This is a genomic window from Brevibacterium linens ATCC 9172 (assembly GCF_900169165.1).
Classification (GTDB): Bacteria; Actinomycetota; Actinomycetes; order Actinomycetales; family Brevibacteriaceae; genus Brevibacterium; species Brevibacterium linens.
The window spans coordinates 57,672-115,048 of sequence record NZ_FXYY01000006.1; the positions used below are offsets into that span (position 1 = coordinate 57,672).

The 57,377-nt window shown below is 65.9% G+C and carries 50 protein-coding genes (1 of these 50 only partly in view); 14 read left to right on the top strand and 36 right to left on the bottom strand.

All coding sequences use genetic code 11. The annotated features are described in order from the left end of the window. Positions 1–97: 97 nt before the first annotated feature. The 3 genes from BLIN9172_RS06835 to BLIN9172_RS06845 all read right to left on the bottom strand — a co-directional run bounded on the left by BLIN9172_RS06835 (position 98) and on the right by BLIN9172_RS06845 (position 5,010). Positions 98–1,906, bottom strand: a complete 1,809-nt coding sequence (locus BLIN9172_RS06835; protein ID WP_101554384.1) for a flotillin family protein — start codon at positions 1,904–1,906, stop codon at positions 98–100. Between the two features lie 276 nt (positions 1,907–2,182). Then, positions 2,183–2,644 carry a DUF3817 domain-containing protein gene (locus tag BLIN9172_RS06840; RefSeq protein WP_101554385.1) on the bottom strand — a complete coding sequence of 154 codons (462 nt, stop codon included), beginning with the start codon at positions 2,642–2,644 and terminating at the stop codon, positions 2,183–2,185. A 245-nt stretch (positions 2,645–2,889) separates the two neighbouring features. Then, positions 2,890–5,010 (bottom strand): M28 family peptidase, encoded by a 2,121-nt coding sequence (locus tag BLIN9172_RS06845; protein ID WP_101554386.1) that lies wholly within the window; start codon positions 5,008–5,010, stop codon positions 2,890–2,892. 516 nt (positions 5,011–5,526) lie between these two features. On the opposite strand from BLIN9172_RS06845, the gene BLIN9172_RS06850 reads away from it, so the two are divergent. Continuing rightward, on the top strand, positions 5,527–6,630 hold the full coding sequence (locus tag BLIN9172_RS06850) for a VIT1/CCC1 transporter family protein (protein WP_101554387.1): 1,104 nt from the start codon (positions 5,527–5,529) through the stop codon (positions 6,628–6,630). Further along, positions 6,627–7,514: an aminotransferase class IV gene (locus BLIN9172_RS06855; RefSeq protein ID WP_101554388.1), complete on the top strand. Its 888-nt coding sequence runs from the start codon at positions 6,627–6,629 to the stop codon at positions 7,512–7,514. The genes BLIN9172_RS06850 and BLIN9172_RS06855 overlap by 4 nt, the downstream gene beginning before the upstream one ends. A 110-nt stretch (positions 7,515–7,624) precedes the next feature. Here BLIN9172_RS06855 and BLIN9172_RS06860 read toward each other — a convergent pair whose 3' ends face one another. Next, positions 7,625–7,825 (bottom strand): hypothetical protein, encoded by a 201-nt coding sequence (locus tag BLIN9172_RS06860; protein WP_025777086.1) that lies wholly within the window; start codon positions 7,823–7,825, stop codon positions 7,625–7,627. Between the two features lie 248 nt (positions 7,826–8,073). Between BLIN9172_RS06860 and BLIN9172_RS06865 the strand changes: the two genes are divergently transcribed. After that, on the top strand, positions 8,074–8,373 hold the full coding sequence (locus BLIN9172_RS06865; RefSeq protein WP_025777085.1) for a DUF4235 domain-containing protein: 300 nt from the start codon (positions 8,074–8,076) through the stop codon (positions 8,371–8,373). Positions 8,374–8,548: 175 nt separating this feature from the next. Here BLIN9172_RS06865 and BLIN9172_RS06870 read toward each other — a convergent pair whose 3' ends face one another. Further along, a complete protein-coding gene (locus tag BLIN9172_RS06870; protein ID WP_101554389.1) occupies positions 8,549–9,466 on the bottom strand; it encodes a type I 3-dehydroquinate dehydratase in 918 nt (305 codons plus the stop codon). Between the two features lie 57 nt (positions 9,467–9,523). Here BLIN9172_RS06870 and BLIN9172_RS06875 point away from each other — a divergent pair, with 57 nt between their 5' ends. The 5 genes from BLIN9172_RS06875 (at position 9,524) to BLIN9172_RS06895 (ending at position 14,479) form a co-directional block, all read left to right on the top strand. Beyond that, entirely contained in the window at positions 9,524–10,324 is an 801-nt protein-coding gene (locus tag BLIN9172_RS06875) for an alpha/beta fold hydrolase (protein WP_205751033.1), read from the top strand. 336 nt (positions 10,325–10,660) lie between these two features. Continuing rightward, the gene (locus BLIN9172_RS06880; RefSeq protein WP_101554390.1) at positions 10,661–11,971 is read left to right on the top strand and encodes a quaternary amine ABC transporter ATP-binding protein; all 1,311 of its coding nucleotides are present in this window, start codon (positions 10,661–10,663) and stop codon (positions 11,969–11,971) included. Then, complete coding sequence (locus tag BLIN9172_RS06885; RefSeq protein ID WP_101554391.1) at positions 11,971–12,870, top strand: ABC transporter permease; 900 nt, start codon at positions 11,971–11,973, stop codon at positions 12,868–12,870. The genes BLIN9172_RS06880 and BLIN9172_RS06885 overlap by 1 nt, the downstream gene beginning before the upstream one ends. A 53-nt stretch (positions 12,871–12,923) precedes the next feature. After that, complete coding sequence (locus tag BLIN9172_RS06890) at positions 12,924–13,832, top strand: glycine betaine ABC transporter substrate-binding protein (protein ID WP_101554392.1); 909 nt, start codon at positions 12,924–12,926, stop codon at positions 13,830–13,832. Positions 13,833–14,035: 203 nt separating this feature from the next. Continuing rightward, positions 14,036–14,479, top strand: coding sequence for a hypothetical protein (locus BLIN9172_RS06895; RefSeq protein ID WP_101554393.1), 444 nt, complete (start codon positions 14,036–14,038; stop codon positions 14,477–14,479). A 58-nt stretch (positions 14,480–14,537) separates the two neighbouring features. Here BLIN9172_RS06895 and BLIN9172_RS06900 read toward each other — a convergent pair whose 3' ends face one another. The 4 genes from BLIN9172_RS06900 to BLIN9172_RS18070 all read right to left on the bottom strand — a co-directional run bounded on the left by BLIN9172_RS06900 (position 14,538) and on the right by BLIN9172_RS18070 (position 18,122). Continuing rightward, positions 14,538–15,884 carry a Dyp-type peroxidase gene (locus tag BLIN9172_RS06900; protein ID WP_101554462.1) on the bottom strand — a complete coding sequence of 449 codons (1,347 nt, stop codon included), beginning with the start codon at positions 15,882–15,884 and terminating at the stop codon, positions 14,538–14,540. After that, a complete protein-coding gene (locus BLIN9172_RS06905) occupies positions 15,838–16,485 on the bottom strand; it encodes a copper chaperone PCu(A)C (protein WP_101554394.1) in 648 nt (215 codons plus the stop codon). Before BLIN9172_RS06905 ends, BLIN9172_RS06900 begins: the two co-directional genes overlap by 47 nt. A gap of 226 nt (positions 16,486–16,711) precedes the next feature. Further along, positions 16,712–17,407 (bottom strand): hypothetical protein, encoded by a 696-nt coding sequence (locus BLIN9172_RS06910; RefSeq protein WP_101554395.1) that lies wholly within the window; start codon positions 17,405–17,407, stop codon positions 16,712–16,714. A 67-nt stretch (positions 17,408–17,474) separates the two neighbouring features. Further along, on the bottom strand, positions 17,475–18,122 hold the full coding sequence (locus BLIN9172_RS18070; RefSeq protein WP_180956947.1) for a hypothetical protein: 648 nt from the start codon (positions 18,120–18,122) through the stop codon (positions 17,475–17,477). Between the two features lie 262 nt (positions 18,123–18,384). On the opposite strand from BLIN9172_RS18070, the gene BLIN9172_RS06920 reads away from it, so the two are divergent. Next, positions 18,385–20,055: an HNH endonuclease signature motif containing protein gene (locus BLIN9172_RS06920; protein WP_101554396.1), complete on the top strand. Its 1,671-nt coding sequence runs from the start codon at positions 18,385–18,387 to the stop codon at positions 20,053–20,055. Between the two features lie 205 nt (positions 20,056–20,260). Here the strand turns inward: BLIN9172_RS06920 and BLIN9172_RS06925 are convergent, their stop codons facing one another. The 13 genes from BLIN9172_RS06925 to dcd form a co-directional block, all read right to left on the bottom strand. Continuing rightward, positions 20,261–21,493 carry an N-acetylglucosamine-6-phosphate deacetylase gene (locus BLIN9172_RS06925; protein WP_145997931.1) on the bottom strand — a complete coding sequence of 411 codons (1,233 nt, stop codon included), beginning with the start codon at positions 21,491–21,493 and terminating at the stop codon, positions 20,261–20,263. A gap of 324 nt (positions 21,494–21,817) precedes the next feature. Continuing rightward, positions 21,818–23,833 carry a S9 family peptidase gene (locus BLIN9172_RS06930; protein WP_101554397.1) on the bottom strand — a complete coding sequence of 672 codons (2,016 nt, stop codon included), beginning with the start codon at positions 23,831–23,833 and terminating at the stop codon, positions 21,818–21,820. A gap of 206 nt (positions 23,834–24,039) precedes the next feature. Beyond that, positions 24,040–24,753: a hypothetical protein gene (locus BLIN9172_RS06935; RefSeq protein WP_101554398.1), complete on the bottom strand. Its 714-nt coding sequence runs from the start codon at positions 24,751–24,753 to the stop codon at positions 24,040–24,042. A gap of 83 nt (positions 24,754–24,836) precedes the next feature. Continuing rightward, complete coding sequence (locus BLIN9172_RS06940) at positions 24,837–26,282, bottom strand: sensor histidine kinase (RefSeq protein ID WP_101554399.1); 1,446 nt, start codon at positions 26,280–26,282, stop codon at positions 24,837–24,839. Beyond that, positions 26,279–27,031: a response regulator transcription factor gene (locus BLIN9172_RS06945; RefSeq protein ID WP_101554400.1), complete on the bottom strand. Its 753-nt coding sequence runs from the start codon at positions 27,029–27,031 to the stop codon at positions 26,279–26,281. The genes BLIN9172_RS06940 and BLIN9172_RS06945 overlap by 4 nt, the downstream gene beginning before the upstream one ends. Further along, entirely contained in the window at positions 27,021–27,416 is a 396-nt protein-coding gene (gene mnhG, locus BLIN9172_RS06950; protein ID WP_025780490.1) for a monovalent cation/H(+) antiporter subunit G, read from the bottom strand. Before mnhG ends, BLIN9172_RS06945 begins: the two co-directional genes overlap by 11 nt. Then, the gene (locus tag BLIN9172_RS06955; protein ID WP_101554401.1) at positions 27,406–27,978 is read right to left on the bottom strand and encodes an MrpF/PhaF family protein; all 573 of its coding nucleotides are present in this window, start codon (positions 27,976–27,978) and stop codon (positions 27,406–27,408) included. The genes mnhG and BLIN9172_RS06955 overlap by 11 nt, the downstream gene beginning before the upstream one ends. Next, the gene (locus BLIN9172_RS06960; protein ID WP_240811992.1) at positions 27,978–28,709 is read right to left on the bottom strand and encodes a Na+/H+ antiporter subunit E; all 732 of its coding nucleotides are present in this window, start codon (positions 28,707–28,709) and stop codon (positions 27,978–27,980) included. The genes BLIN9172_RS06955 and BLIN9172_RS06960 overlap by 1 nt, the downstream gene beginning before the upstream one ends. Then, entirely contained in the window at positions 28,709–30,289 is a 1,581-nt protein-coding gene (locus BLIN9172_RS06965) for a Na+/H+ antiporter subunit D (RefSeq protein ID WP_101554402.1), read from the bottom strand. The genes BLIN9172_RS06960 and BLIN9172_RS06965 overlap by 1 nt, the downstream gene beginning before the upstream one ends. Continuing rightward, positions 30,286–30,918 carry a Na(+)/H(+) antiporter subunit C gene (locus BLIN9172_RS06970; RefSeq protein WP_101554403.1) on the bottom strand — a complete coding sequence of 211 codons (633 nt, stop codon included), beginning with the start codon at positions 30,916–30,918 and terminating at the stop codon, positions 30,286–30,288. Before BLIN9172_RS06970 ends, BLIN9172_RS06965 begins: the two co-directional genes overlap by 4 nt. Beyond that, complete coding sequence (locus tag BLIN9172_RS06975) at positions 30,915–33,968, bottom strand: Na+/H+ antiporter subunit A (protein ID WP_240811999.1); 3,054 nt, start codon at positions 33,966–33,968, stop codon at positions 30,915–30,917. The genes BLIN9172_RS06970 and BLIN9172_RS06975 overlap by 4 nt, the downstream gene beginning before the upstream one ends. A gap of 130 nt (positions 33,969–34,098) precedes the next feature. Next, a complete protein-coding gene (locus BLIN9172_RS06980; RefSeq protein WP_240811991.1) occupies positions 34,099–35,220 on the bottom strand; it encodes a hypothetical protein in 1,122 nt (373 codons plus the stop codon). Next, on the bottom strand, positions 35,217–35,795 hold the full coding sequence (dcd, locus tag BLIN9172_RS06985; protein WP_025780481.1) for a dCTP deaminase: 579 nt from the start codon (positions 35,793–35,795) through the stop codon (positions 35,217–35,219). Before dcd ends, BLIN9172_RS06980 begins: the two co-directional genes overlap by 4 nt. A gap of 290 nt (positions 35,796–36,085) precedes the next feature. Between dcd and BLIN9172_RS06990 the strand changes: the two genes are divergently transcribed. The 3 genes from BLIN9172_RS06990 (at position 36,086) to BLIN9172_RS07000 (ending at position 39,852) form a co-directional block, all read left to right on the top strand. After that, positions 36,086–37,747, top strand: a complete 1,662-nt coding sequence (locus BLIN9172_RS06990; protein WP_145997932.1) for an LPXTG cell wall anchor domain-containing protein — start codon at positions 36,086–36,088, stop codon at positions 37,745–37,747. A 6-nt stretch (positions 37,748–37,753) separates the two neighbouring features. Further along, positions 37,754–38,827: an ABC transporter gene (locus BLIN9172_RS06995; RefSeq protein ID WP_101554405.1), complete on the top strand. Its 1,074-nt coding sequence runs from the start codon at positions 37,754–37,756 to the stop codon at positions 38,825–38,827. A gap of 65 nt (positions 38,828–38,892) precedes the next feature. Continuing rightward, entirely contained in the window at positions 38,893–39,852 is a 960-nt protein-coding gene (locus BLIN9172_RS07000) for a hypothetical protein (protein WP_101554406.1), read from the top strand. Between the two features lie 166 nt (positions 39,853–40,018). Here BLIN9172_RS07000 and BLIN9172_RS07005 read toward each other — a convergent pair whose 3' ends face one another. From BLIN9172_RS07005 to mmsB, 3 genes are all read right to left on the bottom strand, one after another. Continuing rightward, positions 40,019–41,953, bottom strand: a complete 1,935-nt coding sequence (locus tag BLIN9172_RS07005; protein ID WP_101554407.1) for an NHL domain-containing thioredoxin family protein — start codon at positions 41,951–41,953, stop codon at positions 40,019–40,021. 151 nt (positions 41,954–42,104) lie between these two features. Then, on the bottom strand, positions 42,105–42,845 hold the full coding sequence (locus BLIN9172_RS07010; RefSeq protein WP_101554408.1) for a YggS family pyridoxal phosphate-dependent enzyme: 741 nt from the start codon (positions 42,843–42,845) through the stop codon (positions 42,105–42,107). A gap of 344 nt (positions 42,846–43,189) precedes the next feature. Beyond that, positions 43,190–44,095, bottom strand: coding sequence for a 3-hydroxyisobutyrate dehydrogenase (gene mmsB / locus BLIN9172_RS07015; protein WP_101554409.1), 906 nt, complete (start codon positions 44,093–44,095; stop codon positions 43,190–43,192). A gap of 140 nt (positions 44,096–44,235) precedes the next feature. Here mmsB and BLIN9172_RS07020 point away from each other — a divergent pair, with 140 nt between their 5' ends. After that, positions 44,236–45,111 carry a LysR family transcriptional regulator gene (locus BLIN9172_RS07020; protein WP_101554410.1) on the top strand — a complete coding sequence of 292 codons (876 nt, stop codon included), beginning with the start codon at positions 44,236–44,238 and terminating at the stop codon, positions 45,109–45,111. 89 nt (positions 45,112–45,200) lie between these two features. On the opposite strand, the gene BLIN9172_RS07025 is transcribed toward BLIN9172_RS07020, so the two are convergent. From BLIN9172_RS07025 to rpmB, 7 genes are all read right to left on the bottom strand, one after another. Continuing rightward, a complete protein-coding gene (locus BLIN9172_RS07025; protein WP_025779158.1) occupies positions 45,201–45,947 on the bottom strand; it encodes a 3-hydroxybutyrate dehydrogenase in 747 nt (248 codons plus the stop codon). 151 nt (positions 45,948–46,098) lie between these two features. Next, positions 46,099–47,457 carry an MFS transporter gene (locus BLIN9172_RS07030; protein ID WP_101554411.1) on the bottom strand — a complete coding sequence of 453 codons (1,359 nt, stop codon included), beginning with the start codon at positions 47,455–47,457 and terminating at the stop codon, positions 46,099–46,101. A 419-nt stretch (positions 47,458–47,876) separates the two neighbouring features. Further along, positions 47,877–49,898 (bottom strand): bifunctional copper resistance protein CopD/cytochrome c oxidase assembly protein, encoded by a 2,022-nt coding sequence (locus BLIN9172_RS07035; protein WP_240811990.1) that lies wholly within the window; start codon positions 49,896–49,898, stop codon positions 47,877–47,879. A 253-nt stretch (positions 49,899–50,151) separates the two neighbouring features. Next, entirely contained in the window at positions 50,152–50,439 is a 288-nt protein-coding gene (locus BLIN9172_RS07040; RefSeq protein WP_025779153.1) for an HU family DNA-binding protein, read from the bottom strand. A 69-nt stretch (positions 50,440–50,508) separates the two neighbouring features. Further along, positions 50,509–50,814 carry a 30S ribosomal protein S14 gene (gene rpsN, locus BLIN9172_RS07045; RefSeq protein WP_025779151.1) on the bottom strand — a complete coding sequence of 102 codons (306 nt, stop codon included), beginning with the start codon at positions 50,812–50,814 and terminating at the stop codon, positions 50,509–50,511. Positions 50,815–50,820: 6 nt separating this feature from the next. After that, positions 50,821–50,988 (bottom strand): 50S ribosomal protein L33, encoded by a 168-nt coding sequence (gene rpmG, locus BLIN9172_RS07050; protein WP_025779149.1) that lies wholly within the window; start codon positions 50,986–50,988, stop codon positions 50,821–50,823. Next, the gene (gene rpmB / locus BLIN9172_RS07055; protein WP_025779147.1) at positions 50,988–51,224 is read right to left on the bottom strand and encodes a 50S ribosomal protein L28; all 237 of its coding nucleotides are present in this window, start codon (positions 51,222–51,224) and stop codon (positions 50,988–50,990) included. Before rpmB ends, rpmG begins: the two co-directional genes overlap by 1 nt. 565 nt (positions 51,225–51,789) lie before the next feature. Between rpmB and BLIN9172_RS07060 the strand changes: the two genes are divergently transcribed. After that, on the top strand, positions 51,790–52,746 hold the full coding sequence (locus BLIN9172_RS07060; RefSeq protein ID WP_101554412.1) for a protein kinase: 957 nt from the start codon (positions 51,790–51,792) through the stop codon (positions 52,744–52,746). A gap of 259 nt (positions 52,747–53,005) precedes the next feature. On the opposite strand, the gene BLIN9172_RS07065 is transcribed toward BLIN9172_RS07060, so the two are convergent. From BLIN9172_RS07065 to BLIN9172_RS07080, 4 genes are all read right to left on the bottom strand, one after another. Next, positions 53,006–54,427: a dihydrolipoamide acetyltransferase family protein gene (locus BLIN9172_RS07065; protein WP_101554413.1), complete on the bottom strand. Its 1,422-nt coding sequence runs from the start codon at positions 54,425–54,427 to the stop codon at positions 53,006–53,008. 18 nt (positions 54,428–54,445) lie between these two features. Continuing rightward, entirely contained in the window at positions 54,446–55,423 is a 978-nt protein-coding gene (locus tag BLIN9172_RS07070; protein WP_101554414.1) for an alpha-ketoacid dehydrogenase subunit beta, read from the bottom strand. Then, positions 55,423–56,577, bottom strand: a complete 1,155-nt coding sequence (pdhA, locus tag BLIN9172_RS07075) for a pyruvate dehydrogenase (acetyl-transferring) E1 component subunit alpha (protein ID WP_025779135.1) — start codon at positions 56,575–56,577, stop codon at positions 55,423–55,425. The genes BLIN9172_RS07070 and pdhA overlap by 1 nt, the downstream gene beginning before the upstream one ends. Before the next feature lie 467 nt (positions 56,578–57,044). Further along, positions 57,045–57,377, bottom strand: the 3' end of a protein-coding gene (locus tag BLIN9172_RS07080; protein ID WP_101554415.1) for a hypothetical protein. 1,185 nt of this gene lie beyond the right edge of the window; only the last 333 of its 1,518 coding nucleotides appear in the window; the start codon falls outside the window, past its right edge; its stop codon occupies positions 57,045–57,047.

Consider the following 57,377-nt stretch of genomic DNA (forward strand, 5'->3'; position numbering starts at 1 on the left):
GTCGGCACCTCGGCGCGCTCCATGCACGAAACGGCCGCCGAGGAAGTCCTCGGCGGCCGCTGTCTGCGCGTTGTGGGCGCCCCGGCACCCGCTGCTGTCAGCTCTGAGTGTCCTGACCGTCGTCGTCCTGACCGCGGGTGCCCCTGCCGTCGGTGCTCTGACCGCCGCCGGGCTCATCGCCACCGGGCGCGGCTTCGCCCGAGCCGGCCCCGGCCTGACCGGTCCCCGCCGCGCCTGCGCCGCTTTCGTCGAGGCGGCGCTTCGCCTCGTCGATATAGGCCTGGACATCGAAGCCGGTGGCCTTCTTCACCTCGTCGCCAATGCGGTCGAGATCGACCCCGCTGTCATCGAGGAAGGCCTTCGGGTCGAATCCGGAGCGGTTCGATCGCGGTCCGGAAGCCGCGCCGTCTGCCACGACCCCGTCGACGACCTCGCCTGTTCTCGCATCCGTGGCGGAGGCTCCGTCAGGTCCCCCGCTGTCGGATCCGCCGGACCCACCAGGTCCTTCCGACCGACCGGAGGACCCGTCCGACCCAGCACCACTCGAACCGCCCTCGCCCGAGCCCTTCGCCTTGGCCACGAGGTCGGTGAGGTCGACACCGGTCGTTCCGCGCACCACCTCGAGGACCTGCGAGAGGTTGTTCGACACGGAGTTCGCGAGCTTCGACTCGCCATCGGTGGACACGATGGAGAGGTCCTTGATGTTCGCATACGGCGCCACCAGCTCCCCGGCAACCGAGGGCAGCACCTCGAGCACCTTCGACAGCACGGCTGCATCATTGAACTGCTTGTAGGCCTCGGCCTGTGCCCGCAGCGCCTCGGCTTCCGCCTCACCGCGGGCACGAATCGCATCGGCCTCGGCTTCACCTTCGAGGCGGATCGCCTCCGCGTCCTTCGACCGCCGATGCAGTTCGGCAGCGGCCTCGGCTCGGCCCTGCGCCTCGATCTCATAGGCCCGGGCATCGGCCGCAGCCTGCTGCCGGTAGCGTTCGGCGTCGGCCGGTCGGCGCACTTCGGCGTCGAGCTGTTCGGCACGCAGCTCCGCGGCCTCCTTCGCCACGATCCGGTCCTTTTCGAGCAGCTTCTGCTTCTCGGCTGCCGCCGCCAGCGGGCCCGCATTGTCGGCCGTCGCCTGACGCTGATCGGCCTCTTCCTTCAGCGCGGCCCGCCGCAGAGCCAGCTGCTGCTGCTGTTCGGCGATTGCCTGGTCGGTCAGCGCCTGCTGCTTCTGGGTCTCCTCGTTCTGCTGCGCCTGCTCGACGGCCGATGCGCGGCCGGCGTTCGCCTCGGCGATGGCGGCGTTCTTCGCCACCTCGGCGGCCTGCGGGCGGCCCCAGTCGCGCAGGTAGCTGCCTTCGTCCTCGACCGCCGAGATCTGGAACGTGTCGATGATGAGGCCCTGATTGTTCATCGAGTGCGCGGACTCCTCCTGCACCTGCGCGGCGAAGGAAGCGCGATCCTGGATGATCTGCTCGACGGTGAGCGTGCCGACCACGGCGCGCAGGGTACCCGAGAGGATCTCCTTCGAGTAGTGGTCGATCTGATCCTGCTGGTCGAGGAAGCGCTGCGCGGCCTTGCGCACATCATCCTCGGTGCCGCCGACCTTGACCTGGGCGACTCCGCGCAGACGCAGGGCGATGCCGTTGATGGAGATGCCGTCGATCTCGACGGAGATCTGCCGCGAGGACAGCGACAGGATGAACGCCTTCTGCACGATCGGATAGACGACCGAGCGACCGCCGATGACGATGCGACCGGTGCCGGACGACCCCGAAGCGTTCCGGCCGGTGATGATGAGCGCCTCGGACGGTGAGGCGATCTTGTAGGACCTGAGGATCACGAGCAGGGCAATGAGAATGATGACGACGAGGATGCCGATTCCTCCGACGCCGAAGAGCAGGTCCATCGGTGGGCCTTTCATCGCGGTTGGGCGGCCGTTGTCCGGCCCGTCCCACTCATCCTATGCGAGCCCACGGACACAGGACAGGGAGGATGTCCGCCGAGGCGGCTCTTCACGCCCGCCGTCCGTCCGGATCCGCACCTGCCGCCCCTCGCCGAGGCGGTCGGTCAGAGCCGTCCGCGCTGCGGGCTCGCGGTCCGTCCGGATCCGCACCTGCCGCCCCTCGCCGAGGCGGTCGGTCAGAGCCGTCCGCGCTGCGGGCTCGCGGTGTCGATCAGTCGATCATCTGCCCCAGTCGCCGGGAGGGCCCGCCAGCAGCAGCCCGGAGAAGACGAGAACGACGAAGATGATCCCGAGGCCGACTGCCAGCCACGGCGACCGGATGCACCAGGAGGTGAGCTTCTCGAACCAGGTCTGCGGGGTGCGGCCGTTGCGGCCCAGTCCCCAGTCGCCTTCGAGGGACCCGGTCTTCTCCACCGAGCGTTCGAAGGGAATCGTGGCATAGGGAATGATCGCCGACCCGAGGCCCGTGGCGATACGACGCTTGCTCCACTGCTGCGAGGTGCCGACCCCGATGACGGCGATGACGAAGCAGATGAAGACGAAGCCGTGGATGCCTCCGCCGATCCGCACCCCCACCTCGGTGGTGTGGGTGACGTATTTGAGGAACATGCCGATCAGCAGCAGAGTCCAGGTCACGGTCTCGGCGATGGCGAAGAAGGTGAAGAAGCGTTTGGGAGTCACGGAAGACCATTGTGCCCGGACAAGGTGAACGCCCACTGAGGAGCGCCGCCAGGTGAGTCGCTCGATCTCAGATCTGGGTCAGTGCCGACTCAGCTGCGCCATCCGAGCTGCGCCGCCGGATCACTCCGCAGCCATCGCCATCTTCGCAGACGAGAACGACCCGATACGGGCCGGTGACCGTTACCAGTCACCGACCACGCATCGGGCCGTCCGTGCCGATCAGGGCACGTCGTCTCGGCTGCCCCTCAGCTGCGGCGGCGGCGTGAACCCAGCGTCATCGCCAGACCGAGCGCGATGAGCGCTCCGGCCGAGAGAATCAGCGGCAGGGCTTCGTTACCGGTCCGCGGCAGGTCTCCTCCACCGCCGCCGTTGCCACCGTCACCGGCTCCCGGCCCATCACCTTCGGCGACGACCTCGAAGGATCCGGTCAGCGGGTCTCCGCCTTCGCAGTCGACGGTGACGTCGTAGGTGCCGATGTAGCTGTCGACCATCGACGCGTCGAGTCCGCGGACTCCGAATCGGGCAGTGCCGTCGGCTCCGACCTCGGCGGTCTGCTCGAACGTCTCGATCTTCCCGTTGTTCGGGGTCACCGTCATCGTCGCCGTGGTGTCGGCGGCGCAGCCGGTGGCCGCAACCTGGACGCCCTTCTCACTGACGAAGTCCGGCGCTTCGATCGTCTTGGGATCGATGCTCAGTGCTCGTTCATCAGGGGCCTCGGTCGGTGTCTCCGTGGGCGGATCGGTGGGGTCCGTGGGCGGAGTCGTCGGATCGGTCGGTGGATCCGTCGGCGCGTCGGCCAGCTCATAGGCCAGCGTGTGGACGGCGAAGCCGATGGCGGGAGCGAAGATGTCGATGGACTCCTTGCTCACGTTCTCGATCGTGTCCGTGGGCTGGTGGTAGTTCGTGTCGTGCTTCTCGCCGACGGTGCCGCCGAACATCTCAGCCTCTTCAGCCGTCTTCGTGCCGTCTGCTCCGGAGAACAGTCCGCTGGCCGGGATGCCGTTGTCGATGAACGCCTGGTAGTCCGAACGTCCGGAGAAGGCGGTGCCGACGTTGGGCTGGTCGATGTCGGCGAAGTAGTCGGTGAAGACCTTCTCGAGTTCGGCCGAACCTTCGGGGACGTTGACGCCGTCGGGGATCGGCACATCGGAGCCGTCGGAGTCGAGCGTGCCGACGATGTAGTTGTCGGAGCCGATCATGTCGAAGTTCATATAGGACTTGATCTTGCCCAGCTCGGCATCGTCGAGGCTCGCGACGTACTCCGTCGAACCGACGAGTCCGACTTCTTCCGCGCCCCACCAGCCGAAGCGGATGGCGTTGTCGACCTCGGTCGGCTGCTCGGCGAGCGCCTCGGCCGAAGCGAGGAGTGCTGCGGATCCGGATCCGTTGTCGTTGACGCCGGGGCCCTCTTCGACCCCGTCGAGGTGGGCGCCGAACATCTGGACGTTGTCATGGTCGCCGGCCTTGGTCTCGGCGATGACGTTCCAGGTCGTCTCGGTGACGAACTCGGTCTCGAGCGTGAAGTCGGCGGTCAGGGCCGCGGCTTCGGCCGCCGCGTCGTCGGCGGCGGCTTCCTCGGTCTCGTCGGCACCCTGCCCGAGGCCCGCCTCGGCGTCAGTCTGGCTGCCGGCTTCTGCGCCGGCCTCGGCACCTGCGGCTTCGACCTTCTCGACGAGGTCGGTGCCGACGTTGTAGGTGACCGTCACCGTCGGGGCACTGCCTTCCATCCGCTCACCCAGGGTGGCGTTGAGCTCCTCGTCCGGGTTGTCCTTGTCGTTGTTGTAGATGATGACCGCTGCGGCACCGGCCTCGGTGGCGGCCTTGGTCTTCTCACCGAAGGCGCATTCGCCGCGGGACACGAGCACAAGCGCACCTTCGGCGCTGGAGTCGAAGTCACTGGCCTGACAGCCGAGCTGTCCGCCGGCCAGGTCGCTGTTGTCGTCATCGACCGGCAGCACCACCGGCAGATCGGTCAGCGGCTCAGTGGTTCCCTCTGTGTATGAGGCGGTCGCAACCTTGACCGCTTCCCCGTCGACCTTGACGTCGACGGTGCCGAAGTTCTGGCCCTCGACATCGAAGGCCTGACGTTTCACATCGAAGGCTCCGGTCGCCTCGAGGGTGGATTCGACGTATTCCACGGCTTCTTCGTAGCCGGGGGTTCCCAGCGCACGGTGACCTTCATCCGCGTGCGAGGTGGAGATGTCGGAGATCTTCTGCAGATGCTCCATCACGGCGTCGCCGTTGACGCCCATATCGGTGTGTTCGGTCGGTCCCGCGGTGCCCGCTGCCAGCGCCGGGCTCACCCCGCCGAGGACCAGTCCGGCTGTGGCGGTGACTGCCAGCCAGCTCTTCGTTCGCAACTTCATGGAGTTCCTTTCGCTCCTTTGTCTGTGTCCAGAGGAATCGCACATGACGGCGCACCGGAAATGACCGCCACGGCATGACTGCTCGTCCATACCGGTGTCGGCCTCTTTACAGCTGCGCTTGCGGGGAAGCTCGATTCTGACGCTTCGCTATGACTCGTCATTGGTAACGAATCACATGCTTCTATAACGAAACGGTGACACAACTCACATTGGTCATAAATCTAACGCACACCAGCCGGCTTTTATGTTACGAATTGATAACAACCGGTCACTGATCGATTTCGCACACGCGGACGGCCTGCGGTCGCGATGCGGACTCTCTGCGGTCATTGCCTCCGCGCCGACGATCGCTCCCGCGGCACCCCAGCCGCACCGGAACCGCGCCCACACGCGCCAGACCGAGCAGCACCAGACCGAGCAGCGCCGGCCCAGCGTCACGGTCACTCGACCGAACCCGCCCGGCCGCTCACCGCCCATCCAGTGCCGAGATCAGACCGCACGACTAGACTCGGACCAGTGACGACCGATGACTCCGCAGGAGCGACTCCGCCTGCGCCCCCCGACAGACGAACCGTTCGCCGCTGGCAGCGCTACCTCGCCAACGAACGGCTCGAGGAACGGGTTTACCGCAACCTCGCCGAACGCCGCAGCGGAGAGGATCGTGAGATCCTGCTCAGCCTGGCCGCCGCGGAATCCCGGCACCAGGAGCATTGGATCACGCTGCTCGGCGAGCATGCCGAGAAGCGCCGTTCCGCCGATCTCCTCACCCGCTGCCTGGCCTTCCTCGGCGGTCTGTTCGGCTCCGTGTTCGTCCTCGCTCTTGCTCAGCAGTCGGAGACGAGCTCGCCGTACGACGAAGACGAAGCCGCCTCGGCCGAGATGGCCGCCGACGAACGCATCCACGCCGAGGTGGTCCGCGCTCTGGCTGCCCGTTCCCGCGCCCGCCTGTCGGGAAACTTCCGTGCCGCCGTCTTCGGCGCCAACGACGGACTGGTCTCGAACCTCGCACTCGTCCTCGGCGTCGGCGCGGCGGGAGTCTCGAACACCGTCATCCTGCTCACCGGCGTCTCTGGGCTGCTGGCCGGCGCCTTGTCGATGGGAGCCGGCGAGTACATCTCGGTGCGCTCCCAGCGCGAACTCCTCGACGCCTCCACCCCGGACCCCGAGTCCCGGCACGCCCTGGCCGACCTCAACATCGACGCCAACGAGCTCGCCCTCGTCTTCCGCGCCCGCGGCATGAAGACCCACGAGGCCGAGGCTCGCGCCAACCGCACGATCGCGGCGGCGAAGAACAGACAGGCGCCGCGCCTGCCGAACCTCGACTCCGAGGTCGACCGTGACGAACTCGGCACCGGCATCGGCGCTGCCCTCTCAAGCTTCTGCTTCTTCTCCTCCGGCGCGCTCATCCCGATCCTGCCCTACATCTTCGGCCTGTCCGGACTGCCCGCCGTGTTCCTCTCCGCCGGCCTCGTCGGCATCGCGCTGCTGTTCACAGGCGGCATCGTCGGCCTGCTCTCGGGCAAATCACCCGGCCCCCGCGCCCTGCGCCAACTCGGCATCGGCTTCGGTGCCGCCGCCGTGACCTACGTCCTCGGCCTGCTCTTCGGAGGTACCGCATGACCGATCCGCTCATCCTCGTCGACCCCACCGCGGCTGAGTTCGAGCTCACCGATCTCGGTGCCGCTCAGCTGCCTGTCACGGATCTCTCCGCTCATCGCGGGGACGGCATCTTCGAAACCGTGCTGGTCAGCGTGGGGACGCACGGTGCCACCGTGGTGTCGCGGGAACGGCACTTCACCCGCTTCCGCGCATCCGCCTCGGCGCTGGATCTGTCCGATCCGGACCAAGGACTGTGGGATCGGGTCATCGATTCCCTCATCGCCGAGGTGGCCGCTGCCGATCCCCAGAACGTCGAGTTCGGGATCCGCTATGCCCTCTCGCGCGGGGAGCAGGACGCGAACGGTCGGTTCCGGGGCCGCGGATGGGCCTTCCCCGTGCCCGTGGACGACCATATCCTCACAGCCCGGGAGCAGGGTGTCACCGCCGTCAGCCTCGACCGCGGATTCGACGCCTATATCGGCAGCAAGGCCCCGTGGCTGCTCATCGGCGCGAAGACGCTGTCCTATGCGGTCAATCAGGCGGCCGGCCGCTATGCCGCGGCGAACGACGCCGACGAGGCGCTGTTCGTCTCCCACGACGGAATCGTGCTGGAAGGCCCGACCGCAAACCTCATCATCCGCCGAGGCAACCGCCTCCTCACACCGAATCCGGAGGCTGGTCTGCTGTCGGGAACGACGCAGCGCCTGATCTTCGATCATGCGCAGGGCCTGGGGCTGCGCGCCGAATACGCCGACCTCGGACTCGACGACGTCAAGGACGCGGACGGGGCCTGGTTCGTCTCGTCGATGCGCACGGCCGCCGCTCTGCGCGAACTCGACGGCAACGCGATCGCTGTAGATCAGAATCTCACGGACCGATTCCAGGCGATCGTCCGCGGCCGCTGACACCCCGGTGAGTCTGTGGGGATGACCTTCCCTCGGCCGTCCGGTCTCTGGGTGCTGTCGGGATGCGCTGTCGGGATGCGTGCTGTCGGGGATGCGCTGCCCCGAGCTCTTCAGGCTCGGGGCAGAGCGTCGGCGGGTTTCGCCGAGGGGAGAGTGAAGGCGAGAACGAGCCCGAGGATGCAGGCGGCGCAGCTGATCAGCCACACCGGCCAGAAGACGCCGGAGAGTCCCGGCAGCAGCGCAAGCAGGAATCCGAGGGCGCCACAGACGAACAGTCCGGTGACGACGCGCGTCTTCCACTTCCTCAGCATCGTGTGCCTTTCTCTTCACGTTTCGGTTCAGACCTTCCCTTTGCCCGACCGAAGCGTGCTCTCACGCTATCCCCGCCGATCTGCCCGGCACATCCCCCAAAAGTATGAAATGAGGGAACTTTCTCGACCTCGTTCGAACGGGGGTGGCCCCGGGCGCATCGTCCTGCGTTAGTGTTGTCTTCGACGGAATACGTTCCCGCGACTCCCCAGAGGCACGGGATCCAAGGTTCAAAGGAAAGGACACGAGCATGGGAAAGCTCGCTTGGCAGATCATCGGCGTGGGAGCGCCTATCGCAGCTGCATTCGTCGCTCGCAAGACCCTGACCTTCGCGTGGGAGAAGTCGACGAAGCGCCCGGCGCCGTCGAACCCTGTCGATGACGAGATCTCGATGTCCGAGGCTCTGGCCTGGACGATCGTCTCCGGCGTCGGCGTGGCTGTGGCTCAGCTCGTGGTTCAGCGCATCGCCGCGAACACCGTGCGCAACAACTTCGGCGATGAGGCCCTGCCGAAGAAGTTCCGCAAGCAGATCGAAGAGACCACCGACTGATCCTTCGCTGACCTCCACCAGCGAAACGGCCCGCGAAGCACATGCTTCGCGGGCCGTCTGCTTCCCCGACGGACTCTGCCGGTCGAGCCAGGCCCGTCAGCAAACCCCTCGGCAAACGCGGGTCAGAAATTCATACGCCCTGATCAAGATCACCGCGTATGAACTTTGAGGCCGCTCATACACACCTACCTCCGACGCGGTCGAGGATCTCGGCGAGGACCGATGCCTCGATCTGCCCCGGGGCCGAGGCCCGACCGATCTGCGCGAATGTGGCGCAGCTGCCGAAGCCGGCGCCCATGATCCGGCTCGTCCGGCCCAAGAGTCCCATCGCGATTCCGAGCACGGGAACCGGCAACGAGGCATCCGCCGCGGCCGTCGCCTCCAGGAGACGCAGAACATCGGCCGGCGCCTGCGGCATCATCGCCACCTTGGCCACATCTGCACCGGCCTCGCTCATCGCAGCGAACGTCTTCAGCAGGCGTTCGGCGGAGTCCGTGGACTCGAAATTGTGGTGTGAAGCGACGACGGGCACGCCCGCTTGCCGCGCCGAGGCGATGAGGGAGCCCGACTCGGCCCGATCGATCTCGACGTCGATGGCCACGGGAACGCCCCATGATGCGCTGCCGGGAACTCCCGAGGCGGCGGTGCCGGTTCCACCGGTGCCGCTGGGACCGGCGCCGGCAGCGGTTCCGGCGCCCGCCTCGACATCAGCGACCCCGGCGATGAGTTCCCGCACCACCTCGGCGTAGGCGTCCTCCGTGATCTCCACCTGCCCGCCTTCGAAACCGGTGCGCACGGTCAGGAGGATCGGCAGCCCGGCTGTGAGCGCATGCGGAAGCAGACGAAGGGCCGCCTCGGCGAGGCCGTGCACACCACTGTGCGCCCCACCTTGTGCGGAACCGGAAGCGGCGGCGAGCAGCAGATCGATGCGCCATTCGACGGCGTCGACGATCCCGGTCGCGGCGGCTGCAGCGCATTCGGCGGCGAGGTCCTCGGCATCGAGCGCCTGCGTGGGCACGATGATGGCCGGTCGGTCGGGATTGCGCACGGCAGGCGACCCTGCGGCAGGATTGAGGAACGGCAATGATTTCATCTCTCAAGCGTAGGCGGTGATCAGGCACGCGCGGGCGGGAGGACACGGGTGGAGACGATGCAGATGGACAGGATCAGCGCACGCGATGGCTTCCCGCTCGAAGCCCAGGTCAGCGGGCCGAAAGACGCCCCAGCGCTGCTCCTGCTGCAAGGACAGTCGAATTCGCACGAGTGGTGGGACGATCTGCGCGGGGACTTCGAACCGGACTTCCGCACGATCACGTTCGACTATCGCGGGACGGGCGGCAGCCGGGGTCAGCTCGGCGAACTGTCGACGGCGAGCTTCGCCGACGACGCCGCGGACGTGCTCGACCACCTCGGCGTGGATCGGGCCGCGGTGTACGGCACCTCCATGGGCGGGCGCATCGCGCAGATGCTGGCACTCAACCACCCGGATCGAGTGAGCGCACTCATCCTCGGGTGCACCTCCCCCGGCGGTCCGCACGGGGTCAAGCGTCCGCGCGAGGTCGGCCAGGCATTGGCGCGGCTGCGCGGAGATGAGCACACTCAGTACCTCTTCGACCTCTTCTACACCCCCGAGTGGACGGTGTCGGCGAAGTACAGCAAGATGCTCGGCGACGACACGATGACGGCCGCCGAGTCATCCGCCCATCTGCGCATCAGCGCCAATCACGACGCGTGGGATCGACTGCCGGAGATCACCGCTCCGACGCTGATCATGCACGGCGACGCCGACAGGATGAACCCGGTCGGAAATGCCCGCATCCTCCACGAACGCATCCCCGGTTCTCAGCTGCGCATTCTGCCGGAGGGCCGCCACGGATTCTTCGAAGAGTTCGCCGAGGTGGTCACTCCGGCCGTGATCCACTTCCTCTCGGAATCGCTGCGGACGCCCTGAAGACAAGGCCGCCTACTGCATCAAAACCTCATATCCGGTAACAAATCCATAAACGGCACACCTACATGCTCCAATCGATGATTATAACAATCAAGTAACGCACGAGCAGTTGTTTCCCCAGGTCAGAGCGCCAGTCAAGAAGGGCGCGCCGCATAATCCCGATAAGATCTCTGCCGAAGACCCTGAATAAAACTACAATGGTGGATCAGATATCCGTGTGCGGTGAGGCGCGTGCGCAATTGAGCTATTCGGATCTGTTCTGCGAGCACCGAACCGTGCAAACGGGGGTGAAGCCTCTCGTTCTTGCGGACTGCCAAGAATGCTAGGAGGAAGTACGTGAGCGTTGTCAAAGCGTCACACGTCTACAAAGTTTTCGGAAAGCGCCAAGGCGAAGTCGTCAAGCGACTCGAAGAAGGCGCGGACCGCGATGATCTGACCAAACTCGGAACGGCCGCCGTCATCGACGCGAGTTTCGACGTCCAGGAGGGCGAGATCTTCGTCGTCATGGGCCTGTCGGGCTCGGGCAAGTCGACCCTGATCCGCACCCTCAACGGGCTCTGGGCACCCACTGCCGGGTCCGTCGAGGTGCTGGGCACCGATATCGCAAAGGTCGACGCCGCGACACTGCGCAAGGTCCGCAGCGAACACATCTCGATGGTGTTCCAGCACTTCGCACTGCTCCCGCACCGCACTGTCCGGGACAACGCCGCCTATGCGCTCGAGATCCGTGGAGTCGCGAAGGCGGAACGGGACAAGGCCGCCGACCGCTGGCTCAAGGCCGTCGGCCTCGATGGCTGGGGCGACAAATTCCCCGAACAGCTCTCGGGCGGTATGCAGCAGCGCGTCGGCCTGGCCCGCGCGCTTGCGGCCGAGACCGACATCCTCCTCATGGACGAAGCCTTCTCCGCCCTCGACCCGCTGATCCGCCGCGAAATGCAGGAACAGCTCGTCGAACTGCAACGGGAACTGAAGAAGACGATCATCTTCATCACCCACGACCTCAATGAGGCGATGTTCCTCGGTGACCGGATTGCGGTGATGCGCAATGGACGCATCGTCCAGGTCGGCACCCCGGAGGACATCCTCACCGACCCTGCCAACGACTATGTCGCGCAGTTCGTCCACGACGTCGATCGAGCACGGGTCCTCACCGCGAACAACGTCATGGAGAAGGCACGTCAGACCGTGACCAATCATAACGGCCCCCGCGTCGCGCTGCGCACCATGCGTGAGAACAACGCCTCGGGCGTGTATGTCACGGACAAGGACCGGAAGTTCCTCGGACTCGTCAGCGACCGCGCCTGCATCGAGCACATCCGGACAGGCGCCACGACTCTCGACGAGATCATCAAGCCGGTCGCCCACCCTGCGTCCCCGGACGACTTGCTCATCGATCTCTTCCTCCCGACCGCGGAGATGCCTCTGCCGGTGCCGGTCACCGACTCCGACGGCGAACTCGTCGGTGTCGTGCCGCGGGCAACCCTGCTCGCTGCGCTCGGCAACCAAAACGGCAACGACGAGCAGGCGACGGACGCCTCAGTCGAAGGCTGGCCCGAGCCGGTCGACACCGGGATCATCGACCAGGTACTGGCCGAAGGCGATGATGCCGCCGCACCGCAGGTCGCCGGCGAAAGGGGTGAGCGCTGATGGAGAACATCCGAATTCCGATCGGAGCCTGGGTCGACACAGCATTCGACTGGCTCAAAGAGAACGTCGCGTGGTTCTTCGACGCCGTCACCTGGCTGTTGAACCTCCTCATCGACGTCCTCACCGACGTGCTCGTCGACCTCCATCCGCTCGTCATCATCATCCTGCTGGCGCTCATCGGCTGGGTCTTCCGCTCGTGGCAGATGGCCGTGGGCACCCTCATCACCCTGTTCTTCATCATGACGATGGACCAGTGGGTGGCCGCGATGCAGACCCTGGCGCTGATCATCATCGCCGCTGTCATCGCCGTCATCATCGCCATTCCGGTCGGCATTCTGGCCGCACGCAGCAACAAGGCCTCAGCGGTCATCAAACCGGTCCTCGACTTCATGCAGACGATGCCGGCCTTCGTCTACCTCATCCCTGCTGTCACCTTCTTCGGCATCGGCGTCGTCCCCGGCCTCGTGGCAACGGTGATCTTCGCTCTGCCTCCGGGCGTGCGGTTCACCGAGCTCGGCATCCGCGGCGTCGATTCGGAGACGGTCGAAGCCGGACAGTCCTTCGGTGCGACTCCCGGCCAGATCCTCCGCGGAGTCCAGCTGCCCTTGGCCACGCCCACGATCATGGCCGGCATCAACCAGGTCATCATGCTCGCACTGGCCATGGCCGTCATCGCCGGCATGGTCGGCGCCGACGGGCTCGGAAAGAACGTCGTCGAAGCGATCGCCACGCAGAACCTGCCGCTCGGTGTCGAAGCCGGACTCGGCGTGGTGATCATCGCGGTCTACCTCGATCGCGTCACCGCAGCCTTGGGCAATGCCAAGGACTACCCGCGCTCGCTCGTGGCAGGGCTGCGCCGTCGCCGCACGAAGAACAAGGCAACTGCCGCGGCAGCCTGAATCGATGGACCACACAGTCTGAAATGTCGAACACTAGAGAAAAGGAACACATAATGAAGAGAAGATTTCTCACCCCGTTCGTCGCTGCAGCCGCAGCCCTCGGCCTCGCTCTGACCGGTTGTTCGCAGGAAGCGTCGAGCGACGATGGCAGCGGAGGCGGCGACAAGGGCGACATCAAGCTCGGCTATGTCACCGGCTGGACCGACGGCCAGAGCATCTCGCTTCTGCTCGAGAACCAGCTGAGCAAGATGGGCTACAACGTCGAGACCGAAACCTTCAACGACGCCGCCGTCCTGTACGCCGGTGTCGCCAACGGCGATATCGACATGTATCCGTCCTCATGGCCCGAGGTCACGCACAAGCAGTACATCGATGAATACGGTGACGATCTCGAAGACGTCGGCGCCTACTACGACAACGCCGTCCTCACGATCGCCGTCCCGAAGTACATGGACGACGTCAACTCGATCGAGGACCTCAAAGGCAAGGGCGAGGACTTCGGCGGCGAGATCATCGGAATCGAGCCCGGTGCCGGTCTGACGAAGGCCACCAAGGCGATGATTCCCGAATACGGTCTCGACGACGAGTACGAGCTCGTCACCTCGTCGACGGCTGCCATGCTCACCGAGCTCGGCAACGCGACCGATGCGGAGAAGGACATCGTCGTTACCCTGTGGCGTCCGTTCTGGGCGAACAACGAGTACCCGGTCAAGGACCTGGAGGATCCGAAGGGCGCGATGGGCGATCCCGAGAAGCTCCACTTCACCGCGACCAAGGGCTTCAGCGATGAGTTCTCTGACGCTGCTGACTACATCGGCAACATCAAGCTCGATGACAAGCAGTACGGAGACCTCGAGGACCTGGTCGTCAACAAGTACGAGGATGATGGCGAAAAGGCCATCACCGAGTGGCTGAAGGCCAACCCTGACGCCTACGAAGGTGAGCTGCCTGACGAGGAGTGATCCTGTTGCCGCGGCAGCAGCTGCCCTGAGGGCGACGTCCTCTGCTCAGCTGCTGACTTCCCCGCCGCGCGGCGCGCAGTCATGAATATGCAGTGCCCTCCCGACTCGACAGAGTCGGGAGGGCACAGCTGTATGAGTAGACTCGATGGAGCAGCGCCGTTGGCACCGCGTTCGGTGCGCGGAACTCGAACGGAGGGCATCTCATGGCGATCCATTCGGCATCCGTCGACACCTTCGTCGGTCCCCTGACAGTCTCCAGCGATGGCCGGTCGATCGTCCGGCTCGAATGGCGCACATCCGCCGAGGCGGCCGTGTCCGCCGCATCGATCCCCGCCGAGGCAGCCAGACAGTCGGACCCGATCCCCGCCGAGGCGGTCGCCGACGTTTCGCTCCCCGCCGAGGCGACCGCCGCCTCGGATCCGATCCTCGCCGACGCGATCGTCCAGGTGCGCGCGTACTTCGACGGCCGCCTCGGTGACATCGATCTGCCCGTGGACTTCGGTCAGGTATCGGACATCGCGGGGACCGTGCTGACGACCCTGGCCGACGAGGTTCCCGCGGGGACCACGGTCACCTACGGGCACGAGCTCGAGACCAAGCGGCGCCTCCTCGAGTTCGAAGGCGCCCTGCCGCAGGCGCTGTTCTGAGCCCGTTCATACTCATCGGCCCGGCGCCCGTCATCGGCCCGGCGGCCGCGCCGCTTCCTCACCCGTCGAACAGCTCCTGCCCGACGTAGCCGTCCTGGGTCGCTCCGGGCGGAATCGCCCACACGGTCGACCCGATCGGCGTCGTCCATTCGTTGAGCAGGTCCACCTCGGCGAGGCGGCGTTGGATCGGCAGGAACTGCCGCTCGATATCGGCCTGGAACGACGCGAACAGCAGCCCCGAATCCCCACCGGCACCGGTCTCATAGTTGAACGTGCGCCGGTGGATCTGCGCCTCCGGACCCAGTCCGTCGCGGGCGCGAGCGATATGCGCGACCTGCGAGATCTTCGTCAGTCCGCGCTCATCGACGGCGGTGAAGTCCGGGACGTCGAACTCGTCCTTGCCCGACAGCGGTGCCCCGGTGTCCATGGTCCGCCCGACCGAGAACTCCCGTGCCGGTCGATCGGCCTGGTCCCAGGTGTCGAGGTTCATCGCGATATCACGCAGCACCAGCGTCGTTCCCCCACGCATCCACACAGGCAGATGCGCGCCGAGATCGGCCGGCGGCTCCCCGCGGGCGGAGAACACCGGGTCCGCAGTCTCGGTGCCCTGGCCCCAGATGATCCGCGCGAAGTCCTCGGATCCGGGCCCCGGATTCGCTGTGCCGTCGAGCTGACCGAAGAGGTTCCGCTGGGTCTTCCCCTCCCGCGAGCTGCCGTAGGCACGTCGGAATCCGTCGCGCTGCCAGGCCACCTCGGCGAATGAGCGTGAGTCCTTGAACAGCATGCGCCTGGCATGTGCCACGGTCAGCGGGTCGTCGCCGCAGATCTGCAGGAGCAGGTCACCCGTGCAGCGGTCCTCATCGAGGCGATCGATCGAGAACGCCTCCAGCGGCTTCAACCAGTCCGGGACATGGTCCTTTCCTGCCAATGCCACCAGTGCGGCGCCGAATCCGAAAGTCACCGTCAGCCGGGCGGGGTCGACGGCGAGTTCGGATTCGGAGTCGGCCAACGGCGCCTGCCCCTGCGTCAGTGCGGCCGCATCCGCGGTGAGCAGCCGCAGCCAGCGCACCGCCTCGGCGGCCGTGATCCCGGGCCCCAGTGTGAACGCAATGAAGTGCGCATACGCCTGCGCCGGGGTTTCGACACCGGACTGATGAGAGCCGTAGAACGGCTCGGTCTGCGGCCCGTTCGCCCCGTCCAGATCTCGCCGAGGCGGCCCGCCGTCACCGGCGCTCGCGCCCTGCGCCCCGGAGCCGCGGCCGAGTGCGAATCCGCCCGCGGCACCGACGATTCCGACGCCGCCGGCTGCGGCCGCCGAGGTCAGGAGACAGCGGCGGCTGAAGCCGGGGCGACCGGGCTCAGTGGTCACCGTGGTCTCCGTGGTCGGAGCCCTCGTCGTCGCCATCGTCGGCGTGGTCGGCGTGGTCGGCATTCTCGCCGTCGCTGGAGCCTTCGGCTTCACCGGGCGCGTAGTCTTCCTGGGCTCCGGAGTACTCCTTCGCCACGGCAGTGACCTCGACGGTCTCGCCGTCGGCGGTGACGAGGTCGAGGCTGATCTGCTCGCCCGGCTTGATGGCCTTCTTCAGGCCCATGATCATGATGTGATCGCCCCCGGGTTCGAGGTCGAGGCTCTCCCCGGCCGGGATGGTGAAGCCGCCCTTCTTCTCCTGCATGGACATTCCGCCGGAACCGTCGCCTTCGGTTTCGTGGAGTTGGACCATCTTCGCGTCCGCGTACTTCGCTTCGACGAGGGTGATGTCCTGGTCGGTGTTGTTCTTCAGTTCGCCGAAGACTGCGGTCATTCCGTCGTCGGCGGCCTTGACCCAGGCGCCGTCGAGGCTGAGCGCCTCGGCGTCGACTCGGCTGTCCACAGTCTCCGCTGAGGCGGAGCTGCTGCCTCCGGCCTGCGTCGACCCGGCTGCCGTGCTGTCGTCGTGACCGCAGCCTGCCAGGCCGATGGCGACGGCGATGGGCAGGGCAACGGCTAGGGTGATGTTCTTTCGCATGGTGTCTGCACTTTCGTCATTCAGGGGCAGTCGAGCACGGGTCGATCATGCAGGCTCGCCAAACGGCTCGAGCCTGGAGCCGCAGAGTCTCTGCCGCTGATGCGGCGGATTGGCTCGACTGTCACCAGGGGTCGGGTCGCCGCCGCTGAGGGGTCGGTCGCCCGATGATGGATGGGTTCACCCAGAGAATGGGTGCGAGACGACGATTGAATCGCCGTGGGAGGTGTCAGACGAGTGCGGGCGGGCCGCGCCGATAGTTCGGACCGACGACCGCCGAGGTGACCGGCTGCGGCAGCCGGAACGAAGCGCTGAGCTTGCGGAACGGTTCGTCGGCCAGGACCCCGGCCGCCTCGGAGAGGGCACGCAGTGCACCGATCACCGGCCCCAGGGCCAGCTGCAGAATGCTGAGGACGATGTCCTCACCGCGCTTGAGGAGCACGGCGGTGACGAGGACGGCGACGAGGTGGGCGATGATCATCCCCGCCGAGGCGGCACCGTGGTTCGCATGTCCGAGCGCGGATGCGGCCGGACCGAGATCAAGGGAGCCCGGGGCCGGGACGATGTGTCCGGCGTGGGCGCGGAGGGCCGCCTCGGCGGAGGTGGAACCGGTCCCTGCGGCCCCGGTCTGACCGGGTCCGGAATGGGCGGTTCCCGTGTGCGCCCCCGCATGGGCGAGGGTGCGGGCGGACCAGCTCATCGTCAGGTGCATGAGCACCTGCCCGAGGCCGAGCAGTCCGGCCAGAGTGAGATAGCCGAGGCGTCTGCCGGCGACGATCATCGCCGCCCACAGGACGAGGACGAAGACGACCACAGTGCCGGGAACCGAGATTCCGCCTCCGGCGGCGAGGTGCATGAGCAGGGCGAGGAGGGTCGTGAAGAGAGCGGCGAAGAGCGCGCGCACGGACTTCGTCCATCCGGTCATGGGTCCTCCTCTCAGCTCGCTCCCACATTCTACTCAACGTAGAACACTTTCGGGAAGGCGGCTGAGCCTACATCCGCAGCCAGGTATCGGCGGTCTTCTTGACCATAGCGCCGGCGCCAGCGGCAGCATCGCCCCAGGTGACAAGCTTTCCGTCGGGATCTGTGGTGGAGTCGGAGAGGACGACGACGTCGAAGTTGCACACAAGGCCCGCCATCGCCGAGGCGTAGACGGCTCCGGGGGTGCTCGCCGAGGAGGCGCTGGCGTCGGCATCGCCTCCCGCTTCGGCGGCAGGGTCAGTGGCATCGCTGCCAGCTCCAGCGCCTGGCTCGCCTGTGTTGGCGTCGGCGCCGGGCGTGGCCGAGGTGGCGTCGGCGCCGGGCGTGGCCGAGGTGGCGTCGGCGCCGGGCGTGGCCGAGGTGGCGTCGGCGCCGGCGATGATGATCCGGTCGACGGAGAGGTCATGCAGACCTGCGGCCAGATCGTCGATGCCTTCGAACACATCGGGGCTCTCGGAGCGGAGTACGAGATCCTCTTCGTCGGGAACGAAGATGCTCAGCTCCTCATCGGGAGTGTCGGCGAGGTCGGCCTTCGTCGACGCGAAGATGAGCACACCGCCCACAGCGCGGGTCCGGGTGACGATATCGCCGAGGGTCTCCATGGCGTCATCGCTGGGGTAGCTGGCGTCGTCGGTATCAATGAGGAGCAGGGCATCCATACTCCAATCGTGCCACGACCGCCTGACACTTTCGAAGCCGGAACACTGCCGCGAAGGCCTCCGTGAAGTGGGCCGGAGGCAGCACGAGTCATGGGCATGCGCTTCTGCAGACATCTGGCAAGAGTCTATGGTTCTATGATCGAACATCGACGAACACATTATATCTGTTCGAACTTTTTTTCGATTCTCTATGGCATTCTATTGCCTTGGAGAGTAAACTGGATTCCAACAACAACGATGTTGGTGAACGGAAATCATCCCCATGACCCTCACTCCCGAACGCAGCTCCGATCATTCCGCTCGGAACGCCGACAACTCCCCGCAGACCAGCGGTCACCCGCTGCTGGCCGACGAAGAGTGGACGGATCTCAGCCGTTTTGCGCCCGAGGTCACCTCTTCGATCACTCAGCTGATGAGCCTCAAAGATGAGCTGCGCACGTTCGATCGCCCCATGGGACCGGAACAGGCCATCATGCTCGCCGATGGGGTCGAGGCGATCACACGCATCAACGACGCGTTGTCGACGCTCGCACTCTCCGTCTGCGAACGCGTCGGAACACCCAGCGATTTCGGCGCCAAGTCGACGAAATCGCTCATCGAGAACCGATTCAACCTCACCGGCGCGGAGGCGAACCGCCGCACCGATATGGCCAAGAACCTCGGCGGACGCGTCGATATGGCCGGCCAGGCTCTGCCGCCTCTCTACCCGGTCGTCGCGGATGCGCTCCATGCCGGCACGATCTCCGCCGCCCAGGCGTCTGTCATCGAAGACTGCATGCGCAAGCTGCCCACGTGGGTCAGTCAGGCCGTCCGCAGCGACGTTGAGACACGATTGGTCGACAACGCACCCAAGGTCCGCCTCAAGGACCTGCGCGAGATCTTCGGCAAACTCATGGGCTACATCGACCCGGACGGAGAAGAACCGAAAGACTCAAGCGACCGCTCGGCTTACAACATGTCCATGCGGGCCAGGGCCAACGGCGACTGGGAGCTGCGTGGGCTGCTCGACCCCGTCACCGGGGGCACTCTCAACGGACTGCTGACCTCACGGATCCAAGCTGCGGGAGAAGACGACAAGACCAACGCTGACAAAGCCGGCGCCGACACCGCCGGTGCTGACGAGAGCGGCGCCGGCATCAAGACCGCCGCTCCTGAGGCAACGAGCTCGCCGCTGCCCGATGAAGAGCTGCTCGAGATCGTCGATGCGGTGCTCTCCGGCGACCGGTATGACGCGAAGCGAGTTCCAGAACCCGATCTCGATGCAGCTCGCACGACCGGGAATCCGGCTGCCGCCCCCGGTGTCGGCATTCGTGAGGACGGCGGTTACGTCGACGTCAGCGCCGAACAGCCCTCGGCGCGCGAATGGATCTACGAACGATTCGCCGGCCTCGTCACCACGATCGACAAACAGCGGACGGCCGCAGGAGCGCCTTATGCTCTCGTCATCAACGCCACCGCCGAAGATCTGGCCAAAGGCACGGGACACGGCACCACGGGCGCCGACAATCCCATTCCCATCAAGGAACTGATGAGAAACGGCCTCAACGGCTCGCTGTTCTTCCACCTCATGAGCGACAAGGCCAAGACGATGCAGGTGGCCACAGAACAGCGCTTCGCCAATCGCAGACAGCTGGCAGTGATCACCGCCCGCGACCGAGGCTGCACCTTCCCCGGCTGTGATGCCCCTCCCGGTTGGTGCGATGCCAACCATGTGATTCCATGGGCGCTCGGCGGCAAGACGGAGATCAACAATCTCGCGCTGCTCTGCAGCTATCATCACCACCTGCTCGACCGCACCGATTGGGACACGGTGATGCTCTTCGACGGGCGACCGGCCTACGTTCCGCCCGCCGCAAAGGACCCGGCTCGTAAGCCGATCCTCCACGCCCGCTTCATCGCGGACGACATCGTCGACTCCCTGTTCGACAAATAGCCGCCCCACTTTCAGGGGACAGCTGTGCCCACTTTCCAAGTTCAGCCGGGCTCAGCCGGATTCAACTCGGCTCGGTCCGGTTCAGCCCGGTTCGGTCCGGTTCGGCCCGGTTCGGCCCGGTTCAGCTGCGTGACGGGCGCAGTCGCATCGGTCAGCCCTTCGAACTCAACGAGGCTCAGACGGATTCAGCAATGTTCGACCGGAGTCAACCGCCGAACCGCGAGCCTCGGATGCTCATGTCCCCATCGAGGAGCAGGAGTTCAGCCGGCATTCCGGGAGCCAACAGGCTGCCGGCATCGGCGGCACCACCCACCGCACGCAGAGAATCACCCGACCCCGGCACACCACCCACTGCACGCAGTGGAACGAGCCCCGCGGACTGCACAGCGTCGAACGGGCTGACCCCGACCTCGGTGACGGCCCGCTTCACGGCTTCGTCCATCGTCAACGTGGACCCCGCGATGGCTCCCTGAGTGCCGTCGGCGGTGACCAGGCGCGCCACGGCATCCTTGACTTCGACCGGGAGCGAACCGAGGTGATAGCTCCCGTCGTGCAGGCCCGTCGCCGCCATGGCATCGGTGATGAGCGCGAGGCGTCCGGGCACGAGTTCATGGAGCATGCGCGCGACAGGGGCGACGACGTGGACGCCGTCATTGATGAGTTCGACGGTGACATGCTCAGCTTCGGCCGCAGCCAGGACCGGCCCCGGAGCACGATGATGGATGCCCGGCATCGCGTTGAATGCGTGGGTGAGGATGCTTGCTCCCGCCTCGAACGCCTGCGCGGTCAGTTCGAAGTCGGCGGCCGTATGACCGACGGCCACACGCACGCCCGCCGCAGAGAACCGCGCGATCGCATCGAGCGCACCGGGCAGTTCGGGGGCAATCGTGATCTGCGCGAGAGTTCCGTCTGCGGCTTCGAGGATCGCCTCGGCGGCCTCCGGGGTCGGCGACGTGAGCACCTCAGGGGCATGCGCACCCTTGAAATCCGGAGACAGGAACGGCCCTTCGGCATGCAGCCCCATGACCATGGCCCGATCGCGGACGAGACCGGCTCCGGCACGCAGGGACCGGCACAGACCGTCGATCGTGTCCGAGACGTAGGACAGCGCGAGCCTGCCGGTGCCGTGAGCCCGATGCACGTCGAGGATCGCATCCATCGCCTCGATCCCGTCCTCGGCGCTTGCGCCGCCCGCACCGTGGCAGTGGATGTCGACGAACGCGGGAGCCACGTATCCGCCGGCGGCGTCGATGACCTCTCCCCGCCCCGAGGCGGCTCCGTCCTTCCAGCCGTCCCCACGGCCCCGTGCCGTGACCGTACCTTCGGCGATCGCGATCCACGTATCCGCGGTCTCCTCGGTGAACGTCGCCCGATCACCGTCGAGGACGCACGCATTGTGGATGACCGCCTCGGCGGGGATCTGTGCGGTCTGTGTCATCGAGGTCCTTCCATCGCTCTGCGAACACAACATTCAGGGTACGGAATCGGATTGTGAACTGCCTACCGCAGGGTCCCGGCGAGCTCCCCTTCCGCAGGGTCCCGGCGAGCAGAGTGTCGACGGGCGGGGTGCCGGCGAGCTCCCCCTCCGCAGGGTCCCGGCGAGCAGAGTGTCGACCGGCGGTGTGCCGGCGAATCGGCTATCGGCTCGTCCCGGGGGCGCGGACGAACCAATAGCCGCCCCGAACCGGCAGCCGCCCCGCCCCGGGGCGCAGACGAACCGTTTGCCTCCCCACCTCAGGAAGCCGACGGATCGACTGCCGACTCAGCCCAGCGTGCGGACTCGGTCCGCGTCGATGCCGAGCACGTGCGAGTCGAGGAACGCGAGCACGGTTCGGTACCAGACCTCGGCGTTCCCACGGCCGAGGATCCAATGCCCCTCGTCGGGGAAATAGAGGAACCGGTGCTGAGTGCCGCCATCGGCGTCGAGCGGAGTCTTCGCCCGGGTGAGCAGGTCCAGCCACAGTTCCTGGCCCTGCCCGATCGGCACCCGGTAGTCCTTGTCACCGTGGATGACGAGCATCGGCACCTCGATGTCATCGGCGAACAGGTGCGGCGAATACTGCGCCGACTGTTCCCGCATCGCCTGATCCCAGGACGAATTGTCCGTCGTCCGCCCCATCGACGTGGTGTTCCACAGGGAGGCATGGGTGACGATGCACTTGAACGCGCTGCCGGTGTGCCCGGCCACCCAGTTGGCCATGTACCCGCCGTAGGATCCGCCAGCCAGGCCGATGCGTTCGGCATCGATGTCCGTCCTCTCCCCTGCGGCCTCGGTCAGCGCCATGATGTCGGTGAACGGAGTGCCGCCGAGCTGCTGCTGCCCGCGATCGATCATCGCCTGCCCATATCCGGTGGAGATCGCCGGATCCGGCAGCAGCACAGCATAACCGGCGGCCGCAAAAGGACCCGGATTCCACCGGTAGGTCCACGCATTCCACGACCCCCACGGTCCGCCGTGGGCGAAGACGACGAGCGGATGCGGCCCCTCCCCCTCCGGCAGGACCAGCCACGCACGGATCGGCGTGCCGTCCTCGGCACGGACCTCCACCTCGGTGAGGGTGCCTTCCTCGTCGAGGACCGTCGCCGGGTTCGCGAGTTCGCTGATGACCCCGGTGGCGAGGTCGACGGAGATCGGCAGAGGCGCGACATCGATCGCCGAGGCGGTCGCCACGACCGTGTCCTCACGCAGGGCCAGCCCCGAGAACGAATACTTCTGATCGGTTCCCCCGACGAGCCGCCTGGGCTGCGCATCATTGACATCACCGATGAAGATGCTGCCGCGGCCGTGATCATCGGCGGTGGCCACGATGGTCGAATCGTCCGCCCAGATCGGAGAGAACCAGAAATCGGCATCCGGCCACACGGACTTCAGTTCCGCGGTCTCCAGGTCGAGGACTTTGAGTTCGGCCGCGAGGTTGGTCTGCGGAGTCCAGGCTTGTACGCGGGTGACCAGCGCTTTCGTTCCGTCCGGGCTGATGGCTTCGATGTCGAAGCTGTGATCGGCTGCCGGTTTCGTCAGACGGTGCAGTTCGGGTTCCCCGTCGAGGTCCACGCGCCAGATCTCACTGGCCTCGAGCTGGCCGGGGATCGGCTTCTCGAGCTGGACGAGGACGAAGCGTGCCTCATCGTCGACGGCCCAGTCGACCAGTCGACCGGACGGCAGAGACAGGTAGCGGAACCCCAAGCCCGACGGGGTACTCAGCTCGTCGCTGACTTCGGGAAAGTCGGCGGCCGCCTCGTTGAGGGTGGCCACGGCCAGGGTCTGTCGGCCCGGCCCCAGATCGTGATCCCAGCGGCGGACCGGAAACCCGGTGTGGAGGATCCCGCTGACCTTCGCGTCACTGCGTTCGGAGCTGAATTCCTGATGGTCGTTTTCGTCGGCGGCCCATGTATGGACGGGAAACTCGACGACGATGGTCTCGCCCTTGACCTCGATGCGGGAGAAACCGCCCGAGTGGTCGGCGAGTTTGCGGGCCTCTCCGTTGTCCGGCAGCGCCCACAGGCTCGGGGACTCAGCATCTTTGCCGTCCTCGCCTTTGCGCTTGGAGGCGAAGACGATCGTGCCGTTCTCACTCAGCGCGGCCGGACCCACGGACTGGTTGCCGCGAGTGATGCGTCGGGGCTCCTCCCCGCTGATATCGGCGAGGTGGCTGAGAGAGGAATTGCCCTCGGAGTTGAGGAACGAGTACTGGGCGATGACGCGGCCGTTCTGATTCGTCAAGAGGCCTTGCAGGCGGCGGGCGTCGAGGAGTCGGGTCACTGCATCGTGGGTCGTCATCTTCCCATCCTAGGTCCCAACGTCGACTCCCGGGTGAGATCCGAGAAAACTCCAGTTCACCGAGGCGGCCGGTCGGTCCGCGTTCGCGGTCGGGATCGCCGAGGCGGCCGGCCGGATTGCGTTCGCGGTCCGGGGCGCGTTCGCGGTCAGGGCAGTCGGGGGTCGCGGCCACGTGATCGCCGCGCCGTTCGACACTCCGCGGAAAGTCAGCGGAAGCTCGGTGCCGGAACCCTCTCACCATCGATCGTCACCGTCGGCAGCATCTTCTTGAAGTCCTCCGCCACTTCGGTGTTCGTCTTCGGTGTGCGCATCTCGATGGACAGATTCACCAGGCGTCCGTTGATCTTGTAACCCGTCTGCACGCCGAACGCATAAGTGGGTTTGCTGTTGAGAGCGAGGATCTCTGTGGGACCGAGTTCACCCTGATAGCTCCAGTACTCCCCCGCGGCCAGAGATCCCGTCTGCTCGGCCAACACCTGTGAGTCCTGTTCGGAGAAGTTGTAGCGTCGCTTACTGTCGACGACTTCCTGCGCGCTGTCACCGTATTCGTCAGTGCAGTTGACGAGGATGATATCGGCGCGAGAACTGTCATTGCCGTGAGTGAAGACGTGGAACTGATCGGTGCTGCCGCTGCTGTCCCTCCAGTCATCGCCGAGCGCGAAGCTGAGTTCGACCGGGCAGCTGCCGCCGAATGTCACCGACGTCTTCGTCATCCCCTCGGGGATTCCGGCCTCGGTGGGTGTGCCCGTGGGCTCGGGGCCGGCGGTCTCCTGCACACCGATCCGCATGGGCCCGGAAGATTTGTCTTCGGTGCGGATCTGGAAGACCGAACACCCGCTGAGCAGGACGGTCAGTGCGAGTGTGCCGGCGGCTGCGGCTCGCCGCACCGAGGCTGGTCTGCCCGAGACGGCTCTGCCCATTGCGGACCTCCCCGCTGGGAGGCCCTTCGACGCGACGCTCCCCGCGGAGGAGGTCGACGATGCCGCTCGTCCGGTCACCGGTCTCACAGCTGGTCACCGTGCCGACGCTGGCCCGGGTACCCCGCTTCCGGGCCGTTCTGGTTCGGCTGAGCCTGTCCGTACTGCTGCTGAGGCGGCTGCTGACCTGAATTGGGCTGGCTGCCCACGTGCGGCTGGCCGGTGGGTCTGGGGCCGCCGGCGGGCTGGCTGCCGACGGGAGGCGGGCTGCCGACCGGTTGCTGTCCGAAACTCTGCGGCCCGGAATCGGACTGACCGCCCACGCGCGGCTGTCCATAGCCCGGGTTCTGTCCGCCGACGTTCGGTGCCTGCCGGGGCGGTTTGAACTGCGAATGCTGGCCGGAATCGGGTGGGAATCCACCAAAGACCGACTCCCCCGTCCGACGGTTGACCAGGTTTCCGTCGACTCTCTCGAGGCGACGCTTCGACGTCCGCCGGGGAGTGCCGAGGATCCGCCCCTGCAGTTCGGCCTCATTCGGCTGCCGGGGAGGCAGGAATCCGGGTGCCCGCCGCGAATCCGCCTGCTGTACCGGCTGCACCGCATGCGAACCGGCGGCGACCCGATCCATATGATCCGACATCTGCGGAACGGTCACGGGTGCGGCATCGGCGAGGACCGGCAGAACCATACGCACCGAGGTGCCCACGCCCTCCTGGCTGAACAGCTGCACGGATCCGCCGTGCCTGGTGACGATGGCACGCACGAGCGAGAGCCCCATCCCCGAACCGGCCACCGCCCGCACACGAGAACCGCGAGAGAGCTCGTCCCAGACGTTCTCCTGTTCGGCCAGCGGGATGCCGCTGCCCGTGTCGGCGACCTCGACGACGACCCAGCGATGACCGTCGATGATCTGCTCATTGGCGCGCAGCTCAACGACCTCGGCCTGAGACGAGTATTTGAGGGCGTTGCCCAGCAGGTTGAGGATCGCGGTGAGCAGCAGATCCTCTTCACCGGCGACATCGGGCAGTCGCCAGGGAGCGCGGGCGACGGTGGCCACGATCATCCGATCCTCGGCGCCCGGCGCAGTCGAGGCGTCCTCGACGGCCTGATGGATGAGCGCATCGAGATCGACGCGGGCGTATTCGATGATGCGCGTCTCGACATCGGCGAGTTTGCGCAGATCGGCCAGCAGTCGGGCGACCCGGCGTGAGGACACGTCGACCTGCTTCGCTGCCGGCTCCACCTCGCTCAGCGTGCCGCCGTCACGGACGACCTCGCGGATGCTCGCCGCCGAGGTGCGCAGCGCCGTCAGCGGATTCTTCAACTCGTGATCGAGTCGGATGAGCATCCGATTGCGCTTCGTCATCGAATCCTCGGCCGCGGCTGTCTCGATGGATTCCCGCAGCGCGGCCTCGCGCTTCTTCAGATGCCGCCAGCCGAACCAGGCACCGACGGCCAGACCGCCGAGCACGATGACGACCAGCAGCAGGAACAGCCAGACCTGGATCTCGAAGACAAGGAAGTTCGTCATAGACTGCTCTGACCGTCCTCGCCGCGGACCTCACCGACGAACCGATAGCCGCGCCCCTGCACGGTGGCGATCCACCGGGGCTCTGCGGCATCTTCGCCGAGCACACGACGCAGCTCGGCGACACGGGAGTCCACGGCACGCGTGCCCACGGCCTCTTCGAATCCCCACAGCACTTCGAGCAGGCGGGACCGTTCGATGAGTTCGTCCTTGTGCACCATGAGGTACTCGAGCAGGGTGAAGCCCTTCGGCGTGATGACGAGTTCACGCTGCCCCAACCAGGCCCGGCGTCCGACTCGGTCGACGCGCAGGCCGAAGCTGGACACGAGCACCGGGGCCGTGGCCAGAGGCGGGCCGTCATTGCGGGTGCGACGCAGGACGGCACGGATGCGGGCGACGAGCTCGTGCGGATCGAAGGGCTTGTTGAGGTAGTCGTCGGCGCCCTCTTCGAGTGCCATGGCCCGCTCGACTCCTTCGCCGACCTGGGTCAGCAGCAGCACCGGAACCCAGTTCTCCTCCTGGCGCAGTCGACGCAGCACCTGCCGGCCGTCGGCTCCGGGCATGAGCACGTCGAGGACGCACACATCGGGTCTGTGGCGGTGGATCTCGTCGAGGGCGAGCAGTCCGTCGCTGGCGGGCAGCACCCGGAATCCGGAGCGTTCGAGGAACGGCACGACCGCTCTGAGGACGTCCGGCTCATCATCGGCGACCAAGACGAGTGGTTGGGGCTGGGTGTGATTGTCAGCCGTCATGGTGGTCAGTTCCGGTTCCTCTCTGGCGTTCCCAGGCGATCTCTCTCGCCTCGGCGCGGTCGACCGCCTCGGCGAGTTCATCTCGGTACAGCATAGATCGACGCAGGTGCTTGGTGCGATATCCGGCGCGGCCGACCATATGCGTGGCGACGGGGATCGTCACCAGCTGGAAGGAGATGATGATCGCCAGCGTCGTCACCGTCGCCCAGGTCGGGAACTGGATCGCGATCGCCACAGCGACGAGCACCAGGCCCAACACCTGGGGTTTCGCACTCGCATGCATCCGCGAGAGAAGATCGGCGAAGCGGACGAGACCGACCGCTGCGGCCAGTGACAGAACCGCACCGAGGAAGATGAGCACGGCTGAGATGATGTCAAGAACCACGACTGTTCCCCTCTCCGTCTCGATCCGATCCGTCTCGATCCGATCCGTCTCGATCCGATCCGTCGCCGTGCGACATGTGCTCGGCGTCATCGGGTCCCGGGTCGGGCCCGGTGCCCTCGCCCTCTCCGTCGCTGTCGGCGTGGGCGTCGTAGGTGGGATCCGCGATCAAGGTGACCTCCGGCTCCCCGATCTCCGTCGCTGCGGCGCTCTGCTCCCCCGCATCACGCGGCATATGCCAATCCGTGCTGGTGAAGTCCGACAGTGCCCCCGCCTCGGCGCCGGGGGTCATCGAATCGGACTTCGACACGTACCTCGACACGCTCACCGAACCGACGAAGCCGAGCATCGCGAGCACGACGAGCACGGGCAGCAGATCCGTGCGGTCGGACAGCGCCATATACCCGCCGAGCCCGCACATGATCGAAGCGAGCACGACGTCGGTGCCGATCATGCGATCGAGGATCGACGGACCGCGGACGATCCGGAAGAGCGCGATGACCACCGAGGCGGCCAACAGCACCGAACCGGCGATGACGAGCGTGTGGAGGACGATCTCACTCATCAGCGACCTCCCTCGGTCTCGCCCAGCGGATCCGGCCTGGCCCGCAGGGAGGCGAGGTCACGGTGCGAACCGAGAGTGCGGATGAGCAGCTCTTCGATGAAGTAGACCTGCGCCTTGGCCTTACGCAGCTTCTCCTCGGAATCGCAGTCGAGGAAGTGCAGATAGAGGATGCCCATGGCCCGGTCGCTGTCGATGATGATCGACCCGGGGATGAGGCTGGCGGTATCGGCGATGAGGGTGAGCACGAGATCCGAGCTCGTGCGCAGATCACAGGCGATGACGGACCCGGCTCCGACCGCCTTGCGGCGGAACGCGTACCAGGCGACTTCGACGGAGGCGTGGAGGACCGAGTAGAGGAACCACAGGCCGAACACCGTGGCATGCCAGACGTTGAACCGTCCGGACAGCACGACGGGCGGCAGATAGAACACGCGGGTGACGATGAAGGCCAGCACGATTCCGGTGACCACGGTGACCACCGTGATCGCGTCCCAGAGCATCAGCCACAGCAGGACCAGCGAGATCAGCAGCACGAGCTGCTGGATGATTCCGCGGCCCCGGCTCATCCGCGCCCGGTTGGGAGCCGGCGCACGGTTCTGGCCTTGGCCGCTGGCCGGGCCCAGGACGCGGGTCCGGCCCTGGTCGCGGACCTGTCGCTGAACTCGGGCCCGGCCCTGCGCACCGTCCTGGTCCTGATTTCGGGGCCCTCCGTGCTCGCGATCGGGACTCATCAGTCATCACCTCCGAGTACGTTCGTGACGTAGTCGAGCGGTGTCGAGAGGTTCTCAGCCGCCCGGTTCGACATGTCCCACAGGGGTTCGGCGGCGATCGTGAGCACGATGGAGGCGATCACCACCACCGAGGTGGCCGCCACCATGGCAGGGGGAACTCCGATCTGAGATTTCCACGTCTTCCCCGCCAACAGCGTCTTCTTCCGCTCCGTGAACTCGTCGACGAGGTCCTCGTTCGGCTCTTCCACATCGGCCGGATCACGCCAGAATGCGAGGTTGAAGGTACGGCCGATGACATAGAGGGTGAGCAGGCTCGTCACGGTGCCCGCGACGATGAGGACCGTGGGCAGCCACGCCTGATCGTCGAATCCGGCGAGGAAGAGCGCGACCTTGCCGATGAACCCGGAGAACGGCGGAATGCCGGAGAGATTGAGCGCCGGGATGAAGAAGATGATCGTGATCACCGGAGACAGCACCATGAGACCGCCCAGCGACCTCGTCGAGGTGGACCCGCCGCGCATTTCGACGAGTCCGATGGCCAGGAACAGCGCGGTCTGGACGATGATGTGGTGAACCGTGTAGTAGATCGCCGCGGACAGGCCCACACTCGTCCCCAGGGCCACGCCGAAGAGCATATAGCCGATATGGGAGACCAGGGTGAAGGACACGATCCGCTTGATCTCCGACTGCGCGATGGCGCCGAAGATGCCCACGAGCATCGTCAGGCCCGCCGCGATGAGCAGCGGCACCCGCAGGGACGATTCGGAGAACAGCAGAGTCTCGGTGCGGATGATCGCATAGATGCCGACCTTCGTCAGCAGTCCCGCGAAGACCGCAGTCACCGGGGCCGGTGCCGTCGGGTACGAGTCGGGAAGCCAGAAGGACAGCGGGAAGATCGCGGCCTTGATGCCGAAGCCCAACAGCAGGAGGACGTGGAGGATCATCTGCACATCGGCCGGCAGATCCGAGATCCTCTCCGCCAGCTGCGCCATGTTCACGGTGCCGCACGCGGCGTAGGTGATGCCGATGGCGGCGAGGAAGATCACCGAGGACACCAGCGAGATGATCACATACGTGACTCCCGCCCGAATCCGCTCCGCCGTGGCACCGAGCGTGAGCAGCACATACGAGGCGACGAGGAACATCTCGAAGCCGACGTAGAGGTTGAACAGGTCTCCGGCGAGGAACGAGTTCGCAATGCCCGCGCACAGCACCAGGTAGCTGGGGTTGAACACGGAGATCGGGGTCTCGTTCGAGTCGTCGTTGGCGTCCTGACTCAGTGCGTAGACGAGCACGCACAGGGTGACCAGCGAGGACACGATGAGCATGAGCGAGGACAGCCTGTCGGCGACGAGCACGATGCCGGCCGGTGGCTGCCACCCGCCGATCGCCACGACCTGCGGTCCGTGCACATCGACCCCGAGAAGGATCAGCGTGGCGATGGCCATGACCGCGACCAGGATCGCGATCGACACGAGATTCTGCGCCCGCGTGTGCTTGGACAGGATCAGCGCGATGCCGGCGCCGATGAGCGGCAGCAGAACCGGCAGGGGAACGAGTACGGGCAGAAGATCGATCATGAGTCGTCTCCCTGTTTGGCGTCCTTGGCCTCTTCGGCGACTTCGGCCTCCTCGGCGCTGTGGGCCTCCGTCTGCGAGTCCGCGGCCGCCTCGGCGATGGCATCGGCCTCGGCCGGAGTCGACGCATCCTCGATATCGTCGACGAGTTCCTCCCGCTCCGCAGGAGTCCCGTCGTCGTCGAGGTCGATGGCGCCGGTGATCGGGGACTCCGCCTCGTCGCCGAACTCGGTGTCGTCGTAGTCGGTGCTCGCCTCCGCCTCGGAGTCGATGAGCTTCGTGATCGCCACCTGGAGGTCGGTGTCGTCGTCCTGCAGCGAATCGGCGCGCATGAGCCTCCAGGAACGGTAGATCATAGCCAGCAGGAATGCCGTCACGGAGAAGGTGATGACGATGGCCGTGAGGACGAGGGCATGCGGCAGCGGATCGGACATGCCCTCGGTCGACAGGTTCTCTCCGTCGGTCAGGGGCGGGGAACCGCGCCCGGCGGTGAGGATGATGAGCAGGTTCACTCCGTTGCCGAGCAGGATGAAGCCGAGCAGAACGCGCGTCAGGGAGCGTTCGAGCATGAGGTAGATGCCGGCGGCGAAGAGGACGCCCATGGCCAGGACCATGACGAAGGAGACGCTCACAGTCGGCCCCCTTCCGCACCGTTGTCGACGTCGAGTTCGTTGACCCGGTCGATGATCTCGGACACGGCTCGATGTTCGGCAGTCGCGCCCAGGTTCTCGGAGAAGTTCACATTGTCGTGGATGCGGTCGGTCAGCATCGCCTCGTCGCGCTCCTGGTGCAGGTCGACCTCGGCCCCCAGCGAGCGGAGGATGTCGAGCATGAGGCCGACGACGATGAGGTAGACGCCGATGTCGAAGAACGTCGATGTGCCGAAGGACACGTGGCCCAGCAGCGGCAGATCGCCCTCGAGGTAGACGGAGTCGAAGACCGTCTCACCCCAGATCCACCCTCCGATGACGGTGAGGATCGCGGTGACCAGGCCGGTGCCCAGCATTCCTGAGGGGGTGAAGGGGGCCGCCTCGGCGAGTTCGTACTTGCCTCCGGCGAGGTAGCGCACGACGAGGGCGAGGCCGGCGACGAGGCCGCCGGCGAATCCGCCGCCCGGGGCGTTGTGGCCGGCGAAGAGCAGATAGACGGAGAAGATGATGACGGCGTGGAAGATGAGGCGTGCGGTGACCTCGAGGATGATCGACCGGTTGCGCGGGGCCAGGGTGCGTCCGGCGATGAGCCAAGACGCTCGCTTCTGCGACAGCCCCTCGCTGCGGCCGGTGTGGTGGAGATCGACGACGTCCTCGGCCACGGGCTGGAAGCGGATGCGGCCGGCCGCCTCGGTGCCGTCCTTCTTCCTCTCGAACCGATGCAGGTGGCCTTCGCGACCGCGGACGAAGATGAGGCCGGCGATACCGGTTCCGGCGGCCACGAGCACCGAGATCTCGCCCATCGTGTCCCACGCACGGATGTCGACGAGGGTGACGTTGACGATGTTCCTGCCGTGGCCGAGTTCGTAGGCGAGCTGCCCGAAGTCGGTGGAGATCGGATCGGCCACGCGCACACCGGTGGCGATGAGGACCACGAGCATGACGGTGATGCCGACGGCGCCGCCGATGATCGCCCGCCACGCGGGGGTGAGGCGACCGGTGGACTCACCGATGCGCGCCGGCAGCCGGCGGAGGACGAGGACGAAGACGACGATCGTGATGGTCTCGACGAGCACCTGGGTCAGGGCCAGGTCGGGAGCGCCGACGAAGGCGAAGTAGGCGACCATCGCATAGCCGGAGATGCCGGTGACGACGACGGCGGTGAAGCGCTTCTTCGCGCGGGTGGCCCCGATCGCGACGATGACGAGCACGGCCGCGACGATGAGATCCAGCGGAGTGTCCCAGAGCCGGAAGGTGATGTTCCACGTGTCATTGGCGATGATCGCCAGACCCAATCCGGCGACGAGGACGAAGTAGACCACGCCCTGGTAGAACGGCAGCGAGCCGCGCTGAGTGCGGGCGGTGACCCACAGCGCCAGGGCTTCCATCCAGCCGATGAGCATCCGGTAGAGCTCGTGGAAGTCCAGTCCCGACGGCAGTGTCGCCTGGACCTTCGCGAAGGGACGGCGGACGATGAACAGGGCCAGGCCCGCGGCGACGGTCACAGCGGTGAAGGCGAGCGCCGGTTCGAATCCGTGCCACAGCGCGAGGTGGTAGTGCCCGTCGCCCTCGGCCACAGCCGGCAGTCCGGTCGTCCAGGCGGAGAAGTAGCCGTCGAGCAGTCCGACTCCCGGGCCGAGCGCCAGGGTCAGCGCGGTGAGGATGAGCGGGGAGACGACGAGGGTGAGCTTTTCGTCGCGGCGGGCGATGTCATCGACGCCCGGCTTCGACGAGAACGCACCCCAGATGAAGCGAGCCGAGTAGGCGACGGTGAGGATCGAGCCGATCATGATCCCGATGAAGGCAATGACCGAGGTCTTGTCCGACGAGGACAGCAGCGTCGAGTATGCGGCTTCCTTCGCGGCGAAGCCGAGCAGCGGCGGCAGCCCCGCCATCGAGGCGGCTGCGATCGTCGCGCACACGGCGACGACGGGGAAGGCCCTCCAACCGCCGGAGAGCTTCGTCAGGTCACGGGTGCCGGCACGGTGGTCGATGATGCCGACGCACAGGAACAGACACGACTTGAACAGGGCGTGGGCGATGAGCAGACCCAGGGCCGCCTTCGTGATGTCCGGAGTCCCGAACGCGGCCATGGTGGTGAGGAAGCCGAGCTGCGAGACCGTGCCGAAGGCCAGAAGCAGCTTGAGGTCGGTCTGCTTCAGCGCCTGCCACCCGCCGATGAACATCGTCAGCAGACCCAGGGTGAGCAGCACCTCGGACCAGCCTGGGATGTTGTGGTAGCCCGGTGCCAGGCGCAGGACGAGGTAGATTCCCGCCTTGACCATCGCCGCGGCGTGCAGATAGGCGCTGACCGGGGTGGGTGCGGCCATGGCGCCGGGCAGCCAGAAGTGGAAGGGCATGAGCGCGGACTTCGAGACCGCGCCGACGAGGATAAGGATGACGGCGGAGACGATGACCCCGCCCGTGTCCATTCCGGACTGGGCACGGTCGATCAGGGTCGAGATCTGCCCGGTGCCGGTGGCGGTGATGAGCAGGATCATGCCCACGAGCATGGCCAGGCCGCCGGCCGTGGTGACGATGAGCGCCTGCAGGGCAGCCTGCCGCGAGCGACGGCGCGACTGGCTGTGCCCGATGAGCAGGTACGAGAAGACTGTGGTGCCTTCCCAGAACAGGTAGAGCATGAGCAGTTCGTCGGCGACGACGAGCCCGTACATCATTCCGGCGAAGGCCATGAAGATTCCCGCGAACCGAGCCAGGCCCGGCTCGTCGGGCGGGAAGTAGCGTGCACAGTAGACGAAGACGAGAGCACCGACCCCGGTGACCAGCAGCGTCATGATCCAGGAGAGCACGTCGAGGCGGAAGACTCCGGAGAGGCCGAGCTCGGGCAGCCAGTCGAAATTCTCGACGAGCGGCTGGGCCGCGGGGCCGAACAGATCGGAGATCGCCGACAGGCTCCACAGCAGTCCCGCGAAGGGAACGAGGGCGAGGAGGAAGAAGGCGTTGCGGCCGAGCAGGCGAACCAGGGGGTAGGCGATGACAGATGCCCCGAAGAAGGCTCCTGTCATGATCATCACCGGCGGCCACCTCCGTCATATGCCTGTTTGTGAGAAAGGTTCGTCAGGTCATTTTCGCACGGACAGGTGTCGTTTCCCGAATCGCAGGACGTCAGTTGAGACCGGTCCTGCCCCGGCATGGCACCGATCATGCACGCAGCTGTCGGCTGGTCACGAGGAAGCCGTTCTCGTCGAGTCCGATGCCCGCCGAACCGATGAGCAGCTCGGCCCCGATCGCGTCGGTGAGCTCAGCAACCCGGCTGCGCATCCGCCGGAATCGGCGCCCCTGGTTCGGCTGATAGCGCTTCGACTCGGCATCCATCCAATGCACGTGGTATTCGATCTGCGGGGCGTCGGTGTGGGCGGCGATGATCGGCGGAACCCACTCGGCCTCCATCACCCGGATCTCGAGGCTGCCGGCGGATTCGTCGATCTCGCCGAGCGGGACGAGCAGGGCATAGCCGTCGAGGATGACCGGGGCGGACGGGTCGAAGAGCGGATGGTCGATGCTCGCTTGGGCCAGCACATCCTCGTCGGGAGTGGGCAGGGCCTGCTGGAAGGCCTGTGGGGCATGGCGGCGCACGAAGTCGAGGACGACGGGCGGTTCCATCCAATACGAGGAGTAGATGTAGAGGTCGATCTTCGCCTCGGGGTCGGGGATGATCGCCCGCGTCGGCAGTCCGGGCTCGTCGGCCAGACGCACGCCCGTGTGGAGGCGGGAGGCGACGGAGAGCATGAGGCTGAGCATCCGCTCCTCCTCCCGGTCCGGCATCCCAGCGGGAAAGGCCTCGTGGAGTCCGTCGGCGTCCGCGAACCAGTCCGGCGGCGGGGTCGGCTGCCGGTCCCGCGGGCAGTCGATGACGATGGCGTGCTGTGCCCAGTCGGGGACCTCGAGCGCGGCGGCATCGGAGGGATCGAGGGCGACCCCCGAGCTCAGTCGGGAGTGGCGGCTCAGTCGCATCTGCCCGTGCTCGTCGAGCACCGGGGGAAGGTCGGGCAGTTTGTTGTGGATGAGCGCGAGAACGTCGGATACCTCGACCGCGTCATCGAGGAGGATGAGGTGGAATCCCCGCAGATCCGCCGAGGTGGCCGTGTCCTCGGGCGCGGACGTGTCACCGCCGTAGCCGGGCCGCCCCGTCGACGGCATTCCGCTCCGTCGCCGACTCGCGGCCCGGGCGTCCGGCTTCTGATAGCGCGCGGCGTCGGTCTGTTCCCGGGCGGCGCGTTCAGCGGCTTCGCGTTGCAGCCGCAGTTCGCGGCGGGTGATCACATGTCCCTCCGGTAGAAGTTGAGATGCGAACGGGAGGCAGTCGGGCCACGCTGCCCCTGATAGCGGTTGCCCGTGGCCTGGGAACCGTAGGGATTCTCCGCCTCCGAGCTGAGCCGGAAGAAGCAGAGCTGGCCGATCTTCATTCCCGGCCACAGGGTGATCGGCAGGGTCGCGACGTTCGACAGCTCCAGCGTGACATGGCCGCTGAAGCCGGGGTCGATGAATCCGGCCGTCGAGTGGGTCAGCAGGCCCAGACGTCCGAGCGAGGACTTGCCCTCGAGCCGAGCGGCGACGTCGACGGGCAGAGTCACGAGCTCATGGGTGGAGGCGAGGACGAATTCGCCCGGGTGGAGGACGAACGGCTCCCCCGGAGCGGCCTCGACGAAGCGGGTGAGTTCGGGCTGCTCGAGGCTCGGATCGATGACCGCGTATTTGTGGTTGTCGAAGAGCCGGAAGCAGCGGTCGAGACACACGTCGACACTGGCCGGCTGGATCAGCGACGGGTCGTAGGGGTCGAGGGCGATGCGGCCGGAGTCGAGCTCGGCGCGGATGTCGCGGTCTGAAAGCAGAGTCACGTCTCCGATGGTAGTCGTTCCGACCTCATCACGCTCACAAATCACATCGTTGTGATTCGCGGAATTCTCTTCAATGGGTGAGCGACACGCCGAATCTATGTCACGAAATGATAACGATCTCTGCGATAAATGCTGGTTTTTCCCCGTGTGTCTCCCCATCGCAACCGGTGAATGCTTTAGAGTTATGAGCTGTACGGACCCGCGCACGATGGTGCCTTCCCCTTCTTAAGCCAAGGAATGCCGGGAGTCCATCGTCTTTCGTGGGTAGACAACAATCGAAAGGCATTACTGTGAAGACCTCGCGTCTTGTGCTTGCCCCCGCAGTAGCCGTTGCATTGACAGGTCTTGCTGGCGCCCCGGCGTTCGCAGCGACAGAGTCCACCGCTTCGGTCCCTCAGCAACCGCTGTGCGCCCAGGGTGATCAGCAGTCATCGAGCAGCTCCGAATCGGATTCCTCGGTTCCCGACGAGTCGGACCCGCAGGCGACCCTTGCGCAGGCGCAGGTGACCCGCGCCGACATCGCGGACGACAAGAAGGGACTCGGCTTCTCCGGCACCGGATTCACCCCGGACCAGAAGGCCACGGTGACCGTCATCGGCACCGAGGGCACCGAATACACGCCGGACAAGAAGCTCACCGTCGATGAGGAGGGCAAGGTCTCCGGCACCTACTTCTTCACCGTCACCGAGGATGCCAAGGTTCCTGCCGGCGAGCACTCCCTCTACCTCACCGACCTCAAGTCCGAGAAGAAGTCCTCGAAGGTGACCTTCGAGGTCGTCTCCAAGGCCTCCGAGGTCGACGAACCGGGCACGGGCGACGACGACAAGTGCGAGTCGGCCACCGGTCCGATCAAGACTCCCTCGGAGACTCCGAGCGAGACGCAGTCGCCGGAGCCGACGGAGACGAAGACCGAGGAGCCGACGACCGAGGCACCCAAGCCGTCGGAGACGAAGACCGAGGACCCCACCACGAAGGCCCCGGAACCGACGGAGACCAAGACCGAGGATCCCACCACCGAGGCGCCCCAGCCGAGCCCGTCTGAGACCGAGACCCCGGATCCGGGCGACGAAAACTCAGATGAGGGATCGACCGCCGACGAAGGCTCGGAAGAGGCTTCGTCCGCCGACGATGGCTCGGAAGAGGCTGCGACCGACGGAGTCCAGCCAGGACCGGCCAAGGCCCCGACTGGAGACGAAGATTCAGAGGGATCGGATGACGCCAAGGATTCGGAAGCCGACAAGGCCGATGACGCCAAGGACGCCGACGCGGATGCATCTGATGACGCTAAGGACGCCGGATCGAAGGATGCCGAGGATTCGGAAGCCGACAAGGCCGATGACGCCAAGGACGCCGACGCGGATGCATCTGATGACGCTAAGGACGCCGGATCGAAGGATGCCGAGGACGAGGCTGCCGAGTCCACCGGTCCGGCCAGCCCCGGCACCGAGGACAAGAAGCCTGCCGCTGATGCGCAGGCATCCATGTTCATCAACCCGACCGAGGTCAGCTCCGAGGACTTCCTGAACGACGGCATCAAGATCGGCGTCAGCGGCGCTCAGCCCGGCGAGAAGGTCACCATCACGGTCGAGCATGCCCAGGGCAAGGTCGACCGGTACACGATGACCAAGGAAGCCGATTCCGACGGCAAGGTCACCTTCGGTGTCCAGGCCAAGGTCAAGTCCGTGCTCGGCACCTACAACGTGCGCGCCCAGGCCGAGAGCTTCGATGAGCCCCAGGGCGGAAGCTTCACGGTGCTCACCAACGGCACCGACGTCGACGAAGGCGGAGACGGAAACGGCGGCGGCCAGAGCGATTCGGGCAGTGACCTGCCGCGCACCGGTGCCGAGATGACCGGGCTGGCGCTCGGCGTCGGTCTGCTCGCTGTCGGTGCGGCAGCCGTCATCATCACCCGTCGGCGGATGAACGCCGCCGACGATCCCGCGGAGTTCTAAACCGCATTGAACGAGGAATTGTCCCTCGCGGGGCTGCAGCTCGACGGACGCGAGATCGACCTAGGACGTCTGCGAGCAGGGACAATGCTCGGACTGATGGGCAGCCCGGACAGCACCACCTCGGTGGTGCTGTCCGCGGCCGCCCTGCCCCACGTCGCACCACCACCACGCTTCCCGACCGGACGCCGGTCGGGTCGCTTGCGTGTGCGCAGCTGGATGAAGAGCTATCTTCGCGACGCCGATGCCGGATCTGGGGAGGCGGCATCGGCAGCGGATCCATCAGCTGCACTGACGGCATTCGGGCTGCGCCCCGATGTTCTGCGCCGTCGCCTCGAGGATCTCGATGCGACCGATCGTGCCCGCCTCGCTCTGGCCGCGGCCTGGGCGAGCGGCGCGAGGTGGCTGACCCTCATCGACCCTTTCGGCATGGTCCCCGGCCATCTGCGCACCGGGCTGCGGAGTCGCTTCGCCGAACTCGTCGCCGGGGAGGGCCGCGGAGTCGTGTTCAGCTCGAATTCGCTGACCGACCACGCCATCGCCGAGGCGGGGGTGGCGAACATCGAGAAGGACCAGCTCGTCGCGCTCGGTTCCCTGGAGCAGATCGTCACCGAACCGCGCGGTTCGCTGCCGGCCGAGCTCAGCGGGGTCAACGTCTATTCCGGGCTGGCCCGGAAGGGCTGGCTGTCCATCGGCCATTCGGCCGTGCGCGCCCGCACCGAACTCGACGGGAAGGTGTTCGTGACTCTGGGGTGGCGCGCCGCCCTCCTGTCACTGGACGAACACGACCCGGCGTTCACCTCGGCGACGGTGTTCGAAGCCATCGTCACCGGACTCCGTGATCGCGGTTCCTGCCTGCAGGCGAAGCTCTCACCGGTCGACACTGAGATGGGCCTCGCCCTCGACGTCGACCTCGCCGACCTCGCCGGCGTGCCGCGAAGCCGGACGCCGGCCATCGGATTCGGGGTTCTGCATCCGGGGCTCGGCGCGACGATCACCGAACTGCGCACCAACGTCAAGGTCGGCACGCATGTCTTCGTCGAGGTCGACACCTCCGCCCTGCACGCCTACCCGGTCGAGTGACGCGCGGCAGATAGACTGAGGACTGCCCAGTCCCCCCTTCAGTCCCCAACCGAATCAGGAGCGCCATGCGAACCTCGCGCAGACTTCTGATCTCAGCACTGACGGTCATCGTCCTCACGGTTGCAGCGGTCCCCCTCCTCAACCTCACCGTCTACACGCCCGCCCGGGCCGCCGAGGCCTATATCTCGGCGGTCGAACACGGCGATGCGCAGGGTGCCTTCTCCTACCTGTCCGCCCCGACACCGTCGTCGACCTTGGCGCTCAGCGACGACGTCCTCTCGGCGGCTCCCGATCTGCCGCGCGATCCCGAAGCCGAGACCCTCTCCATCGACGGCGACCATGCGAAGGTCCGACTCAGCTTCAGCCTCTCCTCGCAGGAGCAGACCGTCGATCTCGATATGGTCCGCCTGCCCGCCAGCGCGGGACTCTTCAACCGATGGGCCATCGAGCAGGAAAACTGGCCGACGCTGACCCTCGACGTCTCCGGATCGTCGACGGCGACGGTCAACGGCTACGGAGTCAGCACCGGAAGTGTGCCGGTGCTGTTCCCGGCGAGCTACCTCGTCGGGTTCGATGCGACGTATCTGAAGTCCAGATCCCAACGCACCGAGGTGACCGCCCCCGGCGACTCCCCCACCGTGAAGCTCTCGCCACAGCCGACGGCCAAGCTCGAGCAGACCGTGGAAGAGCAGGTCACCGACCATCTGCAGGACTGCATGAAGTCGAAGACCCTCATGCCGGCCGGCTGCGTCTTCGGCTACGACACGGACAACGAGATCATCGGTGATGTCTCGTGGTCGCTCGAGCGCAGTCCGCAGATCGGACTGACCTCGTCCGGCAATGATCTCGAGCTCACCCCTTCGACGGTCGAGGTGCGGGTCAAGGGACGCTACCGAGACATCGTCACCGCTGCCGAACACGACTTCGACGAGAAGCTCTCCTTCGTCCTGGGCGGCTCAGTGGTCGTCAGGTCCTCACAGGTGAGCTTCGAGCCGCGTCGCCTCGGCGATGTCACCATCGCCTGAGGGCGCTCCCCCAGGGGTTCGCCCTGCCACAGCGATTGTTGGGTCGATCCACGGCGATTTCGGTGCCCTGAACGCCGTGGATCGACCCAACGATCTCCGTGCAGGGGCGTTTCAGCGATGACCGTCCGCCTGATCGGCTGCGGCCCTCACTCCGGTGGCCGAGCGCTCAGGCGCCGCGGAGGTCGAGGGTGAGTTCGTTCGGCGCCGAGTCCGCGAGCTCGACGGGGATTCCCCAGTCCTGCTGGTAGAGGTGGCAGGCCGCGTGCAGCGGAATCTCTCCCCCGGGCTCGCCATCGCAGGCGGCGGCCCGGGCAGTCACGTGCAGCACTCCCTCGGTGAACTCGGGATCGATGACGATATCGCGGCGGAGCCCTTCGGCTCCTCCGGCACCGGAGACGATGAGTTCCGGCGGAGTCGCAGACACCTGCAGGAACGTGGGATCGCCCCAGCGGTCGTCGAGCTTCTGACCGGCCGGGACGGTGAAGCTCACGGTCAGCGACACCGGGCCGGAGGCGATCTCGGTCGACGGGCGCTTCGTCGTCAGCGCGCCCTCGTCGACCTTCTGAGCGTCCTTGGGCAGCTTCACCCGAGTGAGTGCGTGCGCCGCGGATTCGACGACGATGAGTTCGGCCTCATCGGAGGTGCCCGCATTGTCGATGAGGACGATGTCCGAGGGTTCGCGCAGTCCGCGCGCCAGAGTCGTGACTTCCTCGGTCTTCGGGTCGAAGCGGCGGATCGCACCGTTGTAGGTGTCGGCGATCGCGACCGACCCGTCGGGCAGACTGCGCACGCCCAGCGGGTGCTGCAGGCGCGCCTCGGCGGCCGGTCCGTCACGGAAGCCGAAGTCGAAGAGACCGACGCCCACCAGTGAGGACACCTCACCGGTTGCCGGGTCGAGACGGCGGATCGCCGAGGTCTCGGAGTCGGCGACGTACACCTCGCCCTCGGGACCGAGGTCGAGACCGGAGGACTGGGCGAACCATGCGGACCCCCCGTCGCCGTCGACCAGACCTTCGTTCATCGTGCCGGAGAGGATGCGGATCGTGCCGGCCTTCGGGTCGAAAGACCAGAGGGTGTGGTTGCCTGCCATCGCCACGACCACCTCGGCGGTGGAGGGGACGAAGAGGACATCCCATGGCGATGACAGCTTCACATCAAGGGCGGGTCCGTCGTATCGTCCCAGCCCACCGGGCTTGCCGCGGACATTGTCGATGGCGCCGACCATGTGCTGCTCACCGGTGCCGGCGATAGTCGTGACCGTCTCGTCCGTCAGGTCGATTCCGCGCAGGGTGTGATTGACGGTGTCGGCGACGACGAGCTCGTAGCCGACTTCGGCCGCCAGGTCGGCAGGCAGCACGGTGATGCCGCCGGGTTCGCTGAAGCTCGCCGAGGCGAAATCGCCGTCGACGCCGCCGCGTTCACCGGTGCCGATGCGGCGGATGATCGTGGCCGCATCGTCGTCGTATTCGACGAGGCTGTGGTGCCCGGAATCAGCGACGAGGAGGTGGCCCGAGGGCAGGCGAGTGGCCTTGCCCGGGTAGAACAGATCCGTCTCCGGGGCCGGTGGCGGAACGTAGGGACCGTCACCCGAATGGAGGGTGCCCTTCGCCGAGTGCTCGTCGATGAGGCCCTCGATGATCTCGGTGAGACCGGCGGCATGGCCCTCACCGGACATGGTCGCCACGAGGTAGCCCTCGGGGTCGATGACGGCCAAGGTCGGCCAGGCGCGGGCGGTGTACGCCTGCCAGGTGACGAGGTCGGGATCGTCGAGGACGAGGTGTTCGACCTGGTAGCGCTCCACGGCCCGATCGACGGCTTCGACGGTGCGTTCGAACTCGAACTTCGGCGAGTGCACGCCGATGATGACGAGCTCCCCCGCGTACTTCTCCTCCAACGGGCGCAGTTCGTCGAGGACGTGGAGGCAGTTGATGCAGCAGAACGTCCAGAAGTCGAGGAGGACGACCTTTCCGCGCAGATCGGCCAGGGTCAGATCCTTGCCGCCGGAGTTCATCCACCGGCGACCGACGAGTTCGGGCGCACGGACCTTGACGTCCCGTGCCGAGGAGGTGGCTGCCGCGGAGATATCTGGACTGCTGTTCATGGTTCTATGATCGCAGATCCTCCACCGAGGCGGCCTTCCCAACGTCATCAAGTGACGGTTCTCTCCCCCGCCCGGGAATGCGGCGGATGCCGAGTCGGCCCGTGCGGGTGTGGAGGACCGGTCAGGAGTAGTCGCGGGCGCGGACGAGCGGTCAGGAGTAGTCGCGGGCGCCGAAGATGCTCGATCCGACGCGGACGATCGTCGCTCCTTCGGCGATGGCGAGTTCGAAGTCGCCGCTCATGCCCATCGACAGCTCGTCCGCCTCGGCGGGCATGACCCCTGATCCGCGCAGCGTCTCGCTGAGCTCGCGCAGGTCGGAGTAGCTGGGGCGGATCTCTTCGGGGCTGCTGCCGGGCAGTCCGATCGTCATGAGTCCGCGCAGCCGCATCCGGCCGAGTGCCCGGGTCGCGGTGATGAGCTCCTCGGCGTCTTCGGGTGCGACACCGAACTTCGAGTCCTCGCGGGAGGTGTTGACCTGGATGAAGTAGTCGACGGTCTCATCGAGGACGTCGAGGCGGTTGTTGATCTTCTCGGCCAGCGAGAGGTTGTCGACGGACTGGATGCACTGAGCATGCCGCAGGGTGTGATTGACCTTGTTGCGCTGCAGCGGTCCGATGAGGTGGGTCTCGGGATCGAGGTCGGCGAGCGCCTCGGCCTTGCCGGTGATCTCCTGCACCTTGTTCTCGCCGATGAGCGTGAACCCGTGTTCGAGGGCGACGCGGATCTTCTCCGCCGGCTGCGTCTTAGTCGCCAGCAGCACGCGCACATCGTCCCCGCTGCGACCGCTCGCCTCGGCGGCGGCCCGGGCCCGATCAGCGACCTCGTCGAGGTTGCCGGTGATGGCGGCGATGTCGTCGGCGGACAGCGGAGAGACAGAATCAGGCGTACTCATGACTCCAGTCTTGCATGAGCCGCACGAAGTTTCAGGTCGCCGAGGATGCCCGGACGGCCGAGTCCCGCACCAGGTGTCGCGACGGGAACGGGCCCGCATCCGGGCCGGTCCACCTAGCCGGTCCACCTAGCCGGTCCACCTAGCCGGTCCACCTAGCCGGTCCACCTAGCCGGTCCACCTAGCCGGTCCACCTAGCCGGTCCACCGGGCCGGTCCACCGGGCCGGTCCACCGGGCCGGTCCACCGGGCCGGTATACGAGTTGCGGACGATCCGTGTCGAATTCACTGTGGTTCTTCGACACGGATCGTCCGCAACTCGGTGCCGCCTCGGCACCGTTGCAGTGCCTACTTCGGCAGGCCCTCGGCGTTCGGGTCGATGTTCCTGATCAGGGCGGACGTGTCGAGTCCGCCGAGGTCGTCGTCGATGAGCTTCTGCAGCTGTGCGTGGACGAGTGCGGCGGCCGGGAGGTCGACGCCCTGGGTCTCGGCGCCGGCGAGGGCCAGGCCGACGTCCTTGTGCATGAGCGCGGTGGCGAAGCCGGGCTGGAATTCGTTGTTCGCCGCGGCCGTCGTCGTCACCCCCGGCACCGGGTACCACGTACGCAGCGGCCAGGAGTCACCGGAGGACACCTTCGCAATATCGTGGAAGACCTTCGGATCGAGGCCGAAGCGATCGGCGAGCACGGCGCCTTCGACGACACCCTGGAGGCTGATCGAGAGCATCATGTTGTTCACGATCTTCGCGGCCTGACCTGCGGCGTCACCGCCGGCGTGGAAGATGTTGCCGGCCATCGCCTCGATGACGGGACGGGCCTCTGCGACGTCGGCGTCGGCACCGCCGAGCATGAACGTCAGGGTGCCGGCTTCGGCACCGGTGACTCCGCCGGAGACGGGTCCGTCGATGAGGCGGAAGCCTGCCTTCTTCGCCTCGGCGTGGAGGAGACGAGCCGAATCGAAGTCGATCGTCGAGGAATCGACGAGGAGGGTCCTCTGGTCCGCGTTGGCCAGGACGCCGTCGGGCTCGAGGTAGGCGGTGCGGGCGTGCTCACCCTTGGGCAGCATCGTGAAGACGATATCGGCACCGGCGACCGCCTCGGCGATGGAGTTCACGGGGTTCACCCCGTTCTTCGCGGCTGCGTCCACGGCTTCGGGGACGAGATCGAAACCATTGACGGTGTGACCGGCCCTGACCAGGTTCGCAGTCATCGGGCGGCCCATATTCCCCAGGCCAACCCATCCAATCGTCGACATAATATGCCTCCTCGCATCATGTTCAGCAACTCTTAGGTGTTCCCTCTCACAGTACGCCAGTCGGTGGACGGAAGGTCGGCGTGCCGCCTCACCTATTCCGCACCGGTTGTGTGCGCGGACGCAGATAGAATGGGGCCACTATGGCTTCCTATGCACCTGGCAGTTCGAGTCTGCAGATCGCCCCCGAGGATCTGCTGACTCTGCTCGCCGTCGCCCGGCTGGGGAAGTTCACGGCCGCCGCGCACAGCCTCGGGCTCAACCACACGACCGTGTCCAGGCGCATCGCCGCGCTCGAGAAGGCGTATGGCGATCGCGTGCTCGTCGCTTCCCCCGACGGGTGGGAGCTCAGCGCCGCCGGGCGCCAGCTGCTGCCGATCGCCGAGGACATCGAGGCCGCGCTGGGCCGCATCGATGCGCATTCGAACTCGGCTCTGTCCGGGACGATCCGGCTGGCCTGTCCGCAGGCCTTCGCCCTTGAGTATGCCGTTCCGGCGCTCACCACGCTGCAGGCGCAGCATCCGGGACTGCAGATCGAACTGATCACCGCCACACAGCGGGCCAGGCAGTACCGGTCGGGTGTCGATATCGAGATCGTCGTCGGTCGTCCTGATGCCCCACGGTCGATTGCCAAGCACATCCGCGACTACCGGCTCCAGCTCTATGCCTCGCAGGACTACATCTCCTCGCATCCGATGCCGCAGACGCTGGATGATCTGGCCGACCACCGGATGGTCTACTACATCGAGAATTCGCTGCGGGTCGATGATCTCGACGAGGCGGCCGATGCCCTTCCCCGGGGGACAGGCTTCTTCCGGTCCACCTCGGTGCATGCGCATGTGCTCGCGACCTCGCACGGGGCCGGGATCGGCATCCTGCCGGACTTCCTCGCCCATGGCAATTCGCGCCTCGTGCAGGTGCTGCCGGAGCTGTTCTCCAAGCGGGTGTCCTATTGGGCTTCGGTCCGCCACGAGTCCCTGCGCAACGCCGGAGTCCGCAAAGTCCTAGAATCCCTCTAATTGCTACCCGTCGGCGGCCCAGCAACCTGGCGCGAGGTTGCTGGGCCGCCGTCGGGTAGTCCGAGGAGGGGAGGGTGTGCCGGAGCGAGTCAGGCGGCGACCCAACCGCCGTCGATGCTGTGAGCACTGCCGTTGATGACCGCGGCATGCTCCCCCGCCAGGAAGAGCGCAATGGCCGCGACGTCCTCGGGTTCGGCGAGCTTGGGCACCGCGGAATGGCCGAGGAAGACCTGTTCGAGGACCTCGTCCTCGCTGATGCCGTGCGTCTTCGCCTGGTCGGCGATCTGTCCCTTGACCAGGGGCGTGAGCACATAGCCGGGGTTGATCGCATTGCACGTCACTCCGTGCGGTCCGGCCTCGAGTGCGGTCGTCTTCGTCAGCCCCATGAGTCCGTGCTTGGCCGCGACATAGGCGGACTTGTTCGCCGAGGCGCGCAGCCCGTGGACGGACGAGAGGTTGATGATGCGTCCCCAGCCGCGTTCGCACATCTTCGGCAGCACTGCCTTCGTGAGCACGAACGGTGCTTCGAGCATGAGCGTGTTGATCAGCCGCCAGTCCTCGAGCGGGAATTCCGTGATCGGGTGGATCCGCTGGATGCCGGCGTTGTTGACGAGGATGTCGACGTCGAGGTCGGTGCCGTCCAGCGCCGAGGTGTCCGCCAGGTTGACTGCCCACGCTTCGCCGCCGATGTCGTCGGCGACAGCCTGGGCCGCGTCAGCGTCGACGTCGGCGACGATGACGGAGGCGCCAGCCTGCGCGAAGGACTGAACGATCGCCTTGCCGAGCCCGGATGCTCCGCCGGTGACGAGGGCGCGTTTGCTGGTGAGGTCTCCCATGAGATGCCCCTTTCGTGGTTCGGGTCTGTGGTCCGTGTCCATCTTCCGCCGTGGGGAGGGTGAAGATTCATCGAGGTGCGCCGAGCGGCAGGCGAAGAGGCGGTGCCGGTCTTCACCGACACCGCCCCCGTCAGACCTCGAGCGACTGACGTCAGCCGGCAGTGGCGACTCCGCGGCGCACCTTGTCTGCATGGTCGAGCGAGCGCAGGTCGATGCCCTTGGTCTCGCGGGTGAACATCAGAGCGATGAACGAGATGATCGCAGCGGCCAGCAGGTAGAGTGCGATCGGGATCGAGGACCCGAAGGCGTCGAGGAGCGCAGTGGCGATGATCGGCGCGAAGGATCCCGCAACGATGGCTGTGACCTGGTAGCCGGTCGACACGCCCGAATTGCGCATGCGAGTCGGGAACATCTCGGACATGATCGCCGGCTGGCCCGCATACATCAGCGCGTGGAAGACCAGTCCGATGAGGAGGGCGAGGAAGATCATGACGGCGCTTCCGGTGTCATACATCGGGAAGGCGAAGAAGCCCCACGTCGCAGTCAGGATGATGCCGGCAGCGTAGGGCAACTTGCGTCCGATCCTGTCGGTGGCGGCACCGACGAGCGGAACGAGGACTGCGTGGATCGCGTGAGCTCCGAGCAGGAGTCCGAGGATCTCGGCCGCTTCGATCTGCACCTGCGTGGCAAGGTAAGTGATCGAGAAGGTCACCACGAGGTAGTAGTGGATGTTCTCGACGAAACGCAGGCCCATCGCGGCGAAGACCTCACGCGGGTAGCGCTTGAACACGGCCTTGACGCCGTAGTCGACGCCTTCCTCGATCTCCTCGGCCTGAACCTCGTCGAAGATCGGCGCATCGGAGACGCGGGTGCGGATGTAGTAGCCGATGAGAACGATGACGGCCGAGAGCCAGAACGAGACACGCCAGCCCCACGACAGGAAGTGCTCTTCGGTCAGCGTTGCGGTGAGAACGAACAGAACCGCGGTGGCAAGCAGGTTGCCCAAGGGAACTCCGGACTGCGGGAATGACGACCAGAATCCGCGTTCCTTGTTCGGAGCGTGCTCGGCCACGAGGAGGACCGCTCCGCCCCATTCGCCGCCGACGGCGAAGCCCTGGACCACCCGCAGCAGCACGAGCAGGATCGGGGCGAGATAGCCGATCTGGTCGAATGTCGGCAGGCAGCCCATGAGGAAGGTGGCCGCACCGACGAGGATGATCGACAGCTGCAGCAGCTTCTTGCGTCCGTACTTGTCGCCGAAGTGGCCGAAGACGATGCCGCCGATGGGACGGGCGATGAAGCCGACCGCATAGGTGGCGAAGCCGGCCAGGATCGGCGTCAGCGGATTGTCGGAAGGCGGGAACAGGATGTGATTGAACACCAGCGTGGCGGCCGAACCGTAGAGGAAGAACTCGTACCATTCGACAACCGTTCCGGCCATCGAGGCAGCGACGACCTTGCGCAGCTGGGCGCGGATCGACTTCCTCTCAGCATTGTTCTGAGAACTCATGGGACTCCTTCGTTTCCACAATCCGCGTCACCGTTGAATGCGCGAATCGACTTGCTCTGGCGCCGATCGGCTGACAGCCCGGGGCACTCAGACCGCATCGGCGCGGCCGGCGACCCCCTACTTCAGCCCAGTGTTTCGGGCGCTTGGACATTTCTCATCCAAGGATCAGTGTGCGCCACGTTACAGAGTTTTTGGCACCGACCTGGCCGTAATCCGAGAATTTCCGGTGCACATTCGTGCACAGCCGATGTGCAACTGATGTGCAGCCGGCAGATGCTGCTGCAGTCCGACCGCAAGGCCCATTGCGGCACGATCGGCTCTGCGTGACAAGCCGCCTCCCGCCCGCGACGAGTCACCGCACCGAGGCGGCCCCGACCGCACCGTGGTCCCCGCGCCGACCGACCAGAGAGGCCCCGAACTCACCGCCGGCGCGGAGGTGCCTTTGCGTCGCGCTCGGCCATCGAGGCGAGCATCGCATTGTAGGCGCGCAGCTCGGCGTCGTCGGTGCGATCTTCGCTGCGGTCGATGCGCTTGGCTTCCCGGTCCGAGGACTTCGCCCACTGGACGCAGACCATGATCGCGATGAACAGGGTCGGGAACTCGCCGATGCCCCACGCGATGGAACCGCCGAGCTGCTGGTCATCGATGGCCGTATAGCCCCAGCCTGCGCCGACGTTGCCGAACCAGTCTCCGGCGATCAGCACGTTCGAGCTCATGATCGAGATGCCGAAGAAGGCGTGGAAGGCCATCGTCACCAGCAGCATCACGAGCCGCATCGGGAAGACGGGGCGCTTGACGCCCGGGTCGATGCCGATGAGCGCCTGAGCGAACAGGTACCCGGCGCCGAGGAAGTGCGCGATCATCAGCTCGTGCCCGAGATGCGTATCGAGCGCGTAGTACATGATTCCCGAATAGTAGAAGACGATCAGCGAACCCGCGAAGTTCACGCTCGCCACGATCGGGTGTGCGAAGAAGCGCAGATACGGGGTGTGGACGAGCCAGAGCACCCATTCGCGCAGGCCGACGGACCCGTCCGTGCGTGCCTTCGTCCCGCGCATGAGCATGGTGATCGGTGCGCCGAGCACGAGCGGCAGGGGTACGACCATGACCAGAAGCATGTGTTCGATCATGTGCGCGGAGAACTGCACCTCGCCGTAAACGCGGGGTCCGCCCGAGGTGACGTAGACGAGGAAGACCATGCCCACCAGCCAGCTGACGAGGCGCAGCACCGGCCACCTGTCGCCGCGGCGGCGGAGGTTGATGAACGCCACGATGTAGGCGATCGAGAAGCCCACAGCGATCGCGATCCACAGCGGATCCATCGACCATTCGCTGAAGTAGCGGGACAGGTCGGGCTTCGGCGGCAGCGGATCGCCGGTGAGGATCTCGGCCGGGGTGGGGTCGCCCACCGGTTCCTGCGGCACCGGCGGCTGCGACCGGGCCAAGGCCACGGCCATGCCCATCGTGATTCCGAAGAGGATGAATTCGACGGTGATGAGACGCCAGAATTCCACCGTCGCCGAGGCGGCAGAGCCCAAACGCGAGATGACGAACTGACGGTGCCAGAAGCCGATCAGACCGAGCAGCACGGTCGCGAACGCCTTTGCGAGGATGACCTGCCCGTAGGGGGTCATCAGGTCGTCGAAACCTTTCACGCGCAGGAGCGAGTTGACGACTCCGGAGAAGACGATGAGACCGAAGGAGATGAGTGCGATCGTCGAATACCGTTCGACTATCGGCTTGAGGTGCTTCGAGGTGGCCAGGCGTGTTCCCAGCAGCGCAATGACGAAGAGCCCACCGAGCCAGAGGACCGCACCGAGGATGTGCAGGCCGAGGCTGTTGACGGCCTGAGTGTGACCGGAGGCCTCTGAGGAGTGGCCCATCAGGGCCAAGGGCAGGATCACGGCGAGACTGAGCACTCCGGCAGCGGCGATGCCGACATGGGAGCGAGTGCCGAAGCACAGAGTCGAGGCGACGGCGATGAGGACGACGATGAGCACCCACAGCTGCCCGTAGGCGATCTGAGTGACGAAGACGCCGAGCTGATTCGAGAAATCGAGGTACGCCTGGGCACCGACGGTGTCGACGAATGAGAAGACGAGCACGGCGACCGCGGACAGCGTCCACACGACCGACGAGTATTCGGCGATCCGAACCGCCCCCGTCCACAGGGGATCGAGAGGAAGGTCGTCGTCCGGGCTCTTGTGTCGGCGACCTCGACCGCCGGCTGTGCGCGGGAGGATGAGGACGGCGAACATGAGGGCACCGATGGTCAGCGACATCGCAGTGTTGAAGACGAATTTGGCTGCGGGAAGACCGAAGCGGACGACGGAGCCGGGGTCATTGAGCAGAGTGGGGTTGGCTGCTCCGGTGAAGAAGAGTGCGGCCAGACCGGCGATGAGTCCCAGGAAGACGACGATGGGGACCGTGGCACGTTGCACGAACCGTGTGATCGGCTCGATTCCTGATGAACTCACTGCGCGCGAACCGACCCTTCTGACATGCCTCCAGGATATCGTTCGGCGCCGCCGCACTGCCAACCGGGAGATCCCTTCGTGGTCGAGATCTCGGGGAGCCGCCTCGGCGAGGGTGGGTTCCGTCGTCGGGGACGACGATTCCTCCAGTTCGCCGACGTTCTGAGACAGCAAATGGCCCGGATCAGACGATCCGGGCCATTTGCTGCTGCTGCGTAGATCAGTTCGGGCTGCCAGCGGCGCCCTTCAGCTTCGAACCAGCGGACAGCTTCACGGAGTAGCCGGCCTTGATCTGGATCTCTTCACCGGTCTGCGGGTTGCGACCCTTGCGAGCGGCACGCTCGGTGCGCTCAACGGAGAGCCAGCCGGGGATGGTGAGCTTTTCGCCCTTGGCCACGACATCGGAGAAGACATCGAAGACACCATCGAGCACGTCCGAGACCTGCTTCTGGGTCAGGCCGGACTTCTCGGCAACTTCTGCAACGAGCTCACTGCGGTTCTTAGCCATAAAAGTGTCCTCCTTAGGACAAGTCGGTAGGTCACCGGTCCGTTTTTCCGATGACGAACTTCCTCGAGATTACCAGCTTGACTTGGTAACGCCGGGCAACTCGCCGTTGTGAGCCATTTCGCGGAAACGGACTCGGGAGAGTCCGAACTTCCGGAGGTAGCCACGCGGACGACCGTCGACCTGGTCACGGTTGCGAACGCGAACCGGCGAAGCATCGCGGGGAAGCTTCTGCAGGGCGAGGCGTGCCTCTTCGCGCTGCTCGTCGGTGGAATCGGGGTGGGTCAGCTGACGCTTGAGAGTCGCGCGGCGCTCTGCATAGCGTTCAACGATGACGCGACGCTGCTTGTCTTTTGCGATCTTTGACTTCTTAGCCATGTGCGCTCAGCGCTCCTCTCGGAAATCGACGTGCTTGCGGACTACGGGATCGTACTTCTTGAGCACGATGCGGTCCGGAGTGTTGCGGCGGTTCTTGCGGGTCACGTAGGTGTACCCGGTGCCGGCCGTCGACTTGAGCTTGATGATGGGACGAACATCCTGTGTCTTAGCCATCAGAGCTTCACTCCCTTGGCGATGAGTTCGTTGACCACAGCGTCGATTCCGCGAGCGTCGATGACCTTGATGCCCTTAGCGGACAGGGTCAGCGTGACGTTGCGGCGCAGCGACGGAACGTAGTAGCGCTTTTTCTGAATGTTCGGGTTGAAGCGGCGCTTCGTGCGGCGCTTCGAGTGGGACACGTTGTGTCCGAAACCGGGGACGGCCCCGGTTACCTGGCAGGTTGCTGCCATGTCTCTCCTCCAGTTCACAAGTTACCGACTCTCGAAACAAGCTCCTGCGGGATCGCACGTGAGTGTTCTCCCCGCTCGCTTGCGCCGATGTCGGAAGACATCAACAAATTTTCTCGACTGTCACCGTGAAAATTGTGTACGCCGAAACAGGTCTGCCCGTTCGGGCGAGATGTCTCACCAGCGCTGAAGCCGTAGCCTGTGAGAGATGGCCGAAGCTGGAGTGCAGCGGTGGGTGAGCACCATGCGTGTCCTAGCAGATCGATCGGCGACCTGCCTGCTACGACACAACAGAAATCAATCTTACTGAGACAGCGGGTCGGAGGGCAAATTCATCTCGGCTTCTGCCGTGGGGTCTTCGTCACGGACTTCAGCCGCTCCGAGGTGGCCTCTGCAGCCTCCACCGATGCCCGGAGGGACTTTCACAGCTGGGGTCAAGCCAACTCGGTGATTTCCGCAGTAGGCTTTCGTCGGCAACGCGTCCTGTCGGCGATCCTGTTGAACGCCTGCTCGACTCGTGCCAAGGTAAGTAGATGATTGCCACCACATCTGGCATTCGGGAGGACTGATGAGCGACGTTCCACAGAGGCCGCGCATTCGTCCGGCGACGAGCGACGACTGGCACAAGGGTTCTGGTGAATCCGCTGGTCAGAACCCGACGTACGGGAATGGAGCGGACCGTTCGTCTGCCCATTTCGACAACTCGACCTACTACGAGTACCTCGAACGGCACACGGGCGAACAGTCGATCTCGAAAGCTCGCAGCGGCAATGTCTTCGCGCCGGCCGGGCACTCACCTTTCGATGATTCTCACTCTGCCGGCCCTCATCAGAATGCGGATTCTCAGCAAGTTCAGTGGTCTGCCGGCGGTGGCGGCAACGATTCCGGCGGCTCGGCACGGAATGGTTCCCAGACTCCTGCTCCACCGCAATTTCCGCCCACCGTCCACAATGATTCGCCTTCACGCAACAGTCTGAAGATCACCGTCGTCATCATCGCCATCCTCATGATTCTGGCTCTGGTGGGGTTCTTCGGCATCCGGTGGCTCGCTCCCTCGTCGGGAACCGTCCCCGTCGATGTCGGATCAAGTGAGCCGGAGAGCCCGTCACCCAGCCCGTCCGACGATCTGGTCCAACCGACGAAGAACCCCGAACAGCAGCTCGACGCCTATACGGTTCAAGGCACGAAGAAGGCCGCTGACCTCGAAGGTCAGTGGGTGACCCAGGTGAGTGCGAAGAACGTCGGCCTCAAGGCCGACGGCAAGACATGGTCGGCGCAGGACATCCTCAACGAGTACGAAGCCAATAAGATCAAGTATCCGGGCGCGATCCTCATCCACAGCGGCGACTGGGCCTCGTACAAGGACGGCAGCTACTGGGTCACGGTCGTCGACACCGGCTACGGCGACCCGGAACAGGCGCTCGACCAGTGCCGTTCGTGGGGTCTTGACCGCAACCACTGCATCGCCAAGCGTCTCGTCAAGGACGGCAGCCCCAAGGACAACAGCGCCTACCTCGACGGATAGACCCGCCAGTCGGCTTGGCCCCTGCTTATGCAGATCGGCTCCGCCAATGCGCAGGGCGATCGTCACCGTTCTGCCAATTGCTCGCAGCCCAGTCTGAGGCAGATAGCACAGATTTGAAGCTGGGCTATCTGCCTCAGACTGGGCTGCGGCCGGCACTAGGGACAGAAAGAACGCCCCGGCCTCGCACTGTGCGAAACCGGGGCGTTCTCGTCACGTTCACGCCCTTGCGCCGACGAACAGCCGACACCAGGGTGAGGCTTCAGGCCAACATCAGGGTCGGGTCCTCCAGACCCCGGCCGACATCGGCGAGGAACTTCGAGATGATCTCGCCGTCGACGACACGGTGATCGGCGCTGACCGACAGCGTGGTGATCTCACGCGGAACGATCTCGTCGCCCACCACCCACGGCTTCTTCCGCACCTGCCCGAAAGCGAGGATCGCGGCCTCGCCCGGATTGATGATCGGCGTACCGGCGTCGACTCCGAAGACGCCCACATTCGTGATCGTGATCGTACCCCCGGCCTGATCGGCCGGCGGTGTCTTGCCCGACCGCGCCAGAGCGGTGAGATCCTGAATTCCCTGCGCCAGTTCGCCCAGACCCATGGCCTGCGCGTTCTTGATGTTCGGCACGATGAGTCCGCGCGGGGTGGCGGCCGCGATGCCGAGGTTGACGTACTTCTTCACGACGATCTCGTCGCCTTCGAGGCACGAGTTGATCCGCGGATTGCGTCCCACGGCCCACGCCACTGCCTTGGCGACGATGAGCAGCGGAGAGACCTTCACATCCTCGCCGAGGAACTTCGTCGACTTGAGCCGGCGGACCATCGCCATCGTCTCGGTGACGTCGACGTCGAGGAACTCGGTGACGTGCGGCATGGTGAATGCCGAATCGACCATGGCCTTGGCCATCATCTTCGTCACGCCCTTGAACGGGATCCGCTCTTCGAGCGCTGCCTGATCACTCGCCGAGGCGGCCGCCGGTGCCGTCGCACCTGCGGTCGGTGCGGCCGTCCTGTTGGCGGCGGCGTGCACATCATCGCGCGTGACGTCGCCGCGGGGACCGGTCGGGGTCACCTGGGACAGGTCGACGCCGAGATCCTTCGCAAGCTTCCGCACGGGCGGCTTCGCCAGCGGTTTGCCGGGTGAGGCAGGTGCCGATGCGGGCTGTGCTTGAGCAGCGGGAGCCGCTGCAGGAGCCGACGCCGCTGGCGCCGCCCCCTCCGCGGCCGTCCCCTCCGCAGCCGACGCTGCGGGAGCAGCGCCAGCCGCAGAGGCTGGGACGGGAGCGCCCTTGCGCGGACGACGCTTCGACGACGTCTCCCTCGCCCCGTACCCGACGAGGGTGGCTCCACCGTCGGCATCGCCGGAGGCATCGGCCGATTCCTCGGCCGAACCGGAAGCCGGCGCACCGGCGGAGGCGGGGGCCGCCTCGGCGCCGGAGTCATCTCCGCCGAAGCGGATGATCGGGGTGCCGACCTCGATGGTCTGGCCCTCCTCGACCAGGAGGGCACCGACGGTGCCCGCGTGCGGGCTGGGCAGCTCGACGAGCGACTTCGCGGTCTCGATCTCGACGAGGATCTGGTTGACGGTGACGGTGTCGCCGGGGGCGACCTTCCACGCGACGATGTCGGCCTCGGTCAGGCCCTCACCGACGTCGGGAAGAGGAAATTCGAATGACATTCTTGACTCTCCTCGAAATCAGTAGGACAGGGCCCGATCGACACCATCGAAGATGCGATCGAGGTCGGGCAGGTAGTGCTCTTCCATTCGCGAACCGGGGTACGGGGTGTGGTAGCCGCCGACCCGGATGACCGGGGCTTCGAGGTTGAAGAAGCAGCGTTCGGTGATGCGCGCGGCGATCTCCGAACCCAACCCCAAGAAGGTCGGAGCCTCGTGGGCGACGACCAGTCGGCCGGTCTTCGTCACGGACTTCTCGATCGCGGTGAAGTCGATCGGGTTGAGGCTGCGCAGGTCGATGAGTTCGACGCTCTTGCCCTCCTCGGCGGCCGCAGTGACCACGTCCTGCGCCGTCGGGACCAACGGCCCGTAGGCGACGAGGGTGACATCGGTGCCTTCGGACACGACCCGGGCGTCGTGCATGCCCAGCTCGCCGCGAGCGGAGGTGTCGACGTCTCCGCGCATCCAGTAGCGACGCTTGGGTTCGAAGAACATCACCGGATCTTCGCTCTTGATCGCATCCTGGATCATCCAGTACGCGTCATGAGCGTTCGCCGGGGATACGAGCCGCAGTCCCGCGTGGTGGGCGAACACGGCCTCGGGGCTCTCCGAATGGTGCTCGGGTGAACCGATGCCGCCGCCGTAGGGCACGCGGATGACCAGGGGGATGTTCTCCTTGCCCAGGGTGCGGTTGTACAGCTTCGCCACCTGGGTCACGATCTGGTCGTAAGCCGGGAAGATGAATGCGTCGAACTGGATCTCGATGACGGGACGGTAGCCGCGGATGGCCATGCCGATCGAGGTGCCGACGATGCCGGACTCGGCCAGCGGGGCATCGATGACGCGCTGCGGGCCGAAGTCCTTCTGCAGACCTTCGGTGACGCGGAAGACGCCGCCGAGTTTGCCGATGTCCTCACCGATGAGGACGACCTTCGGGTCGTCCTCCATGGCCTTGCGCATTCCGGCGGTGATCGCCTTCGAGAGGGGAAGTTTCTCCATCAGGCCTCACCCGCATCGGCGAACGAGGCCTGGTATGCCAGGAATTCGGCACGTTCCTCGTCGACGAGGGAGTGGGGTTCCGCAGTGACGTGCGCGAACATCTCGACGCCGTCGGGGTTCTCCATGGTCATGCAGTTGTGGCGGATGCGGGCGGCCAGGGTGTCGGCCTCGGCGTCCACCTCGGCGAAGAACTCGTCGCTGGTCTCGGTGTGCTTGTCCAGATACGCCTTGAGGCGGGTGATCGGGTCGCGGTCCTCCCAGATCTCCTCTTCGGCCTTGTCACGGTACTTCGTCGGATCATCGGCCGTGGTGTGGGCACCGCGACGGTAGGTGAAGGCTTCGATGAGCATCGGACCGTGGCCGGCGCGCACGGAATCGAGGCTGGCGCGGGCGACGGAGTACATCGCGATGATGTCGTTGCCGTCGACGCGGATGCCGGGGACTCCGAATCCTTCGCCGCGGGTCGACAGCGGAGCTGCGGACTGGACGTGAGTCGGTTCGGAGATGGCCCACTGGTTGTTCTGGCAGAAGAACAGGACCGGAGCGTGGAAGGCTCCGGCGAAGGTCAGCGCCTCGGAGACATCGCCCTGTGAGGTCGCACCGTCGCCGAAGCAGGCGATGGAGACAGTGTCGCGTTCGATGTCGCCGGTGCCGACGTCGCCGTCCATGGTGATGCCCATGGCGTAGCCGGTGGCGTGCAGGGCCTGCGAGCCGATGACGATGGTGTAGGTGTGGAAGCGGTGCTCCTGGGGATCCCAGCCGCCGTGGTTCTGACCGCGGAAGATCGACAGCAGGGTTTCGGGTTCGACGCCGCGGGTGTAGGCGAGGCCGTGTTCGCGGTAGGTGGGGAAGACGAAGTCTTGGGGGCGAGCGGCTCGTCCCATGCCGATCTGGGCCGCTTCCTGTCCGAACAGAGGCGCCCACAGGCCCAACTGTCCCTGACGCTGCAGGGCAGCTCCTTCGGCATCGATGCGGCGAACCAGGACCATATCCCGGTAGAAGCCGCGCAGATCCTCATCGGTGAGTTCTGCGGCGAAGGCGTCGTACTCACCGGATTCGACGCGATTTCCGTCTTCGGTGAGCATCTGGATCATTCTGGGCTCCGAGGACTGACTGTGGGCAGCACCGGTTCCCACTGAAATGTTGGAGGTCATTTCAGTTCTCCTTTGTTCGAGGTCCATCTTCACCGGAGGTGACCAGTGGTGGACCGTGTCCGTCGGGCGGGCCCTCGGATGTGAGAACTCGCCCTCGAGTGATCTGATTCACAGGTGGTATCACAATACCGAATCCACTCACTGCTTGCCACTCTCCCCATGCGGTTCGAGTATCAAAAGTGCAGGTCAGAAACAGACTATGACCCGAGCTCGACACATGTGGCCGAGTTCCAAAGCGCTGAGTGGACAATTGTCGATCTCGGCAGAGATGCTCCATCGTCCGACCAATGCACATCCGAGCACCGAGGCGGCCCTTCGTGTCGATGCCGAGCACAGGTTTCGTCAGGTCCGTTCGCGCACCGAGGCGGCCCTCCGGCACGCAGTCGGTTTCAGGTTCGGTCAGGCCCGTTCCCGCACCGAGGCGGCCCATCGTGTCGATGCCGAGTGCCGCACCCGTCCGACCGAGGTCAGTGTCGCTTTCGCTTTCCCTGGTAGTCGCGCGTCTTGGCGAGGTCCCCGGTGAAGAAGCCCGAGTTCTTCGAGGTGAAGCGGTCGAAGGCGGGAGTCCCGGCTCTGCGCAGAAGCCCGATGGAGGCAGCGTAGGCGACGGAGGAGTGCGCCGCCCCGGCCGAGGCGAACATCTCGTCGAGTTCGGCATCGGTCTTGTCCGCGAGCTCGGGGACTCTGCGCAGTTCGTCGGGATCATAGTCGACGGTGACCGTCGACCAGTTCTTCGTCGCCGGGTTCTCGTTGCCGTCGAGATCGGGCACGAGGTCCTGTTCGTGTTCGATCGAGAGTAC

Excerpts from the sequence above, each read along its gene's own strand:
- BLIN9172_RS06870 (WP_101554389.1), bottom strand. The coding sequence starts at position 9,466 with ATGAAATCATTGCCGTTCCTCAATCCTGCCGCAGGGTCGCCTGCCGTG.
- mmsB (WP_101554409.1), bottom strand. The coding sequence starts at position 44,095 with ATGTCGACGATTGGATGGGTTGGCCTGGGGAATATGGGCCGCCCGATG.
- BLIN9172_RS06885 (WP_101554391.1), top strand. The coding sequence starts at position 11,971 with ATGGAGAACATCCGAATTCCGATCGGAGCCTGGGTCGACACAGCATTC.
- BLIN9172_RS06890 (WP_101554392.1), top strand. The coding sequence starts at position 12,924 with ATGAAGAGAAGATTTCTCACCCCGTTCGTCGCTGCAGCCGCAGCCCTC.
- BLIN9172_RS06920 (WP_101554396.1), top strand. The coding sequence starts at position 18,385 with ATGACCCTCACTCCCGAACGCAGCTCCGATCATTCCGCTCGGAACGCC.
- BLIN9172_RS06910 (WP_101554395.1), bottom strand. The coding sequence starts at position 17,407 with ATGACCGGATGGACGAAGTCCGTGCGCGCGCTCTTCGCCGCTCTCTTC.
- BLIN9172_RS07025 (WP_025779158.1), bottom strand. The coding sequence starts at position 45,947 with ATGGGAGACCTCACCAGCAAACGCGCCCTCGTCACCGGCGGAGCATCC.
- BLIN9172_RS07070 (WP_101554414.1), bottom strand. The coding sequence starts at position 55,423 with ATGGAGAAACTTCCCCTCTCGAAGGCGATCACCGCCGGAATGCGCAAG.
- BLIN9172_RS07040 (WP_025779153.1), bottom strand. The coding sequence starts at position 50,439 with ATGGCTAAGAACCGCAGTGAGCTCGTTGCAGAAGTTGCCGAGAAGTCC.
- rpmG (WP_025779149.1), bottom strand. The coding sequence starts at position 50,988 with ATGGCTAAGACACAGGATGTTCGTCCCATCATCAAGCTCAAGTCGACG.
- BLIN9172_RS07065 (WP_101554413.1), bottom strand. The coding sequence starts at position 54,427 with ATGTCATTCGAATTTCCTCTTCCCGACGTCGGTGAGGGCCTGACCGAG.
- BLIN9172_RS06905 (WP_101554394.1), bottom strand. The coding sequence starts at position 16,485 with ATGCGAAAGAACATCACCCTAGCCGTTGCCCTGCCCATCGCCGTCGCC.
- rpmB (WP_025779147.1), bottom strand. The coding sequence starts at position 51,224 with ATGGCAGCAACCTGCCAGGTAACCGGGGCCGTCCCCGGTTTCGGACAC.
- BLIN9172_RS06875 (WP_205751033.1), top strand. The coding sequence starts at position 9,524 with ATGCAGATGGACAGGATCAGCGCACGCGATGGCTTCCCGCTCGAAGCC.
- BLIN9172_RS06900 (WP_101554462.1), bottom strand. The coding sequence starts at position 15,884 with ATGGCGACGACGAGGGCTCCGACCACGGAGACCACGGTGACCACTGAG.
- BLIN9172_RS07000 (WP_101554406.1), top strand. The coding sequence starts at position 38,893 with ATGCGAACCTCGCGCAGACTTCTGATCTCAGCACTGACGGTCATCGTC.
- BLIN9172_RS07020 (WP_101554410.1), top strand. The coding sequence starts at position 44,236 with ATGGCTTCCTATGCACCTGGCAGTTCGAGTCTGCAGATCGCCCCCGAG.
- BLIN9172_RS06960 (WP_240811992.1), bottom strand. The coding sequence starts at position 28,709 with ATGAGTCCCGATCGCGAGCACGGAGGGCCCCGAAATCAGGACCAGGAC.
- BLIN9172_RS07060 (WP_101554412.1), top strand. The coding sequence starts at position 51,790 with ATGAGCGACGTTCCACAGAGGCCGCGCATTCGTCCGGCGACGAGCGAC.
- BLIN9172_RS06935 (WP_101554398.1), bottom strand. The coding sequence starts at position 24,753 with ATGGGCAGAGCCGTCTCGGGCAGACCAGCCTCGGTGCGGCGAGCCGCA.
- rpsN (WP_025779151.1), bottom strand. The coding sequence starts at position 50,814 with ATGGCTAAGAAGTCAAAGATCGCAAAAGACAAGCAGCGTCGCGTCATC.
- BLIN9172_RS07030 (WP_101554411.1), bottom strand. The coding sequence starts at position 47,457 with ATGAGTTCTCAGAACAATGCTGAGAGGAAGTCGATCCGCGCCCAGCTG.
- BLIN9172_RS06955 (WP_101554401.1), bottom strand. The coding sequence starts at position 27,978 with ATGAGTGAGATCGTCCTCCACACGCTCGTCATCGCCGGTTCGGTGCTG.
- BLIN9172_RS06965 (WP_101554402.1), bottom strand. The coding sequence starts at position 30,289 with ATGATCGATCTTCTGCCCGTACTCGTTCCCCTGCCGGTTCTGCTGCCG.
- BLIN9172_RS06930 (WP_101554397.1), bottom strand. The coding sequence starts at position 23,833 with ATGACGACCCACGATGCAGTGACCCGACTCCTCGACGCCCGCCGCCTG.
- BLIN9172_RS06945 (WP_101554400.1), bottom strand. The coding sequence starts at position 27,031 with ATGACGGCTGACAATCACACCCAGCCCCAACCACTCGTCTTGGTCGCC.
- BLIN9172_RS18070 (WP_180956947.1), bottom strand. The coding sequence starts at position 18,122 with ATGGATGCCCTGCTCCTCATTGATACCGACGACGCCAGCTACCCCAGC.
- BLIN9172_RS07005 (WP_101554407.1), bottom strand. The coding sequence starts at position 41,953 with ATGAACAGCAGTCCAGATATCTCCGCGGCAGCCACCTCCTCGGCACGG.
- BLIN9172_RS06845 (WP_101554386.1), bottom strand. The coding sequence starts at position 5,010 with ATGAAGTTGCGAACGAAGAGCTGGCTGGCAGTCACCGCCACAGCCGGA.
- BLIN9172_RS07010 (WP_101554408.1), bottom strand. The coding sequence starts at position 42,845 with ATGAGTACGCCTGATTCTGTCTCTCCGCTGTCCGCCGACGACATCGCC.
- BLIN9172_RS06865 (WP_025777085.1), top strand. The coding sequence starts at position 8,074 with ATGGGAAAGCTCGCTTGGCAGATCATCGGCGTGGGAGCGCCTATCGCA.
- BLIN9172_RS06895 (WP_101554393.1), top strand. The coding sequence starts at position 14,036 with ATGGCGATCCATTCGGCATCCGTCGACACCTTCGTCGGTCCCCTGACA.
- BLIN9172_RS06940 (WP_101554399.1), bottom strand. The coding sequence starts at position 26,282 with ATGACGAACTTCCTTGTCTTCGAGATCCAGGTCTGGCTGTTCCTGCTG.
- BLIN9172_RS06975 (WP_240811999.1), bottom strand. The coding sequence starts at position 33,968 with ATGATCATGACAGGAGCCTTCTTCGGGGCATCTGTCATCGCCTACCCC.
- pdhA (WP_025779135.1), bottom strand. The coding sequence starts at position 56,577 with ATGACCTCCAACATTTCAGTGGGAACCGGTGCTGCCCACAGTCAGTCC.
- BLIN9172_RS06835 (WP_101554384.1), bottom strand. The coding sequence starts at position 1,906 with ATGGACCTGCTCTTCGGCGTCGGAGGAATCGGCATCCTCGTCGTCATC.
- BLIN9172_RS06855 (WP_101554388.1), top strand. The coding sequence starts at position 6,627 with ATGACCGATCCGCTCATCCTCGTCGACCCCACCGCGGCTGAGTTCGAG.
- BLIN9172_RS06925 (WP_145997931.1), bottom strand. The coding sequence starts at position 21,493 with ATGACACAGACCGCACAGATCCCCGCCGAGGCGGTCATCCACAATGCG.
- BLIN9172_RS06860 (WP_025777086.1), bottom strand. The coding sequence starts at position 7,825 with ATGCTGAGGAAGTGGAAGACGCGCGTCGTCACCGGACTGTTCGTCTGT.